Annotated in this window: 32 protein-coding genes; 15 read left to right on the top strand and 17 right to left on the bottom strand. The window is 47.6% G+C overall.

All coding sequences use genetic code 11. From position 1 onward, the window contains the following. The 3 genes from ACEW9O_RS10520 to prfA form a co-directional block, all read right to left on the bottom strand. A partial coding sequence (locus tag ACEW9O_RS10520) for a hypothetical protein (RefSeq protein ID WP_373550118.1) occupies positions 1 to 232 on the bottom strand: 232 nt, incomplete at its 3' end. 7 nt (positions 233 to 239) lie between these two features. Beyond that, positions 240 to 1826 (bottom strand): peptide MFS transporter, encoded by a 1587-nt coding sequence (locus ACEW9O_RS10525; RefSeq protein WP_373550119.1) that lies wholly within the window; start codon positions 1824 to 1826, stop codon positions 240 to 242. An 83-nt stretch (positions 1827 to 1909) separates the two neighbouring features. Then, positions 1910 to 2986, bottom strand: a complete 1077-nt coding sequence (prfA, locus tag ACEW9O_RS10530) for a peptide chain release factor 1 (protein ID WP_373550120.1) — start codon at positions 2984 to 2986, stop codon at positions 1910 to 1912. A gap of 347 nt (positions 2987 to 3333) precedes the next feature. Here prfA and tsaB point away from each other — a divergent pair, with 347 nt between their 5' ends. The 3 genes from tsaB (at position 3334) to ACEW9O_RS10545 (ending at position 4958) form a co-directional block, all read left to right on the top strand. Beyond that, complete coding sequence (gene tsaB / locus ACEW9O_RS10535) at positions 3334 to 4014, top strand: tRNA (adenosine(37)-N6)-threonylcarbamoyltransferase complex dimerization subunit type 1 TsaB (protein WP_373550121.1); 681 nt, start codon at positions 3334 to 3336, stop codon at positions 4012 to 4014. 91 nt (positions 4015 to 4105) lie between these two features. After that, positions 4106 to 4450: an ArsR/SmtB family transcription factor gene (locus ACEW9O_RS10540; RefSeq protein WP_373550122.1), complete on the top strand. Its 345-nt coding sequence runs from the start codon at positions 4106 to 4108 to the stop codon at positions 4448 to 4450. A 202-nt stretch (positions 4451 to 4652) separates the two neighbouring features. Next, positions 4653 to 4958, top strand: coding sequence for an ArsR/SmtB family transcription factor (locus tag ACEW9O_RS10545; RefSeq protein ID WP_373550123.1), 306 nt, complete (start codon positions 4653 to 4655; stop codon positions 4956 to 4958). An 81-nt stretch (positions 4959 to 5039) separates the two neighbouring features. Here ACEW9O_RS10545 and ACEW9O_RS10550 read toward each other — a convergent pair whose 3' ends face one another. After that, positions 5040 to 6572 carry a hypothetical protein gene (locus ACEW9O_RS10550; RefSeq protein ID WP_373550124.1) on the bottom strand — a complete coding sequence of 511 codons (1533 nt, stop codon included), beginning with the start codon at positions 6570 to 6572 and terminating at the stop codon, positions 5040 to 5042. 29 nt (positions 6573 to 6601) lie between these two features. Further along, entirely contained in the window at positions 6602 to 7414 is an 813-nt protein-coding gene (locus tag ACEW9O_RS10555) for a hypothetical protein (protein ID WP_373550125.1), read from the bottom strand. Between the two features lie 206 nt (positions 7415 to 7620). Here ACEW9O_RS10555 and ACEW9O_RS10560 point away from each other — a divergent pair, with 206 nt between their 5' ends. Both ACEW9O_RS10560 and ACEW9O_RS10565 read left to right on the top strand, forming a co-directional pair. Continuing rightward, positions 7621 to 9141 carry a GH3 auxin-responsive promoter family protein gene (locus tag ACEW9O_RS10560; RefSeq protein WP_373550126.1) on the top strand — a complete coding sequence of 507 codons (1521 nt, stop codon included), beginning with the start codon at positions 7621 to 7623 and terminating at the stop codon, positions 9139 to 9141. Positions 9142 to 9298: 157 nt separating this feature from the next. Then, on the top strand, positions 9299 to 9745 hold the full coding sequence (locus ACEW9O_RS10565; RefSeq protein ID WP_373550127.1) for an Hsp20/alpha crystallin family protein: 447 nt from the start codon (positions 9299 to 9301) through the stop codon (positions 9743 to 9745). Positions 9746 to 10170: 425 nt separating this feature from the next. Here ACEW9O_RS10565 and ACEW9O_RS10570 read toward each other — a convergent pair whose 3' ends face one another. Further along, positions 10171 to 12606, bottom strand: coding sequence for an ABC transporter permease (locus tag ACEW9O_RS10570; protein ID WP_373550128.1), 2436 nt, complete (start codon positions 12604 to 12606; stop codon positions 10171 to 10173). 307 nt (positions 12607 to 12913) lie between these two features. Between ACEW9O_RS10570 and ACEW9O_RS10575 the strand changes: the two genes are divergently transcribed. Next, positions 12914 to 13555, top strand: a complete 642-nt coding sequence (locus ACEW9O_RS10575; protein WP_373550129.1) for a response regulator — start codon at positions 12914 to 12916, stop codon at positions 13553 to 13555. Beyond that, complete coding sequence (locus ACEW9O_RS10580) at positions 13539 to 15287, top strand: sensor histidine kinase (RefSeq protein WP_373550130.1); 1749 nt, start codon at positions 13539 to 13541, stop codon at positions 15285 to 15287. The genes ACEW9O_RS10575 and ACEW9O_RS10580 overlap by 17 nt, the downstream gene beginning before the upstream one ends. A 554-nt stretch (positions 15288 to 15841) precedes the next feature. Here the strand turns inward: ACEW9O_RS10580 and ACEW9O_RS10585 are convergent. After that, on the bottom strand, positions 15842 to 19057 hold the full coding sequence (locus ACEW9O_RS10585; protein WP_373550131.1) for a UvrD-helicase domain-containing protein: 3216 nt from the start codon (positions 19055 to 19057) through the stop codon (positions 15842 to 15844). Positions 19058 to 19086: 29 nt separating this feature from the next. Further along, positions 19087 to 19617, bottom strand: coding sequence for a hypoxanthine phosphoribosyltransferase (hpt, locus tag ACEW9O_RS10590; RefSeq protein WP_373550132.1), 531 nt, complete (start codon positions 19615 to 19617; stop codon positions 19087 to 19089). 93 nt (positions 19618 to 19710) lie between these two features. On the opposite strand from hpt, the gene ACEW9O_RS10595 reads away from it, so the two are divergent. Further along, positions 19711 to 20649, top strand: a complete 939-nt coding sequence (locus tag ACEW9O_RS10595; protein WP_373550133.1) for an SdiA-regulated domain-containing protein — start codon at positions 19711 to 19713, stop codon at positions 20647 to 20649. 10 nt (positions 20650 to 20659) lie between these two features. Further along, positions 20660 to 22024 carry a 2-oxoglutarate dehydrogenase complex dihydrolipoyllysine-residue succinyltransferase gene (gene odhB, locus ACEW9O_RS10600; RefSeq protein WP_373550134.1) on the top strand — a complete coding sequence of 455 codons (1365 nt, stop codon included), beginning with the start codon at positions 20660 to 20662 and terminating at the stop codon, positions 22022 to 22024. A gap of 151 nt (positions 22025 to 22175) precedes the next feature. Here odhB and ACEW9O_RS10605 read toward each other — a convergent pair whose 3' ends face one another. After that, the gene (locus tag ACEW9O_RS10605) at positions 22176 to 22619 is read right to left on the bottom strand and encodes a DinB family protein (protein ID WP_373550135.1); all 444 of its coding nucleotides are present in this window, start codon (positions 22617 to 22619) and stop codon (positions 22176 to 22178) included. 127 nt (positions 22620 to 22746) lie between these two features. Continuing rightward, positions 22747 to 22956, bottom strand: coding sequence for a DUF2892 domain-containing protein (locus ACEW9O_RS10610; RefSeq protein ID WP_373550136.1), 210 nt, complete (start codon positions 22954 to 22956; stop codon positions 22747 to 22749). 329 nt (positions 22957 to 23285) lie between these two features. Here ACEW9O_RS10610 and ACEW9O_RS10615 point away from each other — a divergent pair, with 329 nt between their 5' ends. From ACEW9O_RS10615 to ACEW9O_RS10625, 3 genes are all read left to right on the top strand, one after another. Next, positions 23286 to 24431 carry a hypothetical protein gene (locus ACEW9O_RS10615; protein WP_373550137.1) on the top strand — a complete coding sequence of 382 codons (1146 nt, stop codon included), beginning with the start codon at positions 23286 to 23288 and terminating at the stop codon, positions 24429 to 24431. A 22-nt stretch (positions 24432 to 24453) separates the two neighbouring features. Next, a complete protein-coding gene (locus ACEW9O_RS10620) occupies positions 24454 to 26928 on the top strand; it encodes a hypothetical protein (protein ID WP_373550138.1) in 2475 nt (824 codons plus the stop codon). Between the two features lie 148 nt (positions 26929 to 27076). Continuing rightward, positions 27077 to 29272: a DUF5916 domain-containing protein gene (locus ACEW9O_RS10625; protein WP_373550139.1), complete on the top strand. Its 2196-nt coding sequence runs from the start codon at positions 27077 to 27079 to the stop codon at positions 29270 to 29272. A gap of 410 nt (positions 29273 to 29682) precedes the next feature. Here ACEW9O_RS10625 and ACEW9O_RS10630 read toward each other — a convergent pair whose 3' ends face one another. The 3 genes from ACEW9O_RS10630 to ACEW9O_RS10640 form a co-directional block, all read right to left on the bottom strand. Next, on the bottom strand, positions 29683 to 30216 hold the full coding sequence (locus ACEW9O_RS10630) for a GDYXXLXY domain-containing protein (RefSeq protein ID WP_373550140.1): 534 nt from the start codon (positions 30214 to 30216) through the stop codon (positions 29683 to 29685). Continuing rightward, positions 30213 to 31496 carry a DUF2157 domain-containing protein gene (locus ACEW9O_RS10635; protein WP_373550141.1) on the bottom strand — a complete coding sequence of 428 codons (1284 nt, stop codon included), beginning with the start codon at positions 31494 to 31496 and terminating at the stop codon, positions 30213 to 30215. Before ACEW9O_RS10635 ends, ACEW9O_RS10630 begins: the two co-directional genes overlap by 4 nt. 222 nt (positions 31497 to 31718) lie before the next feature. After that, positions 31719 to 33575, bottom strand: coding sequence for a gamma-glutamyltransferase family protein (locus ACEW9O_RS10640; RefSeq protein WP_373550142.1), 1857 nt, complete (start codon positions 33573 to 33575; stop codon positions 31719 to 31721). Between the two features lie 133 nt (positions 33576 to 33708). On the opposite strand from ACEW9O_RS10640, the gene ACEW9O_RS10645 reads away from it, so the two are divergent. Further along, positions 33709 to 35457, top strand: coding sequence for a family 43 glycosylhydrolase (locus ACEW9O_RS10645; RefSeq protein WP_373550143.1), 1749 nt, complete (start codon positions 33709 to 33711; stop codon positions 35455 to 35457). A 77-nt stretch (positions 35458 to 35534) separates the two neighbouring features. Here ACEW9O_RS10645 and ACEW9O_RS10650 read toward each other — a convergent pair whose 3' ends face one another. Together ACEW9O_RS10650 and ACEW9O_RS10655 are read right to left on the bottom strand one after the other, a co-directional pair. Then, on the bottom strand, positions 35535 to 37355 hold the full coding sequence (locus ACEW9O_RS10650) for a T9SS type A sorting domain-containing protein (protein ID WP_373550144.1): 1821 nt from the start codon (positions 37353 to 37355) through the stop codon (positions 35535 to 35537). Positions 37356 to 37448: 93 nt separating this feature from the next. Next, positions 37449 to 38573, bottom strand: coding sequence for a T9SS type A sorting domain-containing protein (locus ACEW9O_RS10655; protein ID WP_373550145.1), 1125 nt, complete (start codon positions 38571 to 38573; stop codon positions 37449 to 37451). A 602-nt stretch (positions 38574 to 39175) separates the two neighbouring features. Here ACEW9O_RS10655 and ACEW9O_RS10660 point away from each other — a divergent pair. Then, positions 39176 to 39415 (top strand): addiction module protein, encoded by a 240-nt coding sequence (locus ACEW9O_RS10660; RefSeq protein WP_373550146.1) that lies wholly within the window; start codon positions 39176 to 39178, stop codon positions 39413 to 39415. Continuing rightward, positions 39412 to 39735, top strand: coding sequence for a type II toxin-antitoxin system RelE/ParE family toxin (locus ACEW9O_RS10665; protein ID WP_373550147.1), 324 nt, complete (start codon positions 39412 to 39414; stop codon positions 39733 to 39735). Before ACEW9O_RS10660 ends, ACEW9O_RS10665 begins: the two co-directional genes overlap by 4 nt. A 184-nt stretch (positions 39736 to 39919) precedes the next feature. Here the strand turns inward: ACEW9O_RS10665 and ACEW9O_RS10670 are convergent, their stop codons facing one another. Together ACEW9O_RS10670 and ACEW9O_RS10675 are read right to left on the bottom strand one after the other, a co-directional pair. Beyond that, a complete protein-coding gene (locus ACEW9O_RS10670) occupies positions 39920 to 41011 on the bottom strand; it encodes a hypothetical protein (RefSeq protein ID WP_373550148.1) in 1092 nt (363 codons plus the stop codon). An 86-nt stretch (positions 41012 to 41097) separates the two neighbouring features. Continuing rightward, positions 41098 to 44244, bottom strand: coding sequence for an ATP-dependent helicase (locus ACEW9O_RS10675; RefSeq protein ID WP_373550149.1), 3147 nt, complete (start codon positions 44242 to 44244; stop codon positions 41098 to 41100). Positions 44245 to 44544: the final 300 nt, after the last annotated feature.

Consider the following 44544-nt stretch of genomic DNA (forward strand, 5'->3'; position numbering starts at 1 on the left):
TCATGAGCTTTTGCACTTTCGTTTCCTCCAGCACAATCACAACGGCTTCAAGCTGATCGGCATCTTGGCTTGTGTGGCTCTTCCATCCACTAGGTTTTTTTGCATTATATTTACCGCACGCCTCGTGGCGCACCAAAGAAAACACAAAGGGCCACAAAGTTAGACGTTGACGTTTCTTTGTGTTCTCTGTGGTTCTTTGTGTTTTCTTTGTGAAAATTCGTCGCTTTGGCAATTTTGTGTCAATGCACCCCGTGCATCCACTTCCGCAACAGCGGAATCAACAAAGCGAGTACCACCATGACGCCCAGCACCACATATATCCCCCACAACAGATAAGTATCCGTATACATCACCAAAGATTCGGTTCTGCTCAAATCAGTCCCATCGCCGTTCCCACCTGCGGTCAACTTGCCAATCTCACTGGCCATACTGTTGCCCAGAGAAATGCCCAAATACCAGGCCCCCATCACAAAACCCAACATTTTCGGTGGCGACAATTTGCTGATCATTGAAAGCCCTACCGGGGAGATGCTCAACTCGCCAGAAGAATGGAAAAAATACATCAATACCAGGAAAACCAAAGGCATCAAACCATCCGTGGCGAAAGAGCGGGCACCCCACACAATTACCCCAAAACCAATCGCGATCTGGAGCAAAGCCAACAGAAATTTTAAAGGGGTACTGGGCTCCAATTTTCTTTTGCCCAACCAAAGCCACAGCCAGGAAAAAAACGGTGCCAGCAATATGACAAACAAGCCATTCAGGGCGCCAAACTGAGATGCAGGAATCTCCATTCCCGCCACCATTCGGTTGACGTTTTTATCGGTAAACAGAGCAATGGAACCTCCTGCCTGTTCAAACAACATCCAGAAAACCATATAAAAAAAGAACAAAAACACGACAACGAGGAGTCGTTGGCCTTCCTTTCGATCTGGCATCCTCAATGCTGACCAGACGAGATAGCCCAAAATACCGATGCTTACAATCAGCAATACCCGATTCAATATCGCATTGGGATTGAGTAAAAACATCACTACGGGAATCAGCAAGATGGTGCCCAGCACGATGGTCGAATTGACGCTGACGCCTGCCACCAAGGGTTTTCTGCCTGCCTGTGGGTCGATAGGTAAACCTTTATCCCCAAAATATTTTGGCCCCAGCCAGGCGAAAAGGATCAAGCCCAAGGTCATCCCAATCCCGGCCAATCCAAAGCCGTAATGCCAGCCCACGCGCTGACCGACATACCCGCAGGTAAGCATGGCCAGCAAGGAACCTGTATTGACCCCCATGTAAAAAATGGAATAGGCACTGTCTTTTCGAGGGTCATCCAACTCGTAAAACGTACCCAGGAAGCTCGACATATTGGGTTTAAAATAGCCGTTGCCCAGAATGATGATGGCCAAGGACATAAAAAAGATGGTCTGATTGCTCTCAAAGCCCGGCAAACCCTGCATCCCCAGCGTAATGTGCCCAATGGCCATCAAGGAAGCGCCAATGATGACCGATCGCCGAAAGCCAAAAAATCGGTCGGCGATCATCCCGCCCACTACCGGAAACAAATAAGCCATCGCGGTATACGCTCCATATACGCCCAATGCCTTGGTATTGGCTTGCTGCTCACCCAAATTGGCATACAATACCTTGGCCATGTATAAGGTGAGCAAGGCCCGCATGCCATAGTACGAAAAGCGTTCCCACATCTCGGTGAGAAAGATAATCACAATGGCTTTGGGGTGGATTTTTCGGTTGGCATAAATGATGATTGGTATCCAGATCAGTACAAATACCCATCCCGAAATCAGGAGCAATTGAGCGATGTCTAGCATAATTTGGTTGTTGGGGCAGCCCTCTGTGGCTGCCCTGTTTATGACAGCGGCGATCAGGTAGGGGCGATCACGAAGGATCGCCCTTACGCGCTGATTTCTTCCCCAGCCTTCAATTTTTCAGTGTTTTCATACATTTGCAGCGCTTCGATGACGCCTTCAATGTCGCCTTCCAGCGCCCGATCCAGGTTGTACAAGGTCAGGTTGATGCGGTGATCGGTGAGTCGGTTTTGGGGGAAATTGTAGGTGCGGATTTTGTCCGAACGGTCGCCACTTCCTACAAGGGATTTGCGCTTGGCGGCTTGCTCAGATTCGTGTGCTCGCTTGCGCTGCTCGTAGATTTTCTGATAGAGGCGTTGTATGGCAATTTCCCGGTTTTGAATCTGTGAACGGCCGTCGGTACTTTCCGCAACTACCCCAGTAGGAAGGTGGGTAAAACGTACCCCCGATTCCGTTTTGTTGACGTGCTGACCACCCGCACCGCTGGAGCGGAAGGTGTCTACCTTGAGGTCTTCCTTGCGGATTTCCAGGTCTTCCATCTCCAATTTTGGCATTACCACCACTGTTGCAGCGGAGGTATGCACCCGGCCTTGTGATTCGGTTTTGGGTACCCGTTGTACCCGGTGGGCTCCCGATTCAAATTTGAGCGTGCCGTATACGTCCTCACCTTGGATCTCCAACACCAATTTATTGTACCCGCCTACGCTACCTTCATTGATTTCCATGGCTTCTACTTTCCAACCCTTGCCTTCAAAGTAACGGGTGTACATGCGGTAAAGGTCACCAGCAAAAAGGCTGGCTTCATCCCCACCCGTCCCTGAGCGGATTTCAAAAATCACGTCGCGGGCATCTTCAGGATCTTTTGGAATCAGCAGGTACTTGATTTTTTCATCCAATTCCTCCAACTGCGGCACGATTTGGTCCAATTCATCCTGGGCCATTTCCCGCATTTCCGGGTCTTCGTCACTGAGCGCTTTTTTGGCCGAGTCGCGATTGCTCGATAAGTTTTTGTACTCGAGGTAAGCCTCTACAATTGGTTTGAGGTCTTTGTAATTTTTGCTCACCTTTTTATAGCGGTCCATGTCCACAATAATGTCGGGGTCCGACATCTGCTCCTCCAAATTCAAGTACCGATCATAAATGGCTTCCAGCTTGTCTAACATAACCTTGATAGATTAATAAAGTCGTTTAAAAGTTTGCTTTCAACCCAAGTTCACAAAAAGACGATTTGTCGGCATGAACTTAAAATCAAAAAAAAACTTAATATTGTTGGCAAAATTATCATATTTTTTGCATCTTGCAGAAAATTATCCAGCCTGTATTCCTCTATAGCCTGTTTCTTTGTCATGAACATAGAATACTCAATCAGTTTTATCAACAGACGTAACCGCTAGAGGTATCTCACGTCTAAGTTGATTCTTTTTTACCATGCGACAAAAATCACAAGCATAAGCATGCGATAAGTAGTCGTTTATACAATAAGCTTTCTTTCATGGCGTTAATTCTTTGCATGGAAACCGCAACCGAACGGTGTTCCATTGTGGTGGCAAACGATGGCAAAATCCTTGGACAAGCAACATCTTCTGGCGATTTTGAACATAGCGCCCAAATGACTTTACTGGTCGAGGCTGCTTTGCGGCAAAGCCAGCATAAGCTAGGGGATTTGGATGCGATTGCCATTAGTATTGGTCCTGGATCTTATACTTCCTTGAGGAGTGGACTCAGTACCGCAAAGGGTTTATGTTATGGTTTGGATCTGCCATTGTTGTCCATTGATTCCTTGAGTATTATTGCAGCTGGCAGCATTCAAGAGCAAGATTATCCTGAAGGCAGCCTTTATGTTCCCATGATTGATGCCCGCAGGATGGAAGTATACACCGCAGTATATTCTGCATCGGGAGAAGTTCTTGAAAAGTCCTCTGCCATGATTTTGACCAATGAAAGTTTCAGCGACTATTTTGACCGTGGAGTCCCACTGGTTTTTGCGGGCAACGGTGCACCTAAGTTTTCCCCCATTACCTCATCATCCTTTGCCTATTTTAGTCCCGTACGTTCAAATGCCATTTACATGCCTACGTTGGCTGAAAAGGGATTTCAACAAAAGGCATTTGCAAATGTGGCTTATTTAGAGCCCTATTACCTAAAACCTCCAAACATCACGGTTCCCAAAAAAATACATTTGGGATCATAATTTTTAATTATTAATAAAATTTGGCATACGTTTTGTATGTTGAGCTTTATAAGAGGCAAAAATCCATTGTGTTTTTAACAAAGTGCATGAAATGAGAAAGCAAAAAAACGACGTGATCACCCTGAAAAAAGGGCAGACCGAAATCGAACTTGACTACGCAGAATTGCGTAAAGCGGTGCTGGTACTCCGTGCCATCAACCACAAGCTTCGCCAAAGAATCATTGATCTGCTGGAAGAAAACGAAGCCATGACCGTAACCGAAATTTATGTAAAACTCCGCCTGGAGCAGTCAGTAGCTTCCCAACATTTGGCTATCCTGCGCCGTGCTGGAGTTGTACAAACGGATCGCAGTGGCAAATTCATCCACTATTCTTTGAACAAAGATCGCATCGAGCAAATTTCCCGTCTGGTTGAAGAACTTACCGGACAACAATAATGGCGAAGACGCACTTGTTGCGTCTTTGCCATTTTGTTCTATTACGAGTTGTATTTTTTAGTATTATACATTCTTTATTTTGCAAATATGCAATAAGGGCTTTGGGCTTTTGTCTGAAAATCAGACAAAACTGTATTTTTTACTTGTGAGGAAATAAAAAAAAATGCATATTTGCTTTTGCAATTTTTAATGTAACATTACTATGAGAAACACACAAGTAGGTATTAATCCTGAAAAGCTAGAAGCTGCTTCAGAGCTTCTGCGCGCGTTGGCGCATCCACTCCGCCTGCAAATCGTTGAGTTCATTGATCAAAACGATGCCATCAATGTGAACAAAATCTACAACACGCTGAAGTTGGAGCAGTCCATTACTTCTCAGCACTTGCGGGTTTTGCGCACGACTGATCTGGTCAGCACGGAGCGTGAAGGCAAATTCATCCACTACCGCGTCGATTATGACAAAATCGATCAAACGGTGAAAGCCATTCGGAATTTTCTGAAGAAATAAGAGCTTGCTAACAAGCTCTAAGGCTGGTGATTTCGGATTTCGGTAGAACATTGCCGAAATCCGAAATCCTAAAATCCAAAATTATTGAATAGTGGCCTTAGCCCCCATCTTAATGTTTACTTTTTGATTGGCCAGCACCCTTACTGACTTACCGGGGTTGCTGTTCTGCGTAGAGATGTATGCTTGTATGCGCAGTTTTTTGGCGGTACGAATCCGTGCAAAACGAATTTCCTCAAATTTGACTGTAGTTGTTTTGTTGCCAGGGGTGGTACTGATGCCTTGTGCATTGGTTTGTGCTCCGGGGATAAGTTGGGCCGCTCCCTGAAACAACGAATCCAGTACCTGCCCGGTGCTGCTCAAGAAATAGCCCTGCATGGCAATGTCCAGTGGCATTTCATTGTCTGCCACTACTTTGAATTCCAATTCTTTGATCTTTCTGTATTGCTCCAGGTCGATGTTGTAGATGTCCTGCGCCACAAAGTTGGATACACTCCCGTACAAAGGCAGCTCCACCTCTACTTGTACCCGGTAAAAACTTTTGTCAGTAATGAAGCCCTTTTGCCCCGTGTTACCCTCCGGATTGGTGAAGGCATCTACATCGTAGGCAACCGCGGTAGGGCCCGAACTAAATAAAACATCCACGTTGGAATTGGTTTTATCAAAAGTAAAGGTATCCCGTTTGGTTTGCCCCACCTCATTAATGTTGGGGTAAGGAAACGCTATACCATTGCGTAAAAACACACTTTCAATACTCAGTTGTCGGCCATCCACTGTAAACACTTTGAAGTCGCGTACGATTGAACGAGCAGGTATTCCAAAAGAATTTTCCAGAAAAAAAGACACTTTTGGATCGGCAAAATAGATGTCCCCTTTGATGTAATTTTCAAAAAAGTCAATCTTTACCGTATCCCGACCACCCTCGTACAAGAGGCTGCCAAAAAAACCTTCCGCATAGGAAAACTGTATATTGGTAATGCGTACCAAAAATAAACCAGCATTAACCGAAGCTCCTGCGGGAGTTTTAGCCTCGTACTCAATGTAAACCGTATCGTTTTTGGGAAGGAAGGTATAACCCACCAAAGATGCCGGGCTCAATTGATTGGTGGCCGATGGGCGCGCGCCCGAGCCACTGTAGCCAGCAATCTCGGTAGAAAAAGTGTAAGGCTGTCCATCCTTAAGCAACTGTGGCATGGTCAGTTTGAGGGAAATGGGCTCAGTATTCGGGTTTTCAACGTAGTACGAAAATTCTCCTCGTTTTAAATCCACCCGGGCAATTTTGACCCCATTGGGTAAATTAAAGGGCAGGGGCATTTTTTTGCTGAGTACGGGTATCAAAGGGGGTAGCGCACTAGTCAGCGTGCCAAAAATCTCGTCACTGGTGCGGGTGATGATGTCGCCAATGTACCGAAAACTGATTCCTCCGTTCGGGTCAACCACAATGGAGGAAAGGTCTTCCACACTGCTCAGGATTTCTTGAAGTGTTGTGCTGGAATTGACCAGTGGGAAGGCCACTTCTGGTTGAAAATTGGAAACTTCCCAGTCTTCAAGGTTATTGAGCTTGCCACAGGCTGTGCCTAGCAGGAGGAGTAGACAAAATAAAAGGAAGTGCTTCATGGTTTTTGGGTTTGGAGAACAGCTACACACTATTTAGGACTGTTCCTGAACGCCGATTCGAGGCGTTGTACATATTGGGAGAAGGTCTGTTTGGTAAACAAACGAAAAGTAAGCGCTGCTTCGTCTAGCAGATTGAGGTTAAAAAGTGCATAGTCAAAATGATGCTCTACTCCCGAACTCAGGTATTCCCGGTTTTTGGCAATCAGGGCTTGTTCTGCGCTGGAGATGTTGTTGTCTCCACCTGCGTCAATGTATTTTTTGAGGCGCACTTCACAAACGTCCATGGCCCGGCTGAGGATGCTCAAATCCCGGGCGGCATTCCCCAGCAATTTGCGTTGAAAAAGCAGGCCTTCCATGGCCAGCGCCCGATCTGACTTGACTTCCCGATCGGTTTTTTCTACGGAATAATAGTGTTCATCAATGTCCTGGTTGAATTGCTTGACCACATCACAGTGCAAACGTGCCAATTCAATCATCGGCACAATGATCGCTCGAAACTTATTCTCCAAAATTTGGTGGTAAGCTTTTTCGCCCCGCATACTCCCTTGCTCGTGTGGATCGTGAATGTCGATCAGGTATTGCACCAAGGTGTTGCCCGCAAAGGCTACGGGTTCATGGTCAACTGCGCGGGTTTGACTCAACAATTTAGAAAAACCTGCAGCGCGTTGTTCAAATTGGTTGTTTTTTTCCAAAATCTCATCCAGCGATTCTTTCCCATCCTCTGGAAAAATCGTACGATCCTCGATCGGAGGATAAATTTCTTCCCGTTCCGCTTGCTGGTCTTTTTTTTCACCAGTTCCACCTGGTGGTTCAAAAAAAGCATCAAAAGGATTGCTTGGCATTGGCACAAGATTTTGCGCTAAGTTAAGGAAAAAGGTTGAGGGAGGTTGAGGAAAGTTGAGGGAGGTTGAGGCTACCGCCGCGACTTGGACAAGATCGCGCCTAGGGTAGCTGCGGTAGCCTCAACCTTCCTAAACCTCCCTCAACTTTCCTAAACCTTCCTCAACTTTTTTTCCCATTTCCACAAATAATGCATACCTTGATCTCTATGCGGATACTTCTCAACGCCTTTTTCCACCGCCTGCACCATTATCGCTACCGCTTGATACGGAGCTATATGGAAAAACCTCACCGGATCCAGCAAGCCCAACTTCAAGAGCTCTTGCTCTTCGCTGTGGATACCGAGTGGGGTAAGTCGCATTTTTTTCACGATATACATACTGCGGAAGATTTTCGCCAAGCTATTGCGCTGACGGATTATGAAGACCTCAAACCTTTCATCAATCGGATGATGCTCGGTGAACGCGACGTGTTGTGGCCAGGAAGGGTCAATTGTTTTTCCAAATCCTCGGGCACCACCAACGATAAGAGTAAGTTTATCCCCATTTCTCCCCAAAATCTCTACAAATGTCACATGCGGGGTTCCTGGGATACCATGAGCCTGTACTACCACAATCGCCCTCATGCATCCCAGTTTGCCGATAAAAGTGTGTTGATGGGCGGTAGCCTAAGTGCCTTCCCCCCCCATCCTGCTACGATGGTAGGCGACGTAAGTGCAATCATGATCCAGCACATGCCCTGGGCGGCCAGGCCTTTTTTTATTCCTGATGTAGAAACGACACTTTTGCCCAATTGGGAAGAAAAACTGGAAAAACTGGCCCATGCGGGTGCTCGTACGGCCAATGTAGTGATGATTGGTGGGGTGCCAACCTGGACGGTAGTGCTCTTCCGCCGCATTTTAGAGCTTACCGGCAAAAGCAACATGCTGGAGGTGTGGCCCAAGTTTCAGGTGTATACACATGGTGGGGTAAGTTTCACCCCTTACCGTCAGCAGTTCCAAAGTTTTTTTCCCTCCCCTGCTGTTGATTATCAGGAAATTTACAATGCCTCCGAGGGTTTCTTTGCCGTACAGGATGTTTTAGGTGAAGAAGGGATGTTGCTCTTGCTCAACAATGGCATTTATTATGAGTTCATCCCCATGACTGAATGGGGCAAAAATAATCCACAAGCCGTCGGCCTTGAGGAAGTAGAAGTAGGCAAAAACTACGCCTTGGTCATCAGCACCAATTCCGGGCTCTGGCGCTACCTGCCTGGCGATACGGTGATTTTCACCTCGGTGAATCCTTACCGCATCAAAGTGAGTGGCCGCACCAAACAATTCGTCAATGCCTTTGGTGAAGAAGTGATGGTAGACAATACCGACAAAGCCCTGGCTGAAGCCTGCCTGCTCACGGGTGCCGAAGTACAAGAGTATACCGTAGCCCCAGTATACTTCGAAGGCTCCTCGCAAGGTGGCCACCAATGGATCATCGAATTTGCAAAAGAACCTGCTGATTTACCAGCCTTTGCCCAGCTGCTCGACCTCAAATTACAACAAATCAATTCGGATTACGAAGCCAAGCGTTACCGCAATATGGCCATGCTACCCCTTAGCATCAAAGTAGTCCCCAATGGCACTTTCCACAATTGGCTGCGCGCCAAAGGCAAAATGGGGGGCCAAAATAAGGTGCCACGCCTAGCCAATCATCGGAATTACATAGACGAAATTTTAGGACAGGTGGGGGCTTGAGACCAAAGAACGACAAAATGTCACCGCTGTTTTTATTTTTCAGTCAAAATGTCATTTCAGATTTTACTTCTTGCCATTTTGTACCTTATCCTGGCATTGGAATGCGGTTTGCTTAAAGGAAAGCAAACAACATTAAATCATTTATAATCCAACTGCCATGAAAGTTATAACTGTTAAACCACAAGTTCCATCTGCATTTGTCGACAAATCTTTCGACCATTTGATCAATCGTTTCTTTGGCCCGGAAGTATCTTTTGGCCCTTTCCGCGACTGGGTTGAAAATCGCCCTGCGGTAAACATCGTGGAAACCGAAACCAATTTCCGCATCGAATTGGCTGCTCCTGGTTTGAACAAAGAAGACTTCAACATCAAAGTTGAAAAAGATACCCTGAGCATTTCCGCCAAAAAAGAAAGCGCTACTGTAGAAGGCGAAAAAGTTAAAGTGCGCGAGTTTGCTTACAGCAGCTTCCAACGCAACTTCACTTTGCCCAAAACGGTTAACGCTGAAGCCATCGAAGCGCGTTATGAGAATGGTGTTTTGTTTTTGACCGTGCCTAAACAAGAAGAGGCGCAGCCAAAATCTCGCCAGATCACGATTGGTTAATTTAATGATGAGTGATGAATGATAAGTGATGAATTTTCCAAAACAACCTTGTTACCAATTCATCACTCATCATTTATCATTCATCACTATTGAAAAAAACTTGCTCTAAAAGCCAACTTTTTTGCCATAGATATTGTCTTGTTAGAATAAAATGCATATATTCAAAGCGGGTTGTGATGAACTTTTCACTTTGAGTACTGTTCCAAGACGATACATTCATCAAAGTTGGTTTCTGTCGCCTCTATGACGCAGAAAAAAACGAAACATGAACTTGCGATGAAACTTTTTGCTTGAAAATATAGTTTATAAGGTATCAGTAAGTTACTAAGCTTGCTGAACTTATCAACGAAAAATTTATAGGTTAGTTAATAGGGTTTTAGGTGTTTTTTGGGGCCGACACGTCTTGTAGTCGGCCTTTTTTGTTTTTACTCCCCTCGCAAGGCATCCACCGGGTTCTCCAGCGCCGCCCACACACTCTGTGCGCCCACGGCCAACAACGCCACCCCAATCACTAGCGCACCCGCTAAGGGCACAAAGTACCACTCAAAAGCAATCCGCTGGGCAAAACCTTCCAGCCACTGCTCCATTACATACCAGGCTATTGGAGCGCCAATCAGAATGGAAATGAAAATCAATTTTAAAAAATTGCTACTGAGCAAGGCCACAATTTGCCCCACTCCGGCACCCAGCACTTTGCGTACCCCTATTTCTTTGCGCCGTTGTACCACTAGATAAGCTGCCAAACCAAACAAACCCAGGCAAGCAATTCCCACCGCCAATGCCGCAAAAAGGCTGAACACCCGCGCTAGGCGCTGTTCCGACTGGTACTGTTGCAAAAATTGCTGATCAAGAAACCAATAATCGAGGTGATGTTCGGGGAAAATTTTTTTCCAGGCCAGATTGAGTGCAGGCAAAAGACTGGCAGTTTGAGCCGCATCAAATTTGAGCGACAAGTATCCATTTTCTACCGAAGGCACACATTGATAAAGGGTAGGTCGAGCTGGTTCTTTCAGGCTTTCAATGTGAAAATCAGCGACCACGCCTCGAATGGTCATCCGAAAACCATCGGTATTGCCCTGGTAAGCAATTTGTTCCCCAATCGCTGCCTGAGGATCGGGAAAACCCAAGGCTTGTATGGCTGATTGGTTGATGATTAGGTTTTCGTGCGCATGGCGGCGATCGATACTCTCGTAAAAAGAACCCGCCAGAAACTGTACATCAAAGGTGGAAAAAAATGCCGCGTCGGTGCCCAGAGTATAGATGGTAGATTGGGTCACTGTATTTGGTTTTTTCAGCCAATACATGCCGCTGCTAGTCCCCGAAATGGTGGAAATCCCCAAACCCGGCACAATCTCCGAACTGGCGACATTACGTACTCCGGGTATCTGCTCGATTTCATTTTTCAACACCGCCATTTTATTGCGCTGAATAGAATCCTGCCGCCAATTGAAAGCAGGCGTCTTGAGCGAAACGACTTGATCCAAAGACAAACCCAAATCAGCTTTTTGCATAAAATGCAATTGCCCCTGGATCACCAACACACTGATGATCAAACCAACCGAGCAGGCAAATTGGACGACCACGAGGGCTTTGCGCAAATTCCCCCCTTGGGCATTGCCCATCCAACGACTGCGCAATGCCTCACCTGGCGCGTAGGCCGAAAGAATGAAAGCAGGGTATAAACCCGCCAATACTAGACCCGCCAACAAAGTCCCTAAACATAAGGCTACAAAAGTACCATCATACCCGGGAACTTGTAAAATGTCGCGGCCTGTCAACCTAGCAAAGGCTGGAGCGAAATAATGCAGCAGTACCAGCGCCACCAACAAAGCCGCAGCATTGATCAAAAAACCTTCCAATAAAAACTGAGCGATCAGTTGCCAGCGTTTGGCGCCGATCACCTTGCGCAGGCTCACTTCTTTGGCCCGGTCCATGGCGCGTGCGGTGCTGAGGTTGACATAGTTGACAAAAGCAATGCCTAGAATAAACAAGGCAATCAACAGTAGCATTTGCAGGGTACGTGGATCGATGTTCGGTTCAATTTCATACATCAAGTTGGAGCCTCGGTGGATGTCCTGCAAAGCCTGCATGTTCAGCCGGATGCCCTCAGCTTTGAGGTGCGTATCCGAATATCGATCGAGTTGGCGTTTAACTTTAGTAGGGTCGGCAGCTGGGCTCAACTGAAAATAATTGTAATCCCAATATCCACTCCAATTGTCTTCAAATCCAGCGGCATACCGCGATTGCAAGCTGAACAATACATTGAACTTAAGGTGGGTGTTTTGGGGAGGGTCTGCTACGATGCCCTGCACCGTGTACTTTCCTTCAAATGCGCCACCATTGACCTGCAATACTTTGCCCATGGCCTTTTGTCCAGGAAATAAGATTCGTGCTGCCGATTGGGTCAAAATGACCCGAAAAGGTTCATCCAAAACGTTTTGTGGATTGCCCTGTAAAAACTGCTGCGGAAACATGCGCAAAAAGCCAGGATCAACCATCCAAGCACCTTCCAGTTTGATCGGGCGCTCTGGCATAATAAAGGTGACCGAGTTTTCATTGCGGTTGTACAATCGGGTATAGTCCAATACCTCGGGCAAATCTTCTTTTAACGCTGGCCCCAAAGCCGAATGGGTATTGGCATCCCGGGTAAGTACCGCGCCATCGGCAATCGTTTCGTTAAAAGCCCGCCAAATCTGGGCTGCATGGGGCGATTGCTGGTCGTAGCTCCATTCATGGCGTAAGTATTGCACCAATACCAGAAAGGCGGCCATGCCCAAGGACAAGCCCAGCACATTGATCAAGCTAAAAGACTTGTGTTGCCAGAGGCGACGGAGGGCAATTTGGAGTACATTTTTAAACATGGCGCAGGTATTTTGAATCTACCTATCTATTGACAAAGGAAGTGCCAAAAACACAACCATCAGATTATCAAAATGAAATGCAAAATAATCTGATAGACTTGTTCGTTTTCGGACAGTCATTATGCTGAATTCGGACATTCGAGCCCCTTTGACTCAATCATTAAATGACCCCTATCTTACACACTTGATCTAATTTAGTGTAACCTTTTTTGTACTTTTGAGTTTAAGTGAAAGGCAGAATTGAACATTACCCATGAGGTAGATTTGATTTAACTGCTTAGTTACTTGTATTAAATACCAGCCTGAAATGATTAAAGTGACCATCGTTGATGACCATGTAATTTTTGCAGAAGGATTGGAGTCCATATTTTCTGATGCGGACGACATTCAGATTTCGGCACGATGTCACAATGCGGAAGCCTTTTGGACAGTTATGGACAGCAACAATATCGACGTAGTTTTGCTCGACATTTCCCTGCCCGATGTAAGTGGCTTAAATTTATGTGAGCAAATCGTGCGCAAATACCCCAATACCCGGGTGATTGCATTGACTATGCACGACGAACCCAGTTTGGTGAAAAAAATGATCAAAAAAGGCGCAATGGCCTATTTGTTGAAAAACACGACCAAGAGTGAACTCCTGGCGGCCATTCGCACAGTATACAGCGGCAAAAAATACTACAATGAAAACCTCATGCAGTTGCTGCTGGAAAGTGAAGACAAACCCAAAAAGAATCCGGCGATGGGTGGGCGGCCCCATCTGACGCGTCGGGAAAAAGAAGTACTGGAGTTGATTGCGGAGGGCCTGACGACCCAGCAAATTGCCGATAGACTTTTCGTGACCATCAAGGCCGTGGAGTTTCACCGAAGCAGTTTGTTGACCAAGTTTGGTACGCAAAACACTCCTTCCATGATTAAGGAAGCCATTGAATATGAATTTATTTCGTAAAATTTTATCCTCCCTAATCTGCACACTCCTGCTAAGCGCGGTTTGGGCCCAAACCCAATATCCCGATCCTCAAAAAACCTACACTGCACAAGAAATAAAAGGTTTTATTGCCGAATATGAAGAAAAGAATGATTCAAAAGGAATCGCCATTGCCTTTGAACTACAGGGCATGTTTTATCAACGAATTTATTTCTTCAGTACGCTAACCCTTACCACTTATTTTAAAAGTGCGGACCATTACCTCAAAGTAGATGATTTGGAATCCCATTATCGGGTAAAAAAACGTCTTGCCGATCTTTTTTCCATTGACGATGTCCTTTACATCAATGCTCCTAAGTTTTACATCGAAGCATTCAATTATTACGAAGCCCAAAAAAATGAGCACAAAGTTACCGAAGTAGGGTTGGAAATGCTCAACCTGCTCATCAACAAAGATAGCCTCAGAGGCAACGCTCAAATTACCCGGTTCCCCAATGTGAAATTAGCGCTAGATTCGATCATCGAAGAGTGCCAAAAACGAAAAGACGCCAGCAATTTGACGTATGCATACAATCTGTATGCTTCTTATTCCCTTCAAAAAAAACAACTGGACGCAGCAGATCGCTACATCGACCTGAGTTTGAAAATAAATAAGTCTAAAACTCAATTTAAGTTGCTTAATCTTTTCCAAAAAGGTTTAATTCAAAAGGCAAAAAACAATCTACCTGAGGCCATTTCTCTTTTGCGTTCAAGTGAATTAATCGCAGAAATTCGCAACAACAAATACTTGATGCAACACATTTGTCAAAACTTGGCAGAATGTTATACTCTGCTCAAAAACCAACCTCAAGCGCTTAATTATTGGAAAAAAACCGCTGCTGCAGTTACTCGTTTTTACAATTCCAGTGGAACTCAATCATCCCGTAATGAATTTACGCGGTATGAATTGCGTTTGGTGACCATGGAGCAAAAACTCGCCAAACAAAATCAGCGCTATTGGAACACCATCAATTATGTGATCATTCTGGGTCTGATTATGTTTGGGGTCATCGCCTATTTGGTTTTTAAGTCCCGCATGCGAGAAAAAGACCTGCTCAACCGCGCACTGGAATTAAAATCGATGAAATCCTTAATTGAAGGCCAGGAAAAAGAACGCAACCGGGTAGCCAAGGACTTGCACGATGGTTTAGGGGCCAATTTGTCGAGCATCAAGTTGTTTATTGAAAGTCAAAAAGACAAATACGATGCGAATATCCAGACTCAATTCTTGAATCCACTGGCCAAAAACATTGACGATGCTTGCATCGAAACCCGCAGCATCTCCCACGATTTACGGCCTTTTTCACTGAAATACGGTTTCAATTCTGCGCTTGGTGATTTGGTTAAAAAAGCACAAATGGCATTGCCTCAAACCGAAGTTATTTTTGGGAGTTACGGAGACGAACCCCCGATCAGCGAAGAGATAGCACTTATGGTTTACCGCATCGTTCAGGAATTGCTCAACAATGCGGCCAAGTACGCCAAGGCTACGCAGATTACCTTACAGATCTTTTATGAACCAGAACAAATCTCAGTTCATGTAGAAGACGATGGGCAAGGTTTTGATCTACAACAAGTTAAAGAAGGAAATGGCCTCGGAAATATTCGCTCGCGCATCGACTACCTCGGTGGCCAGGTCATCTGGCAAGCTGCTCCTCAACAGGGCACTGCAGTAATTTTATCTGTTCCTCTACAAATCACTCCAACATACTAGGGTAAACCCTAGGTTTCTAAAGCTACGGGTTTACCCTATTGGCCGTCACAGTGAACAGTCCTAACTTTGTATCATCAAGAAGAACAAAATGGTTGTTTTTTCCCCCCATAAATTTTCAGCATGGGATCTCTTTCTGACTTCGGAGTATAGATACACGAAATCAGAAAGTTGATTACCAAATCAACAGGCTGGAAATAATACTTGGAAAGGCTGCTTCCGCGGAGGAAGCAGCCACTCTTTTTTGCCAAAAAATCACAATCACACCTCCCATATTTCTTATTCCAACTGTTTGCCGAAGTTCGCATCAGTCACACTATTCTACTAATTCACAATACGTGCTTACAAAAGCAAACAACGCGACCGCACCAAACTTCCTGTTTTAGTAAAAAAAAGTGATCTCGTTGTCCATTCAGGCTGTTCCTCTTATTAATAAGTTGGTCTGTGCCTGCACAGGTCAGCTAATGGATGATTCCCCCCTATTCGGCATCTTCTTTCCGGGCTAGATGCCACCAGGAATTATCAGGGCTACTTTCTGAGAAGGTAGCCCAACTTTTTTAAAAATAAAGCTCCACCATTGCCCCATTGAGTACAAAGTGTACAAAAGTGCGGATGTTTTCCTCCTGAAAAACCTGCTGTACCCCTGCTCTGCTAAAATAAAGAAAAGGCGCCATTTCGGCGGCCTTGGCCCGATAGCGCTTCATATCGCCCGCATAGCTCGAAAACTGAATGAGGGCAATGCCGTCTTCGCTTTCCAGCAACAAGTCAACTTCGCGCTCAAATATACGTACACCTTGAAAATGCCGCAAAGGGTAGCGTTGGTGGTAAAAAGGCGCTTGAAAATATTGATCCAAAAAGCCCCGGAAAGCCTGGCCAGAAGGTAACAGTTGCTCGGCACTTAGCCACTCCTCTACTTCAAAACGCTGCAACAAACCCTCGGTGATTGCTTTCAATTCATTTGGCGCATAATCTGCTTGCCAGGCGTGAAAAAAGGCTTTCACCGCCCGCGAAATTTGATTAAAGTCGGCCAGCAAAGACTCAATGTGAAAAGCGGAGGCATAGGTCATCAACTCACCCGTGTTGAAGGAAGGAATTTGATCCTGGAGGTTTTCCTTCCAGGTATCGATGTATAGGGGGATGTGTTTTTGTTTACCGGCCCGTGGTTCCAAAAACAAAATTTCCGACTCTTCAATGTCCAAAACTTCAAAATCACGGGAAAAAGTAAAGGTTTCGGTTTCTTTGTTCAGGATTACGTCTGCCCATTCCCAGGGGGTATCGCTGGCGCTGGCATCCAGGGTTGGGTAATCGTCCTTGCCCTCGTGCCAGGCGCGGTTCAGCCACTTGGTAGGCGTATTGGTGGTGGGAAAAATCAGGTAATCGCGTGCACGGGTGAGCCCTACGTACAAAAGGCGGTTTTCTTCCTGCGTAGCCTGGGCAATTTTTTTCGCTTGCACCTCACTTTGGGCCAGTCTTTCAGCCAGAGGCGTCCCTTTAAATTGTTTGTCATAAGGATTGACCCAGTAGCGCAACCAACGATTGCTCAGGATGTTATTCAAATCCACTTGGGTGCCTTCTTCCTGCTCAATGTTCAAGCCCCACAATTCGATGCGGATGTCTTTTTCCAAATTGTAACACACCACGATGGGCCATTCCAAACCTTTGCTGCGGTGGTAAGTCATCACATTGATGGCCTCGGGGCTTTCGCCTGCAGCTTGAAAGTCTCGTTCTTCGGTTTCCAATTCGTTCAACCACAATAGCAAGCCACCCAATGAAGCAGCGGACTGCAAGCGATTGCAAGCGCCTTCGTACTGCAAGGCCAGTTTGCGCAGCACATCCAGGTTGTCAAGACGTTGGTTGGCCTTACCCCAGCTCACGATGCGGCGGCGCAAGTCCAGGTCTTCGACCAACAAATCGAGAATTTCGGCGCTCGACAACTCAATGGTTTCGGTGCGCAACTCGTCCAGGCGGCGAATCAGGAAATCGTTGGTCGCCCAGCGGTTGGTGATTTCACCAGCGTCGTAATTTTTAAGGTAATCCAGGCGGTCTTCTACAATGGTTTCGATGTCTTTTCCCGCGCCGAGCAGCAAAATTTCGGCTACAGAAAGGGAATCGTGGTAGTTGAGCAGGTACTTCAAACAGGCCAACACCAACTTGGCCTCCGCCGTATTCAACAAACCTGCTCGGGCAATCGCCACTTTGAAACCCGCCCGATTGAGCGCTTCGGCCATGTTTTGGCACTCGCTGTTGGAGCGGCACAGGATGGCCACATCGCCGGGCTGGGCAGGTCGATGTTTTTTTTCACCTTTGGGTAGTACGTATACTTTGCGTTGCATCCATTCGCGCAGGGCAAAAGCAGTACAGTTTTCGGGCCAGGGTTTACCGGGGGTGCGCCCGCTGCGCTTCTTGCCTTCCTCCTCTTCTTCTTCAAAATGCCAGTGTACCAAGGCATCAGATGCTTCGATGGCTTCTTCTGTTTTGCTGCGCTTGGGGATCAATGCCACTTGTTCGGGTGGCATGTAGGCAAAGGCTTTGACAAAAATGGCGTTGCTGGCATAGACCAAATCTTGGCGAGAGCGCCAGGAGTTTTCCTGGATGTCTTCGGGTTTTACCCCCCCGCTTTGTTCGATAATAGCCTGCATCAATTCCGGTGCAGCACCTCGAAAGCCATAAATGGACTGTTTGGGATCGCCTACCCAGATGCTGTGCCTCGCCAATTGGGAAAGTTTCAAAAAAATCTCCAACTGCATCGGGCTGGTGTCCTGGAATTCATCCACTAGCAGCAAATCCAATTCGCTGCGGAGCACCGTTTGCACTTGTTCATTGCGCAACAAGTCCATGATCAGCGCCTCCATATCGGTGTAGTCGATCAGGCCACGTTGTTTTTTGTAGGCCGCAAATTCATCCAGGGCCGCAAGCGCTAGTTCAAAAACCTGATCGATAAAAGCTTGAATGTCTTGTTGAAACTGGGGGTGTTGTTCGTGGACTTTCGCAAATTCGAGCAAATCAGCTACGTCGTCTTTACTTTTGGCACCGGGTTTGAGTTTGCTGATTTTGGCCCAATTGCGCCAACTGAGTTCACCGCGCAGGCGCAGGTCGCGCTCTAATTCTACGAGGTCTTTGACTACGTTTTTGGTCGTCTGGGTTTCATCGGCATTGGCTTCGAGGCGTTCAATGCTGCTTTTGAGCATTTGGCTCAGTTCGGCGTTGAAGGCTTCAGCACTTTTTTTGGCGGGTTCACCCAGGAAAATGCGAAAACTTTCAAAAGAGCGCTCACGACTGCGTTCGAGCACCTCGCGCGAAAAATCGTTGGCGCGGGCCACTTCGGTGATTTGACGGACTTCGCGTCGCCAGTCAAAATAGTCGTTGCTGCTCAGCCCGAGGCGGTCGCAGAGCAAGGTCATTTTTTCCACCCGTTCGTCGGTGAGTACCGTGGCGAGGGATTGGTTAAAGAGGATTTGTTGGTCTTCTTCGGCAATGATGGCTACTTCCGGGGAAATGCCTGCTTCGTAGGCAAAACGTTGGAGGAGTTTGACACCCAGGCTGTGTACGGTTCCCACCAGGGCATTGGTCAGGTCTTCAGCTTGTTCGTTGAGTCCTTCGGACAACAGCTTGACCCGCACCCGCTCTTGCAATTCTGCTGCTGCTTTTTTGGTAAAAGTGGTCGCAATAATGCCACTGGCGCGTACCCCCTCGCGCATGAGGCGCACCATTTCCTGAGTGAGGCGGTAGGTTTTGCCGGAGCCGGCACCGGCGGAGATGATTTTGATGTTCATTTTATTTTTAACCTATCATAAAAATGAAATTACTCCGCCAACTGATAAATCTCCTTCAACTCCCGCCCCGATTGGTTGTAATCCAAGCCATAACCAATCACAAACTTGGAGGGAATGGAAAATCCAACAAAGTCAGCTTCCAATGGAAATTGCAGCGCATCAGGCTTGAGCAGCAAGGTGGCGATCGCTACGGAAGCAGGTCCTTGCTCGCCCATTTTTTTGCTCAGTTCATACAAAGTGCGCCCCGAGTCAATGATGTCTTCGACCAGGATGACGTGGCGGTCTTTGATCTCGATGTCCAGGCCCATATTGGTGGTGACCTGGCCAGTGGATTGTAATCCCGCATAGGAAGACAAGCGCATAAAGGTCACTTCACATTCCAGCTCAGCAGCACGCACCAGGTCAGCTGTAAAAATGAAAGCTCCATTTAAAATACCGATGAAGAGTGGCCGTTGACCAGCATATCTTTCGCGCAAAGCCACGCCCAATTCATCAATCCGCTGCTGAATGGTTTCAGCCGCAATAAATGGTTTAAAATGAAGGTTATTAACAGTAATCATCTTTGCGTATTATTCAGGCGCAATGATAGCAATATTAGGCCAGCAAAACTTATACAAAGGCCTGCAAATGCATCAATTTTTTATTCCAAACCAATGAAAACAATGTTGTTGACCCTTGCAATGAGCTTCCTCGCCTGGGCTTGTCAGCCTACGCCAAAACCAGTGGATAGTTTAAACGCCATCGAGGTTTTCCCTAAGTCTGCATTCCCATACAACCTGAATGAGCCAGACCGCAGCATGCCCATGCCCAGGCTGCTCAACGAAATTTCGGGGTTGAGTATGAGCTACAATGACAAATACCTACTTGCAGTGCAAGATGAATCGGGGATTTTGTTTGTCATTGATCAAGCTACGGGCAGTGTAAAACGAGAGATCCCCTTTGGCAAACTCGGTGATTACGAGGGCGTAGAAATTGTGGGCAAAGACGTGTACATCCTCAAAAACACCGGCACCCTGACCCTGATCAAAAATGTGGACCAGCGCGACGAGCAAACCACCGAACCCTTCAACACCGAACTCAACAAGGAAAATGATGTAGAAGGATTGGGTTATGATAAAAACAACAACCGCCTTTTGCTGGCTTGTAAAGGGAAGGCAGGTGATTCTGCTGAGCTCCAAAATCGCAAGGCTATCTATGCTTTTGATTTGAACAAAAAGGCACTAAATACTTTGCCGCTCCTCACCATTGGCCAACCTGAAGTACAAAAATACCTGCAGGTCCATGCCAGGGAGGCACGGCTGGAAAAAGTCATTGAATTTTTTGCCAATCCCAATACGTTTGAATTCAGCCCCTCTTCCATTGCAGTGCATCCCTTAAATGGCAACTTATACTTATTATCCGCAGTAGGTAATATTTTTATGGTGATCAATTTCCAGGGTGAAGTTGTTTATTTGGAGAAGCTGAAAGGGAAAGTACATCAACAACCAGAAGGCATTTGTTTTGACTCCAAAGGTGGGATGTTCATCTCTGACGAAGCAGGGGATGACATGCCAGGCATGATTTATTACTTTAAACCTTTGGGTACTGAATAAACCCGGCCTTTTGTTTGTTTCTTTAATACAATTGCCTGAACTTTGCAGCGCCAAAGAGCAGTGCCTTAAAGGCCCTGCCATTCCGACAACATTTGACCTCGAAACCACTATGAGTGTAGTAGAATTGAGGGTTCCCGCGATCGGTGAATCCATAAACGAAGTGACCTTGTCCCGTTGGTTGAAAGAAGACGGAGCCTTTGTCAAAATTGACGAATCCCTTTGTGAATTCGAATCTGATAAAGCCACCCTGGAATTTCCATCGGAAGCTACGGGCAAACTCATCCACGTCGCCAAAGAAGGGGATGATCTGGAAATTGGTGCCCTGGTGGCCAAAATCGACACCAGCGTAAGTGCAGGTGCCGATGCACCCAGTACACCACCTGCCGACAAACCCGCAGCGGCCAGTACGCCAGTTGCGGAGGTCAAAGCAGCCGAACCTACTTCAGCGGCCACCACCAATTACGCTACGGGCCACCCCTCCCCTTCCGCTGGGAAAATTTTGAAAGAAAACGAAATTCCTGCTGGCAGTGTGGCTGGTACAGGTCGCGATGGCCGCATCACCAAAGATGACGCCATCAAAGCCGTGGATGCCAAAACCAGCACTCCTGCGCCCAAAGTAGAGGCACCAGCTGCTACTCCAGCACCGAAACCAAGTGCCCCGGCAGTTGCTTTTTCCCGGGAAGTAGAGCGCAAAAAAATGACGCGGATGCGCCGCACCATCGCCAAACGTTTGGTAAGTGCCAAAAACGAAACGGCGATGCTGACTACCTTCAATGAGGTTGACCTGACCGAATTGATGGCGGTGCGTGAAAAATACCAGGAAAAATTTGTAGCCAAATACGGCATCAAACTGGGCTTCATGTCCTTGTTTGCCAAAGCTTGTGCCAAGGTACTGGTGCAAATGCCCGAAATCAATGCCATGATCGATGGGGAAGAATTTTTGTACCACAACTACGTCGATATCTCCTTCGCGATTTCTACACCAAACGGTTTGGTGGTGCCACCAATCCGCAACGTGGAATCTTTGAGCTTTGCCGAAATTGAAATCGAACTGAAGAACCTGGCTGGGAAAGCACGCAATGGCAGCCTCACCCTCGAAGAAATGAGTGGCGGCACCTTTACCATTACCAACGGTGGAGTATTTGGTTCACTGCTCAGCACACCCATCATCAATGAGCCGCAATCGGCGATCCTGGGCATGCACGGCATCAAAAACCGGCCAGTAGCGGTGGGTGATAAAATTGAGATTCGCCCGATGATGTACCTGGCGCTGTCGTACGACCACCGGGTGATCGACGGCAGTTCTTCGGTGACCTTTTTGGTGAAGGTGAAGGAGTTGCTGGAAGATCCGATTGCGATGTTGTTGGATATCTGATTTAGGTATCACCAAAGCAACATATTTTCACAAAGGAAACACAAAGGGGCACAAAGGACACAAAGTTAGACGTAGACGACGCTTCGCTTTGTGTTCTTTGTGTCCCTTGTTTTTTTCTTTGTGCTAATAAAATGTCGCTTTGGTGTGTTGCTTATTGCCGGGTGTACGTCGAGTAATCCGACGCAAAAGGCTCCAAGCCCGCCTGCCGAAAATCAGACATGATCTGCCCCCGATGGTACGTGGTGTGATTGACCACATGAAATAGAATCTCCTCAATCAGATTCGAAAATTCCCCCCCTTGTGAGTTCAGGTAATGAAATCGTTGACTCAAGTCGCAATCCACAATGATCCTCAGCGAATTTTTGTGGTTGTCTTCCACAATTTGGCGCATGGCGGCTACCGGATGCACCTCAAAAACTTTGAATGGCTCCAATCCCAAAATCCGGGCGTTCCAGATTTGGTGTGCATTGAGCGCGTGGCTGAACAAAGGAATGTCCCGTTCAGGTACTGCTGCCCCATATAATTCGAAATGATCCACCATTTGCAGGTTGTAATGGCGTTGGAAAGTGTAGAGCTTTTCAAATAATGCTTTCATGGATTTAAGCGTGTTTTATCCATATACACCTGACATTAGGGCTTTGTTCCAAACAAAAAAACAGGCTGTTCAAGAATCCTTTCCCGAACAGCCCGATGAAACAATAACCTTATAGCGAAAAGACCAATTACGATTGTTTAACCGGACAAGTAGAAAGTCCAACAATGGAATAAAGTGGGCAAAAACTAATTAAACTCGTCAAGACGAAAATACCACCTAGTGCGACCAAAACGTACCCCAGTACGCCAACGACTGCACCAGAGAAAAACAAATACCCAAATACTGCCGCCAAAATCAGGCGGACAATTTTGTCCACATTGCCCATGTTCTTTTTCATGTTGATAAAGTTTTAAGGTGAATAGAATCTTGTTGTGTTGATTAATGAGGCCATCAAGTTGTCCACCAGTACCAAACTCCACCGATTGACCCTGCCAAAGCCAGGCAAAAGATACAAACCAGGAGTAATTTTGCGGCAGGATGCCAGGTTTTGATGCTCATATGCGCTGTATATGATTCAAAATTAAGGCACTAGCCCTCCCCGTTTGGTGATCAAGATCACCCTGCAAAACATTTTGTCCTACTTCTAGCTGCTTTTGGTAATATTGAGCACATTTCCCACGCAAAATTCCGCTAGCTTACTTATCTTTCTACCATTAATTTTAATTTATGTTGCACAAAATCCGCCTTGTTTCCCTACTCTGGATCGTAAGTATTGCCTTAGCTTTGCCCAGTTGCCAAGGCCAGGTAATCAAAGATGCTGGCCCCGCTTTTTATTATTGGAAAACCACTTTACAGTTCGACACGGCTGATGCCGGACTGGCGGATCAAATGCGTAGCCAACACTTTTACTTGCGCTATTTTGACGTGGATTGGAGTGCGGGCTATGCCAGCGCTGTTCCCACCGGAGTGCTTGAGATCAGGAGTACCCGTGGTTGGGATAAAAAGACCGTAACCCCAACGGTGTACATCACCAATCGGACTTTTACGCAGATCAAGGATAAGGACATTCTGGTACTGGCCTCTAAGGTGGCTCGCAAAATTGTACAAATCAACGAAGAGCTGGAGAGCAGCATATTCAACTATTCCTTTTATGATCGTTTCCCCGAACGCCTGACTTGGGAAGAACGCAGCGACATCGTCGATTCTTTGAAGCGGGACTGGAGCAAAAAAATTGTCGAAATCCAAATCGATTGTGATTGGACGCTCAGCACCCGAGATAAATATTTCAATTTTTTAACAGCGCTACAGGGAAAAGCTCCCGATTTTGCCATTACCAGCACCCTGCGCCTGCACCAATACCGCGACCGCAAAACGATGGGTATTCCGCCCGTAAAAAAAGTGATGCTGATGTGTTACAATACGGGTGATCCTAAAAAAATGGGAGAGTCCAACGCTATTTTGGACGCCAATGTGGTCAAACAATACCTGAAAGGCAAAAAATATCCGCTGGAGATGGAAGTAGCCCTACCTCAGTTCAATTGGGGGGCCTGGTACCGCGCCGGGGTTTTTCAGGGTTTGCTGCGCGACTTATCGCCAAGTACTCCAGGGATGGAAACTTATTTGCATAATGAGCAAGACAATCAATACCGAGTGGCTAAAGACACGGTGCTGCGACAAGATTATCTGCGGGAAGGGGATGTCATTCGGATGGATGGCAGCACGCCGGAACAAATGCAAGAAACGCTAAAATTGCTACAAGTACAACTGAGACGACGAATTTCCCGGGTGGCCTTTTTTGATTGGGAATACAAAAAGATCAAAGAGAATCAAGCTGCATTGAGTGCTTATTTTGAAGCATTGAAAAAAAATTAAAAGCAGGTAAAAACCCGTAGCCATGATGATTCGTTTCGTACCCATTTTTCTTCTCCTCTTCCTGGTGCCTACCATCCGCACCAACGGCTGCGGCACTTATTTCCACCACGAGCAATACCGCATCGCCTGGTTCAATCCCTTGCTGATCAACGATGCTGCACTGCGGGCTTTTCACTACAACACCTATTTTGAGTTTCAGTACCCGGCTGACCCCGAGCAACTGGATTATCGGCGCAACTGTCAGGAGTGGGTGAGCTACCTGGGGCCGGAGGTGAAAGAAGCAGATGTGCTACAAATTTTGTACAAAATTGGGCCCGAGCGATTCCTCAACAGCCTGGATGACAATCAACTAGCCGTTCGTTTCAAAAACAATACCTTCATCCAACAACTCCTCCAGCCCGACCACGCTGAGGCACTGGCTTACCTGACTTTGGCCATGCGTGCCGAGTTTGCCCATTTTTCAAGCACGGATCCCTGGGGGCTAGAAGAGGAAGATTTTGATTTTTTTGAACAAATCACCCCGATCATCCAGGAGGCCAAGCAAAAAGTAAAAAGCATAAATGACCCCTTTCTACAGCGCCGCTATGCCTATCAATTGGTCGTGCAGTACCGCTACGCCGAAAACGCCGATGAGTGCAGCGGCTACTGCGACGAGTATTTTGCCTGGGACAGCAGCCCGAGCATTCTGGTTCCCTGGGCGCAATACCACAAGGCCGAATGCCTGACCACCCAAAGCAATATCGCGGAAGCGAACTACCTCTTGTCGAAGGTGTTTGACCAATGCGAATCCAAAAAACTGCGGGTATTCCAACTTTTTGACCTGGAAAAACTGGACGAGACCTGGCGCTATGCCAAAACTGCGCAAGAAAAAGCCATGCTCCACACCCTGGTTGCGCTGATGACTTCGGGTCGGGCCTTGGATCAAATCCAGCAAGTGATCCAATTGGATCCAGGTTCTCGTTACTTGCCGCAGTTGATCACCCGGGAAATCAACAAACTGGAAGATTGGATGCTGACGCCCCAACTTACCTTTTTTGAAGGAGGAGACCATACTTTTTCATTTGAACAAGATGAGGACCCCGACAATTTTATGCCCGGCGAAAGTGTGGCTTTGTTGGAAAAAGACATTCCTTACCTCCGCAAAAACTTGGCTAAAGACCGCGTTTACCTCAAAGAATTGATCCAGGTGCTGGATGATTGGAGCAAAAACCCAGCTGCAAAAAAGCCGGATTTCGCCCACCTGGCCCAGGCTCAACTGTACTACCTGGATCAGCTACCCGTTCAAGTGGAGGCGCAGCTCAATCAAATCCAAAGTCGTGGGGATGGCCGCATTCAGTTGCAAAAACAACTCATTCAGTTGCTGATCATGCCCCAACAAATGAACATCCTCAGTACTGAAGCCAAAGACGAAATTGCTCGCGGGCTCAACCGGGTGAAGGATTTATTGCCCCAAAGTGATGAAAGCATCCGCCTTTACCCCAAACTCATGCTCTATTTTTCCCGCATGTACCAGCAAAAAAATGATGGGCTTTTTGCGGGACTCTTTTACAATCGCAGCGTCACGATCCCCAAAAACAACTACGAAAGTTGGGACAAATATTATCAAAGAATCAGTTATTTTGAACGTTTTGCCACTTTAGCTGACCTGGACGCATTGATTGCCCTGCACCAAAAAAAGGAACAATCGGCTTTGGAAAAAATGCTTCTGGCCCCACTCGACCCTTGGGAAAAACTGCCTTATTACTATGATGAAGACAATGAGGAATACAAACCGAAGGTCGTCGAATCAGCTCCTTCCTTGGATCAAGCCTATGAACTAAAGGGAACCGTTGCTTTTCGGCAAAATCGCCTCGAAGAAGCTCTGGCTGCTTTCGAGCAACTGCCGGATGATTATTGGGAAAAAAATTACGCCTTTAGTGGCTACCTCAAGCAAGATCCTTTCGCCAGTCCCAAAACATATCCCTGGGAAGGTGAAAGTCTGGAACCTTACAACAAAAAAGTCATCCTGCGGCGTATGCTCGAGCTACAAAAACAAGCCGAGCTACCCGGCCCACAACAAGCCGAGGCTTGCTATTTGTTGGGCAATGCCTATTATAACTTTACTTATTGGGGCAAAAACTGGATGATGTTCGCCTATGGTCAATCCGTGGGAGAATTGTACAATTCACCCTACTCATCCTGGGAGAATTATTCCTTTCAACCCAATTCCAAGACTTACTTCAAGGAGTACTTCCAACTCAGCCGGGCCACGGCCTATTACCACAAAGCCTTCAAAGCCAAACCCACGGAAGACTTGGCGGCACGCATCATCTTTATGTTGGGTACATGCGACAAATATGCGCACCACAACTTTGACCGCCCTTATTGGGAGGAAGATGAAACCAAGCCCTACATTTCCCCAATTTTCAATACCTTTCGCGATCAATTCGGGCATACCGAGGTTTTTCAAGAATGCCTCAATACTTGCCCGGAATTGGCTGATTTCTTTAAAAAATAGGTTGAGGGAAGTTGAGGAAGGTTGAGAAGGTTGAGGCTACCGCAGCGGCCCCGTCACAGAGCGTAGTCGAAGTGATAGGGTCGCTGCGGTAGCCTCAACCTTCCTCAACCACCTCAACCTTCTCAACCTTTTCACGATCGCCTGCAACATGAACCTTTTTCGACTCAGCACAAGTACGCTGCTGCTACTTGGAACCCTTTCGCTTTTTTCCCAAAAGAAAAACGCCAACTTTGAATACCACATCCACCGCGCCGAGAGCCCGCTCAAAATAGATGGCAGCGGCGACGACCCCGCCTGGAGCAAAGCGGAAATGGTGTCTGATTTTTACATGGTACTCCCCATGGATACCAGCATGGCCAAGGTACGCACGGAGGTGCGCATGTTGTACGACAACCAAAATATGTACCTCCTGGCCGTTTGTTACGAAAAATTGGATGGGCCCTATATGGTCGAATCCTTGCGCCGCGATTTCAATTTTGGCCGCAACGACAATTTTCTGCTCTTCATGGATCCCTTTGACGACCTCACCAACGGTTTCACTTTTGGCTCCAACGCCGAAGGTGCGCAATGGGATGGTTTGTTGTTTGAAGGCGGCAGTGCCAACCTGAGCTGGGACAACAAATGGACTTCGGAAGTAAAAGCCGAAGAAGACAAATGGACCTTTGAAATGGCGGTGCCTTTCAAAACCCTGCGCTACAAAAGTGGGATCAGCCGCTGGGGTATAAATTTCAGTCGCCTGGACCTCAAAACCACTGAAAAATCATCCTGGACACCTGTACCACGCCAGTTTCCTACTGCCTCTTTGGCCTATACGGGCACTTTGGTTTGGGACGAACCACCACCGCCTGCTGGCGCCAACTTTTCGGTCATTCCCTATGCCCTGGCCAATACTTCCAAGGATTACACCAAGTCTGGCCCAGGCAAAACCACTGGAGATGTGGGCGTAGACGCCAAAATCGCCATCACTTCCGCCTTGAACCTCGACTTGACGGTCAACCCGGATTTTTCACAAGTGGAAGTGGACCGTCAGCAGACCAACCTCGATCGTTTTGAATTGTTTTTCCCTGAGCGTCGTCAATTCTTTTTAGAAAACGGTGACTTGTTTACCAACGTGGGCTACGCCAATATTCGCCCATTTTTCTCTCGCCGCATCGGTTTGAATACCCCCATCCAATACGGTGCCCGTTTGAGTGGAAAATTGGATAAAAACTGGCGCATCGGCCTGATGGACATGCAAACCAATGACGATGGACAAGGCACTCCGCGTCAAAACTTTGCCGTTTTGGCCCTCCAACGCCAGATTTTTGCCCGTTCCAACATCACGGCATTGGCCATTAACAAAGAAACCCTGGATTTTGAAACGGTAACCGATCCTACTAAAATCCGCAAGTACAACCGCAATCTGGGTTTTGAATACAATTTACTCTCTGCCAACAACATCTGGAAAGGCAAGCTGATGTACCTCAAATCCTTTTCGCCCGGCGTCAACAGCAAGGACCAAGTAATGGCCGCTAACCTACAATACAATGCCCGCCGTTGGACTTACAGTTTTCAATACGAAAACGTGGGCAAAGATTACCGCGCCGAGGTAGGCTACGTTCCCCGTACGGGTTACCAATACCTCAATGCGCAGGCCGGATATTTGTTTTTCCCAAAATCCAAACTGCTGATCAACCACGGTCCGCAGCTGATGTACAACCAGTACCTCAATCCCAGCGGGCAACAAACGGAATTTACCCACGTATTCATGTATCGCTTCAGCTTCCAGAACCGCCGGGAACTGGTGGTGTGGACGGCGCGAGATTATGTCAAATTGCTGGCTCCGTTTGATCCAACTAATTTTGCAGGCTATACTTTGGCCACAGGTACCGAGCACCACTGGGGTTCCTTTGGGGGTGATTTTACTTCCAAGCCGCAAAGTGTGTTTACATACTCCGCTTCCTGGCGTTATGGGGGCTACTATGGGGATGGTCGCCGTCTGCGCTTGGGTGGAGAACTGGGTTACCGCCTGCAACCCATCGCGGCGATTACCATGAGTTTTAATTACAACCACATTGCGTTTGATGATGCGACGGTATTGCCTGAACAATTGAAAAATTCCGATTGGGATTTCTGGTTGCTCGGCCCCCGCATCGACCTCACGCTGACCAATAAGTTATTCTTTACCAACTTCATCCAATTCAACAATCAGAATAAAAACGTCAACCTCAACCTGCGAGTGCAGTGGCGCTACAGTCCAGCTTCCGACTTTTTCATCGTGTATACGGATAATTATTATTCGGAGCATTTGCGGATTCGGAATCGGGCGCTGGTGGCTAAGCTGACATATTGGTGGAATGGGTGAGCGTTCGGGCAGCCCTCAAGGCAGTCCTACCTGGCTGCCCCCCTAAATTAATCTAACCTGAGTTATGAATTAATTTATTTTTCACCGCAGAGTTTCGCAGAGTACACACAGAGTTTCTCGGAGTTTTTAGTTTCGGAAGTTTTGCCACCTTGGGTGGCTGGAGGTCGGGTACGTTTAAAATTTGATTGTTTTGCATAGGGGGTCATTTATTGCACCTCTGTGTAATCTTTGCCACCGAAGATGGCCTAAACTCTGAGAAACTCTGTGTGTACTCTGCGAAACTCTGCGGTGAAAATATGTTTGGGGTGTGAAGTGCCCAAAAAGCATAGATATTTCCAAATATCACCCCCATATTTGGAAATAAGTCCTCAAAAAAGGTAGATAATTCCAAATATAGCCCCCAACTCCTCCTACTCCGCCAATTCATTCAAAGATTTCCCCTTCACCACCACATCCTGCAAGACCGCTTCGCCGTGGTACACTTTTACTAAAGCATAGCCCTCCCCTGCCTCGCGGTAAATCTTTTCTGCTTCTGGGGCCTTACTTTCCTCCATAAAAAACTTGCTGAAGGGATAATAGACCGTGATTTGATTGTCATAAATGTAAGTGATTCTAGCTTTGACAAAAAGCTCGTTCGCAGCAGGTCGCACAGCACTCAAGCTCTTGATGCGTGCAAAACCCTGGTCATCCCGATCCAGGAAGACAAAGACCGGGTCATTACGCTTCCATTTAGTTGCCGACTTTTCCTCAAATTGATTAGCCGCATAATTAAGCGCCACATACCTCCCCCGAAAAGGATCAGCGGGATCCACCGGGCGGGTTTCAAATTTGAGTTCGGTGCCCATCCACAAGACTTTATTGCTGTCGAAGACCAGTTTGCCGGGAAAGGCCAATTGAAGCAGTGCCAGCAGCACAAACAATCCAAAACGCAGTTGAGTAGTCATACTTTTTTCTTTTTGATCAGCCAATAATTGCCCAGGAAGAAGCCAACACCCACGATGATGAACAAGATTCCCCGCACCACAAAGTCAATTTTGAGGTCGAAAAAACGGCAAATCAACAGGCCAGTCAAGGTCAGTAAGCCAATGTTGAGGGTGGTGATGGAGTTGGTCCGGCTGCCCTCCAGTACGGTAGCAATGCCAATGCCAAGCAGCAACAAATTGGTCAGCACTGCACTGATCAAAGGATACCCCATTGCAATAAAAAAGAGGAGCGCGAAAACAAAGGGCAACAAATTGAAGGCGCTCAAAACCCTGACCTTGGTTCGAAAGTGTAGCCAAAGCAACAAGGCAATATTCAGTACGGTGAGCAACAAAAACAGGTGAAACTCTTGTGCATTCACCCAAGCTTCCGATTCGGAACGGTAGTGCAATTCCCCCCAGGAACTCAAAAAGCTGAACCACATCAATAACCCCAAAGGCCCCAATTTCCCCGCAAGCTGATACCCTGAAATGTGGCTCACCGGATTCCAGTGTTTGATCCAGGTGCCCACCAGGTGCAACAAACCAAACAAACTGAAATAAGCCAAAAACATCCAGGAAGATTGCTGGTGCGCTTCCGTGCCCAATACCACCACCAGCGACATAGGCACCAGGAAATGATGAAAATTGGCAAAATTGCTGGCCGCTGCTCGTTTGCTCAAGTGATAATAATAAGGCAAAGCCGCTAGCACAAACAACCAATACCAGGGACTCGCCGTTTTTCCCCATTCAAAATACCCTGCCTGGCACCCGTAGTACGTAATGCCACACCAGAGCAATAAGGAAGCCATCGAGGAACGTAACAGGTACATCAGCGGCAAGCTCAACAAAGTCCACCAAAACAGGAAGGAACTTAAATCACCCAACAAATGATAAATCTGGCTCACCAGGGAAATACAGGCACCGAGGGCAAAGATCATAAACACGGCGCTGGCTTCTTGCCAAACCACGTTACCGGGCTTGCGCAAAATGGTAAACCCGGCAAACAATTGTCCGACCAGCAGTGGCAAAAAAGCAATGATGGTTTTGGTGAGTTGGTTGAAATCATCCCAATTGTGCGCCACAATCAGGATGATGCCCAGGCCCGTCAGCAAGGCCCCCAGGATACCGAATGCAATCAGAATCCAGTTGGGTCGCGATTCTCCCTTTTTTTCGAAATATGCCTCAATGGCATCGGCGGTTTCAGCGTTGATAATTCCGGCTTCGATGAGCTCGGGCAGTGCGGAGATAAGGTGTTTAGGCATGATAGGGTTTGTAGGTTAAAAGATAACATGAATCATCCCGAATTTTCAAAATAATTCCAAGGCGACATAATTTTCACAAAGAAAGCACCAAGAAACGCAAAGGACACAAAGTTAGACGTAGACAGCGCTTCGCTTTGTGTCCTTTGTGTCCTCTTTTTTTCCTTTGTGATAAAAAAAATCGCTTTTGTAGTGTTTTAAGAAATTCGGGATGACTCATGTTGCTCACCAACCAATTCCATAATCCTCCCCGTGATTGCTCGATCCGCCCCAAAAACTGCCGTGTTTCCAGTCAAAGAAAATGGCATTAATAGGGCCGGAGGTGCGGGCTTCAAAACTCATTTTATAACCCATTTCCTGCAGCGCTTTGCGGGTCCAGGGAGGTGTACTTTCGTTCAGCAGGATTTCACCTGGCTTGGTATCGTGGTTGTCGAAGGAACTGCGCATTTGGAAGCTGTTGATGTTGGGGGCTTCACAGGCTTCCTGTACGTTCATGCCAAACTCTACCACATTAAGGAAAAATTGCAGGAGGTTTTGGTCTTGGGAGTCGCCCCCTTGAACGGCAAAGGACAAAAATGGCTTGCCCTCTTTCATGGCCAGGCTGGGCGTGAGCGTTACCCGGGGACGTTTGCCGGGTTCTACCACGTTAAACGGATTTTCAGCGGGATCTAGTACGAAGGCTTGCATCCGTTGGCTCATCCCCACGCCTGTTTTACCTGCAATCACGGCGGGCAACCAACCGCCGCTGGGCGTTACAGAAACCACCCAACCTTCTTTATCGGCAGCCTGAATAGAGGTCGTTCCAGCGTAAAAGCCAGCCAGATAATTCGGATCATTCAGCGCACTGCCGCGAGGATTTTCGACTGCGGAAGTCGCCGGGCTGGCGCTCCATTTTTCCAATACGGGCAGGAATGGATTGGTTTTGCCTTCAAAAGGATAGGGATCTCCCGGCTTCACTTTGGGGTCGTTTTTCTCCAAATTCATCAACTTGAAGCGCTGTCTGGCGTATTCTTTGGACAACAAACCTTTGATCGGTTCTTCTGGGCCCGTGTAGGGGTCGCCGTAGTAAAAATCGCGGTCGGCAAAGGCCATGTTCATCGCCTGATACACCGTGTGGATGTACTTAGCGGTGTTGAAGCCCATACTTTTGAGGTCGAAATTTTCGAGGATGTTGAGGGCTTGTTGCATGGCCGGGCCCTGGGTCCATTGGCTTAGTTTGTATACCTGGATGCCCCGGTAATCAACTACTGTAGGTTCTTCGACGAGTACTTTCCATTTCGCCAAATCCTGGGTAGTAATCAAACCACCTTGCTCCTGGCAGCCGCGTACAAATTCCTGGGCAATGTCGCCTTTGTAAAAACGTTCGTTGGCAGCGTAAATGGCTTCTTTGCGGGATTTGCCTGCTTTGAGGGTGGCTTGTTCGGTGTCGACCAATTTTTGCAGGGTTGCCAACAAATCGGTTTGTTTAAAAATTTCGCCAGGGTGGGGCGCTTCCCGTGCTTCACCCAAATGGGGCAGAAAAACCTTTTTGGAATAAGGCCAATCCTTCAGTTTGTTTTTGTTGCGCTCCATCATATCCGCCGTTTGTTTCTCGATGGGATATCCTTCGGCGAGTTGCATGGCGGGGGCGAACACTTCCTTGAGGCTCATGGTGCCGTATTCGGCCAACATGGTCATCAGTCCGCCGGGAGTGCCGGGGGTCACTGCGGCCAGGGGGCCATCTCCGGGTGGGTATTTCAGCCCTTTATTTTTGAAAAAATCGGCGGTTGCACCCGTTGGCGCTACGCCAAGGGCATTGATGGCAATGACTTTTTTGGTTTTGGGATTGTAGATCAAAGCCTGGGTTTCACCACCCCAGCTCAACACATCCCACATCGTGCAGGTGGCGGCCAACATGGCGCAGGTAGCGTCAATGGCGTTACCTCCTTTTTGGAAAATCATCGAACCCGCCGTTGCAGCCAGCGGTTTGCCCGTAATGGCCATCCAGTGGCGACCGTGGAGAACGGGTTTTTGGGTAGGTTGAGCGTGGAGGCTCAGGGCAATAACCAAAAATAAAAAGCCTAATGTCAATTTGGTTCTCATGGTCTTTGTGCTAATGTTTGATCTAATCAAGGTCGGAAGATTCCCTGGATTTTCCAATAAAGTAGAACAGACCTTTACGATTATTTCCACAAAAGTCTATTTTAGCCTTCGCAGTCCATAAACCTACACCAAGATGAAAATCCAGTATTGTATCCTCTGTGCTTTGTTCCTTTCCCTGAGTGTGGCTCCTACCCTATCCGCCCAACGCACCTATTGCAACCCCATCAACATCGATTACGGCTATACACCCATCCCCAATTTTTCGGAATGGGGCCGCCACCGGGCTACTGCCGATCCGGTCATCGTCAACTACAAAGGCGATTATTACCTCTTTTCTACCAATCAATGGGGATATTGGTGGAGCAGCGACCTGCTCAAATGGAACTTTGTAGCCCGCCATTTTCTGCGCCCTGAACACAAGGTTTACGACGATTTGTGCGCCCCGGCGGTAGGCATCATTGGCGATACCATGCTGGTGTTTGGTTCCACCTATGGTCGCGATTTTCCCATCTGGATGAGCACCGACCCCAAAAACAACAAGTGGACCGAAGCAGTTCACAAATTTGACATTGGCGGTTGGGATCCCGCTTTTTTCACCGACGACGACGGACGCCTGTACATGTACAATGGTTCCAGCAACGCGTTCCCCTTAAAAGGTGTGGAACTGGATCGCAAAAACTTACAACCACTCGGCACCCGCACCGAACTTTTTGTGCTCCGCCCCGAGCGCTTCGGCTGGCAACGTTTTGGTGAACACATGGACAACACCTTTCTCAATCCCTTCATGGAAGGTGCCCACGTGACCAAACACAATGGCAAATATTACCTACAATACGGCGCACCAGGCACCGAATTCAGCGGCTACGCCGATGGGGTGGCCGTTTCCCGCACGCCCCTCACCGACAATTGGGTACACCAAAGTGATCCCCTTTCCTTCAAACCTGGTGGTTTCGCGCGTGGTGCCGGACATGGAGCCACTTTTCAGGACAATTGGCAAAATTACTGGCATGTATCGACCGTCGTGGTAGCGGTGAAAAACAATTTCGAGCGCCGCATTGGCATTTGGCCCGCGGGATTTGACAAGGACGATGTGATGTATTGCAATACGGCTTTTGGGGATTATCCACATTACATTCCAGCCGGAAAAGCCGATCACCTTCAGAGTCGCTTCACGGGCTGGATGCTGCTCAATTACCAAAAGCCGGTGCGGGTGTCGTCTACGCTGGGGACTCATTCGGCCAACTTTGCAGTGGATGAAAGCATCAAAACCTACTGGTCGGCGGCCAGCGATGCGGCGGGGGAATGGCTGGAAAGTGATTTGGGCGAAGTTTCTACCATCCGCGCCATTCAAATCAACTACGCCGATCAGGATGCGCAATACCTGGGCAAAAGCAGTAACGTGGCGCACCAGTACATCCTCTACTACTCCAAAGACGGCAAAAAATGGGAAGTCCTGGCCGATAAAAGCCAGAATCAAACGGATGTACCCCACGAATACCTCGAACTGACCCAACCCGTGGAAGCGCGTTATGTAAAAATTGAAAACCGCAAAGTGCCGAGCGGCAAATTTGCCCTGAGTGGCCTGCGCATTTTTGGCAAAGGTAAAGGTAGTGTTGCGCCCGCCCCCAAACAATTCTTCGTGCTCCGCACCGAACTGGACAAACGCTCCGCCTGGATCAAGTGGTCACCCGTCGACAACGCTTATGCCTACAACATCTATTACGGCACTGCGCCAGATAAACTGTACAATTGCATCATGGTCCACGATGCAAACGAGTATTGGTTCAAAGGGATGGACAACCAGAAGGCGTATTATTTTAGTGTTGAAAGTGTGAATGAGAATGGGGTGTCGGAACGGTCGGCGGTGAGTAAGGTGGAGTAGGGTTTTAAAGACGGAGAACCTACCAACATCGGCAGTATGTGTAAAATTTGCACATACTGCCGATGTTCTATTGAGCTTCAGCGCTCGATTGCCACTTTAAATGTTGCAGCACTTTGCCCATCTTCCAGCACCCCAAACACCACGCCCACAGCTATTTCCGGCAAAACCACTTGTATCTCCTGCGTATTGAGCTCCCTAACTGAAGCCTGAATACGCCTCCCCAACACATCATACAACACCAATCTCGGCTTGTTCAATCCATGCTGAATGCGGAAACTTCCATCGTAACTGGGATTGGGAAATACCTGCACTTCCAATGACTCCAACTGCTGATCTCTGGTACTCGTGGTTTTGGCAAATACACATTCCTGCAAAGCCTTGTACTTGGGTGCCTGGGTATGACTCATGTACTCCTTCATGCCCCAACTGCCCCACTTGGAAGGCAAGCCGTGGGAGGAGAAAAAGCTGAATAAATCGCCTTTGGTGGTATTGTACCAATATTGGGTGTATTCGCAGTAGAGGCTTTGTAATTCAGGGTCGCGATTGGCGGCGATCAACTTTGCGGTCAAAGCATCATTGTCGACTTGCGGCCAGGTGGCTACAATATGTGACCCACCTTCGTAGGCCATCAACTTAACCTTGTAGCGATCGGCCACGGCTTTTTGGGCATCCATCCAGGCGAAGGTTTCAGGTAGAGAGACACGGATGCGCCGCACAATTTCGGTGATGCTGATGCTGCCCACCTCATTGTTGCGCCCAATTTGATCCCCTACCGCCCCACCAAAATAAGGCGCAATGGCCATGGCATCGGCCTTGACCTGTTTAGGGTTGTACAAGGGGTCATTAAAATAGGTCATGATTTCATTGCTCACCCAGTCGTTGGCGGCCCAGCAAGGTACTACTTTGACTAGGCGGGTACCGGGCCCAAAGACAGTTTCAAAGCTGTAAAAAACATCCGCCGAACGTTTGGCGGTGTATTTCCAGGCACGGGCCCAGGGTTCACCCGTGTAACCCAGCGTTTGGCCGATGTTGCCTGCGTAACCATGTTGGGCGAATTGTCCGTTCCAGACCTCGTTGCTGTATTCCAGGTATATTTTCAGGTTAGGGTTCAATTTTTCTTTCAGCAAAGCGGCCAGTTGCTTGATGTAATCGTCAGTAGCTTGATGCGGAATGTTGATCCAGGCGTCTTTTTGAGCAGTGTTGCACAATTCAATGATGTATTCCCAGGCGACGCCGCTGTTTTTGGTTTGGGTGTAATGCGTCGGGAGGCTGCGCTCGCTCCAGGTCTTGACAGGTGAGTCATTGGTGCGCAGCCAATCCATAAAACGAATGGACTGAAAATCTTTGACAAAATTGAGGAACTCCGTGGTAAAAGTTTGATTTTGATAGGTATTGACGTACTGCGGAAAAATGAATTTCACATTCCGAATCGGGTTACTGGCCAAAGAGCGTTCGATTTCCAACACCACCCCACCATTGTTGGCATTCACCGTGACCAAAGTATCCACCGGGCATTGAAAAGTGCCGGAGGTGGCACCCCATAAACGCACTTGCCCACTGCCCTGAACGATCAAACGGTACCTTCCGCTGGGGTAATGCCCTTGAATGTCCCATAGCATCAAGGCCCGCACAGCCTGAGGTGGCTGCACACCATTAGAATAGGGAATTTGTAGCGGAAAACCATTGGCTTGCAGCGGGATGGAAACGCCGCTGTCCCAGGGTGCCCCATCGCGGGCTTCGTGTACGGTCCATTCCCGGCTTTGTTTGAAGGCGTCGGTGAAGACGAGTTCGGTGGAGTAGTCGACTACGCCAGAGAGGTTGATGCCGGCGGGCTTGGGGGCTTGGGCGAGGAGGGCCGTGCAAAAGCAACTGAAAAGGATGCTGAGGAATTTGCTCATGTATTTTTGGGTAATGGTTGTGGGCAAAAATGGGCAATAAGTTTGAGGTATACAGCAAGAATTAAGGGTTTTTATTGTTTAAACCCCCTCAAATCATTGCTTCACCAGCCGCACACTCCCGTACCTAGAGCGAAGCACATAAAGACCCGGTTCAAATCTGCTCACATCCAGCATTTTGTCCTTGCCACGGTATACAACCTGCCCCAAAGCGTTGTACAAGTGGTAGGTTTCGCCAGCAGGCAATCCACGCAGCTCGACTTGATCGCTCGCTGGATTGGGCCAAATTTCCAAGGGGACTGCACCCACTTGGGCCGAATTCACTGCCACTGTCGTTTGATTGAGGCAATTTTTGGGGTAATTTTTCACCGTTTCCCAGGCGATGCTTTGCATTTTGGCGGCCAAAGCGGGTGATGGTGCCTTAAAATTTCCGCCCCACCACACCTGAAGTTGGTGCCCCAAACCTTCCGGGCTTTTGCGGTGAATTGCCGCGTAATGTACACAGGCAACGAAATATTTCCCCACGTCATTCAAATGGATGCGGTCGCTGAACAAGTCTTCAATTTTGCCAATTCCTGGCAAAGCACCGCTGGGAATCAGATCGTGCAAACGAGCCAAACCCTGTGCCGCCGGGATCATACAAACGGGCTTGCGGGGTTTGTATTTGTTGTTCAAGTAACTCACTACACTTTCCCACATGGGCAGGTCATCGCTGAGGCGTTGCCGCCATTTTGATGCATTTACATCGTAGTCACAGCCAGTAGGTGTGCCACTGTCCAGGCAATGCCAATCCTCGTACAAATACACCTGAATGTTGGGATTGGAACGGGTAGCGTACACATAAAAGCTATCGGCATACTGGTAGGTCTCATCAATGATTCGTTGGTACCTGGGCACGCTTTCGGTCAGTACCAGTACATCAAATTTGCCGGTGGACAACCCAAACGAGCTGTCATAAAAGCCGTAATAATGCGGAGGAATGGGGGTGTAATCCCTGGCCGTTTTGCGTTGCCACTGCCAGCGCAAAGGTGCCCCGGGAATACCCTGATAAGTCCAGTTGAAGCTGCCGGACTTAGCCTGATTGGACAAGGAAGCGACCATATCCGGAATTTGATCGGACAAGCTGTGCCCAATGTAAAAAGCATTGATTTTGTCTTGGGCAAAAAGGCAAGTGCTGATCCCATAAAGTGCCAGTACGAGTTGAGTTTTGTGTGGATTCATTGGTTGAAGGTTCTTTCGGTTTAGGCATGCTCTTAGATTCCAACAATCCCATGAGTGAGATGTTCATCATCCAGTCTTGTGCTCGAAAACGGCTCATTGAGGTGCGGATGGCTCTTGAAGGCATTTAGTTGGGCATTTTCCAGCATGGCATTGGCCATTTACGTTTTTTCGTACGAATAAATGGGTTGGGATACACTTTTTCATGAGGAAAAAATGGGGATTGGTACACTTTTCATGAGGAAAGAGGAATATGAAGCGTTCCGTTTTGGTGTTCATCACTTGAATCACAGGCTTACGACCAGCGGCAGAGCCGCACAACGTCACTAGGCGCCATGTGCGAATGTTGAATAAAGGTGCAGCATACCTTTGACCTACCATTTTACCTTTTCCCTAATGACGTTTCGCGGCTCTGCCGCTGGTCGTTCCCTTAGGTTCAGTTGCTTTATTCAGGATTGAGTAGGGTGGGGTAAAAGAACAAACTGCAGCTCACCACTTTGATTCTTGCCCAAAACACTTTAAATTGCCCTACGAACAATTACAACATGCAAGCAAGGCTTTTTCAGGAGAATGACTTTTGGGAAACTTATTTGTAAATTTGAATCATGAGCAAGAATTTTGAAAACGTACTTGAGCAGGTTCAGCATCTGACTAGGTCGGAACAATTGGCTCTGATTGCATCCATCGCCCAGATAATCGGCGAGCATGAATCAGATACTTTTCCTGAGTACGTCATTCAGGAAAACCGCCGCCGCTTGGCCGCGTATGATGTTGGAGAAACCCAAGGTATTCCTTATCAGGATGCGCTGGCTTACGTTCGCGAGAAGATAAGCGAAGCTAGATGAGCTACAACCTAGTCGTTCTTCCAGAAGCACGAGAAGACATTCTTAGTTGTGCTTTGTGGTACTTGGAGAACAATGACTCATCCGGCAATCTCACCGATGCCTTTCTCGATGCGGTTGAGCAAACCCTTGAACGACTAAAGCTTAGTCCAGAATATTATTCTATACGCCACGATGATGTTCGTGGGATTCATGTCTGGCGCAAGGTGCCGAAAGGCCAACCTCGGCGCTTTCCGCATATTATTTTTTATAGATTCCAGGACCCAGAGATTCTGGTGATTCAGGTTTTTCCAATGAAGGATGATCCAGAGAAGTTGAGGTAAAATGCAGAGCTTTTTTATGCCTTTTGAGGCACAATCATATGGCAGGTTTCATTTCACCTGTGCTACTACTTGCCTGCATCCTTGAACGAGATGGTGGCTAATTGTGCTTGCCTGTACCAGCTGCGCTTTTAGTGTTGATGCGCATCATGTGGGCTAGCGGGTCTTCTCCTCCCCTTTATTAATTTCATTCATCTATTCTAAAATCTTCTTCTTTAACCTCAATGTTCATAAACTGTGGTTCATATCCTTCAGGAAACTGAATTGCACTTCCAAAACATGTAAGACAAGGCAACAAATCTGTTTCAAAATATAATTTTAATTCATGCGCTCCTAAATCTAACTCTGCCCCACAATTCTCACATTTTGCCTTTTTTCCAATCTCTGAAATTTTTTCATCTAGCCCAGTAAATTTTTCATGCTCATTCATCCAATAAAGTAGCTTTAACATGGCCTTAGTCTCTCGATATTTTTTTATTTTTTCATCGCCTTCTACTAGTGAAAATAGTATTTCATCAACTACCAAAAGTGTGTAAACCATCAAAAATGGCAAGAAAAAATAAATATGCTCCCATTGTTTTTCGATGTTTTCTTTCGAAGAGAAAATAAAATTTAGGTTTTTATCCTCTGTTCTATAATTTTTATCCGTTGTAACTATGTGAAGCGCTAGATTTGATAGAGGGTCAAAACTATTAGAATTAGTTTTATCAAACCTAAGTCCATGAATAATTTCTTTATTTAACAAAGCTTTATTTCCCAATTTAAAAAGGACTTTTTCGATTAACGCCTCTTTATAATCAACAGATCTTTTACTTGGGTCATAATTTTTCGGGTTTCCATCTATAAAATAGTCCCTTGTAAATGCAGATGGGTCTACCAAGATCATTTCAAGTAATGTTAAATTATCCTTTAACGGTTTCCTGAAATTCGCATATGCAATATGGGTTTTTCCCCTCAAAGAACAACTTAATCCCTCATAAAGAAAACTTAGTAAATCTCCCGTGATAGATATTAGAAGTCTTTTGGACAAGATATTTTCTAAAAGATCAAGCCTATTATTTTCAACAAGCCAATCCAATATATTAATATCACCGCTAGTCAATTCAGGTGTTTGCTCAAGGTTTTCGTCTTTAAACGACAATTCAAATTTAAATAACTCTTTAAAAGAGTCTTTTGTATGAATCTCTGAAATCATATCATGTATCTGCACACAAAAGTTGTGAGCGATATGAAATTTCTCCGGAAGAACTGTTTTTGTTTCTTTTTCGATGTAAATCATAAGAGTTTAAATTTTGATTAAGATGTTATCAACATAAGTATCTTATTGAGAGTTCCATAATTATCGTTTTTTTAGTCTAACTCCTTTCACCCCCCATCATCCAATTCCTCCGCCACCACCCTCTCAATCCGATCCACGCCCCCTTCCCGTTTCACAAAATTGCACCAGGCGCAATTAGGTTTCCCGCAGCCCTCATAAAACTCCTGCTTCCTGATTTTCGTATAGGCTTCCCGGATCATTTGCCGCATAAAGGCCGTATCATCCGCCGTGTAGCTCAGTTGCACCACTGGAAAGTGTCCATCCGGCGTGGGGTCCAGGTAAGCGATTTCGCCGAAGGTGACTCGGCGGGAAGAGCGGTCGAAGTGTTCAAAAAGCAGTTTGTAAAAGAGCAATTGCCGCCAGTAGCTGCCGCCGTAGGGATTGGTATCGCTGGGGCGGCGCAGTTTGCTGGTATCGTGGCTGCCCGTTTTGTAGTCGATGATGCCCACGCGGAGCTGGTCGTAGTATTCAATTTTGTCGATGGTGCCCGTGAGTGGTACGCCGTCGACCTCCACCTGGCGGATGGTATATTCCACCTTCACTCGTTTGTGCCAGCGGCCATAGTAATAGTTGTAGTAGCGGCTCAGTTGGCGTTTGCCCAGTTCCAGGCGGCGCTCGAAGGAGGCGTTGGAGAGTTGTTGGCGTTGGCGGTTCAGTTCCTGTTCGAAGAAGTAGAGCAGTTCTTTTTCTGAAGGGAAGAGCCGTTGCGGGGAGGCCAACATGCGCAAAAACAAACGTTGTAAAGTATTGTGGACCGCAGTGCCATAAGCCGTGGCCTCATTGTGCAAGCCCGGCACCTTCAGAATGTACTCGTAATAAAAAGCCAGGGGGCAATTCAAAAAAGTATTCAAGGCCGAGATGCTCATGCGGAAATTGCGCAGCAGCGCCTCCACCATGCCCCGATCCTGCGGAGCGATACTCGGCTTTTCCTGTTCCTGCAAACGCAGCAATTGAGTGCCGAGGATGTCGGCAGCGGGCAGTACCTTTTGTTCCAAACTCAGCGCCTCGGTACTCAACAACTCGTCGATGTACAAGGCGCGTTGCAATTCTTTCTCGGTATCGTCCTGCCGGGCGTAAGACAGGTGTAGAAAACTTTCGGCCCGCGTCATCGCCACATAAAACAAGCGGCGGCGCGCCTCAGTAGCATCCTCCTCCCCCGAATACGTCAACGTTTCCGGCAGGGAAAAACGATAACTGTTGCGCCCATTGGAAGGCTCCCAATAATCCTTGACACAATCCAGCATAAACACCGCCTTGAACTCCAAACCCTTCGCCCCGTGCGCCGTCAAGAGTTGTACGCCCACCTGATCGTCGCTCAGGCGGCTCAGGGCCAGGGGCAGGCGATTGGCCTCCATGCGGTGCAGGTTGTGCAGCAGCTCGCCCAGGCTGTAGTGCGGATGGCGCTGGCATTCTTCCCGCACGTATTGGAAGAAGGTGTGGAGCACCTGGATTTGCCAGGCGTGGTTGGGTTGCGCCAGGATGAATTGCAAAAAGCCCGAGCGGTTCAGCAATTTTTCCAATAAAACGGGCAAGGGTTCATTCAAACTATCGCTGATGAGTTCCTCCAGCAAAATGGCGAAGTTGCTCAGGGTATTGGCATGTTCCAGATTCAGTTCCGAGAGGGCGGCGTGATCCAGCAGCAGTTCGCGCCAGGGTGGGCGAGCGTCGGTGGCAAAGCGCGACAAGTGGGTACTCAGGCGCGCCAGTTCCACGGGTGGAATGCCCAAAAACTGCGCGTGCAGGATTTGAAACAACTTCTGCTCCCCCGAATGTGGCTGCAAGGTTTCGTGGTGCAGGTAGTCCAACAAGTTGCGCAGCCGTTGGATCAGCGGCAGTTCCAGAATGTTGACATCTCGTCGGGTGAGGTAAGGGATGCCTTTTTTTTCCAACAAACCCAGCAAATTGCGCACCTGCCGATGTTGGGCGTAGATCACCGCGATTTCCTGGAGCGGAATGCCACTTTTTTGCAACTGTTCAATCTGCCGTACAATGTCACTTTCTTCACTGATGCGGTTGGGGTATTCAACGATGTGGGGTTGGTTTTGCCCTTTGGCGGCTGCCGCTTTGAGGTTTTTGTTCAAACCCAGCGCCTGTAATTGCTGGATAACCCGCAGTTGATTGTGCTGGATGAGTTGCCCGGCGCTGTCCAAAAAGGGCTGTACGGAACGGTAGTTGTCGCTCAGTACTACGGTGTGCAAGTCCTTTTCGTAGCGGGTATAAAAGTCAGTGAGGTTTTTGAGGCGGGCACCTTGAAACTCAAAAATCGACTGGTCGTCGTCGCCCACCAAAAACACGTTGGGGGTCTCCCAGTAGTTGATCAGTTGCAGCAAGATTTCGTTTTGGGAGCCGTTGGTGTCCTGGTACTCGTCGACCAACACGTAGAGGTAACGCTCCTGATAGCTGCGCAGGAGGTAGTCGTGGGTTTCGAAGGCGCGGAGCACCCAAAGGATCATGTCCTGGTAATCGTAGCGGCGGGCGGCTTGTTTGGCGGCTTCGTAGCGTGGGTAGAGCTCGGCGGCGGCGCGCAGGCGTTGCATGCGGATTTGCTCTTCCTTGATTTTGGCTTCCTTTAGGTCGCCTTTTTGTTGAGCGCCTTGCTTGCGCTGGTAGCGGTATTCGGGGCGCTCGGGCAGACTGGCCAGCCAGGTGTCAATTTGCTGGATGACGTACTCCGCCGTCCAATCTTCCATTTTGCAACGCTGAAAAAAATCCTGCAGGTGGGTTTCGTAGAAGTAGATGTCGCTTTGGCCGCGTTTGAGCGGGTGCTCTACGTCCAGTTGGTCGAGCAGGCTGCGGATGAGGTCCACCTTTTCCAAATCCCCCAATGGTTCCAAATCCTGGCGACCAAATAGTTCGAGATTATCTTGAATAACCGCGTTGCAAAAGGAGTGGAAGGTGTAAATGTGTACCCGGTGCCCATCCGGCCCGATGAGTTGCAACAAACGTTCGCGCATGGCGGTCACCCCGGCATCGGTAAAGGTGAGGCAAAGGATGTTTTGGGCTTGGGTATCGGTTTCGATCAGGATTTTACCGATTCGCGAGGCTAAAATATGTGTCTTCCCCGTACCCGGCCCCGCAATCACCATCACCGGCCCTTCAATCTGCTCAACGGCGGAACGCTGGGCAGGATTGAGTTTTTCTAACTCGCGAAGGAAAGACTCGGTGTACTGCATGGAGTGAAAAGTGAAAAGCATGGAGGGAGGCCTGCATTTCGGGTGGTAAGTTAAGGATTTTGAGGAAATTTGGAGATCGCTCTATGGCTGTACTTGACAAACGCATTAAAGCACATTCAAAAACAAAAAATTAATGCCATTCTAATAGGTCTAATGTGAAAATTTAGCCCACTAAGGTGTTCTAAGGTCTGTCGATTACCCACAAAACCTCAAAATAGATTTGGGGTAATGGAAAAGAAGTTCATTGAGAGAATGTAATGTAAGCATCAACAAGAGTTTTGAGTCTTTCCAGAGCTCTGGTCAAGATGATGATACCCGGTA

It is taken from the genome of Haliscomenobacter sp. (assembly GCF_041740695.1).
Lineage (GTDB): Bacteria > Bacteroidota > Bacteroidia > Chitinophagales > Saprospiraceae > Haliscomenobacter.

Coding starts and splice junctions, on each gene's coding strand:
- ACEW9O_RS10525 (WP_373550119.1), bottom strand. CDS start 1,826: ATGCTAGACATCGCTCAATTGCTCCTGATTTCGGGATGGGTATTTGTA.
- prfA (WP_373550120.1), bottom strand. CDS start 2,986: ATGTTAGACAAGCTGGAAGCCATTTATGATCGGTACTTGAATTTGGAG.
- tsaB (WP_373550121.1), top strand. CDS start 3,334: ATGGAAACCGCAACCGAACGGTGTTCCATTGTGGTGGCAAACGATGGC.
- ACEW9O_RS10540 (WP_373550122.1), top strand. CDS start 4,106: ATGAGAAAGCAAAAAAACGACGTGATCACCCTGAAAAAAGGGCAGACC.
- ACEW9O_RS10545 (WP_373550123.1), top strand. CDS start 4,653: ATGAGAAACACACAAGTAGGTATTAATCCTGAAAAGCTAGAAGCTGCT.
- ACEW9O_RS10550 (WP_373550124.1), bottom strand. CDS start 6,572: ATGAAGCACTTCCTTTTATTTTGTCTACTCCTCCTGCTAGGCACAGCC.
- ACEW9O_RS10555 (WP_373550125.1), bottom strand. CDS start 7,414: ATGCCAAGCAATCCTTTTGATGCTTTTTTTGAACCACCAGGTGGAACT.
- ACEW9O_RS10560 (WP_373550126.1), top strand. CDS start 7,621: ATGCGGATACTTCTCAACGCCTTTTTCCACCGCCTGCACCATTATCGC.
- ACEW9O_RS10565 (WP_373550127.1), top strand. CDS start 9,299: ATGAAAGTTATAACTGTTAAACCACAAGTTCCATCTGCATTTGTCGAC.
- ACEW9O_RS10570 (WP_373550128.1), bottom strand. CDS start 12,606: ATGTTTAAAAATGTACTCCAAATTGCCCTCCGTCGCCTCTGGCAACAC.
- ACEW9O_RS10575 (WP_373550129.1), top strand. CDS start 12,914: ATGATTAAAGTGACCATCGTTGATGACCATGTAATTTTTGCAGAAGGA.
- ACEW9O_RS10580 (WP_373550130.1), top strand. CDS start 13,539: ATGAATTTATTTCGTAAAATTTTATCCTCCCTAATCTGCACACTCCTG.
- ACEW9O_RS10585 (WP_373550131.1), bottom strand. CDS start 19,057: ATGAACATCAAAATCATCTCCGCCGGTGCCGGCTCCGGCAAAACCTAC.
- hpt (WP_373550132.1), bottom strand. CDS start 19,617: ATGATTACTGTTAATAACCTTCATTTTAAACCATTTATTGCGGCTGAA.
- ACEW9O_RS10595 (WP_373550133.1), top strand. CDS start 19,711: ATGAAAACAATGTTGTTGACCCTTGCAATGAGCTTCCTCGCCTGGGCT.
- ACEW9O_RS10605 (WP_373550135.1), bottom strand. CDS start 22,619: ATGAAAGCATTATTTGAAAAGCTCTACACTTTCCAACGCCATTACAAC.
- ACEW9O_RS10610 (WP_373550136.1), bottom strand. CDS start 22,956: ATGAAAAAGAACATGGGCAATGTGGACAAAATTGTCCGCCTGATTTTG.
- ACEW9O_RS10615 (WP_373550137.1), top strand. CDS start 23,286: ATGTTGCACAAAATCCGCCTTGTTTCCCTACTCTGGATCGTAAGTATT.
- ACEW9O_RS10620 (WP_373550138.1), top strand. CDS start 24,454: ATGATGATTCGTTTCGTACCCATTTTTCTTCTCCTCTTCCTGGTGCCT.
- ACEW9O_RS10625 (WP_373550139.1), top strand. CDS start 27,077: ATGAACCTTTTTCGACTCAGCACAAGTACGCTGCTGCTACTTGGAACC.
- ACEW9O_RS10630 (WP_373550140.1), bottom strand. CDS start 30,216: ATGACTACTCAACTGCGTTTTGGATTGTTTGTGCTGCTGGCACTGCTT.
- ACEW9O_RS10635 (WP_373550141.1), bottom strand. CDS start 31,496: ATGCCTAAACACCTTATCTCCGCACTGCCCGAGCTCATCGAAGCCGGA.
- ACEW9O_RS10640 (WP_373550142.1), bottom strand. CDS start 33,575: ATGAGAACCAAATTGACATTAGGCTTTTTATTTTTGGTTATTGCCCTG.
- ACEW9O_RS10645 (WP_373550143.1), top strand. CDS start 33,709: ATGAAAATCCAGTATTGTATCCTCTGTGCTTTGTTCCTTTCCCTGAGT.
- ACEW9O_RS10650 (WP_373550144.1), bottom strand. CDS start 37,355: ATGAGCAAATTCCTCAGCATCCTTTTCAGTTGCTTTTGCACGGCCCTC.
- ACEW9O_RS10655 (WP_373550145.1), bottom strand. CDS start 38,573: ATGAATCCACACAAAACTCAACTCGTACTGGCACTTTATGGGATCAGC.
- ACEW9O_RS10660 (WP_373550146.1), top strand. CDS start 39,176: ATGAGCAAGAATTTTGAAAACGTACTTGAGCAGGTTCAGCATCTGACT.
- ACEW9O_RS10665 (WP_373550147.1), top strand. CDS start 39,412: ATGAGCTACAACCTAGTCGTTCTTCCAGAAGCACGAGAAGACATTCTT.
- ACEW9O_RS10670 (WP_373550148.1), bottom strand. CDS start 41,011: ATGATTTACATCGAAAAAGAAACAAAAACAGTTCTTCCGGAGAAATTT.
- ACEW9O_RS10675 (WP_373550149.1), bottom strand. CDS start 44,244: ATGCTTTTCACTTTTCACTCCATGCAGTACACCGAGTCTTTCCTTCGC.